This window comes from Ruegeria sp. THAF57 (genome assembly GCF_903914075.1).
Classification (GTDB): Bacteria; Pseudomonadota; Alphaproteobacteria; order Rhodobacterales; family Rhodobacteraceae; genus Ruegeria.
In genome coordinates this window covers 54601-110418 of record NZ_CAIWNQ010000005.1, presented here as the reverse complement: position 1 = coordinate 110418, position 55818 = coordinate 54601, and the positions used below count along the sequence as shown (strand labels likewise).

The following is a 55818-nucleotide window of genomic DNA, read 5'->3' as shown; positions in this document are numbered from 1 at the left end:
CAGGGCGCGGCATTCGCGCGTCTGGGGGATGCCAGCCAGAACGGCGGCTGGGCCCCACATGTGCATTTCCAGCTAGCGATGACCACGGACGGAATGCAGAACGATTGGCCCGGTGTTGGTGATCCCGATGAGATGGAGCTGTGGCACGCGGTTTGCCCGAACCCCGCAGCCCTGTTGAACCTGCCCGATGACAAGGCGTTCTATCGCCCGACAGACAAACAGGCGATCCTGAAGGGGCGGCACGAGCACTTTGGCGGCAATCTCAGCCTGACGTATGACGACCCGGTGATGCTGGTGCGCGGGTGGAAACACCACCTGTTCGATGAATGGGGGCGGCCTTATCTGGACGCCTATAACAACGTCCCTCATGTGGGCCACGCGCATCCGCGCATTCAGGCGGTGGCGGCGGATCAGTTGCGGCGGATGAACTCGAACACCCGCTATCTGCACCCGGCGCAGACCGCTTTTGCCGATAAGGTGCTGTCGAAACTGCCCGATCACTTTGAGGTCTGCTTTTTCGTCAATTCCGGCACCGAGGCGAATGAGCTGGCCCTTCGGCTGGCCCGTGCCCACACTGGGGCCAAGGGGATCGTGACGCCGGATCACGGCTATCACGGGAATACCAACGCGGCGGTTGCGATCTCGGCCTACAAGTTCAACAAGCCCGGCGGGGTGGGTCAGGCGGATTGGGTCGAACTGGTCGAGGTGGCCGACGATTATCGCGGATCATTCAAGCGCGACGATCCCGGCCGCGCTACAAAGTTCGCGGATTTAGTGGACCCTGCGATTGCCGCTTTGCAGGACAAAGGGCACGGCGTTGCCGGTTTCATCGCCGAGACCTTCCCTTCGGTCGGGGGTCAGATCATCCCGCCCAAAGGGTATCTGCCTGCAGTCTATGAAAAAATCCGCGCCGCCGGAGGGGTGTGTATCGCCGATGAGGTACAAACCGGGCTGGGCCGTCTGGGTGAGTATTACTTTGGCTTCGAACATCAGGGCGCGCTGCCCGATATCGTGGTCATGGGCAAACCGATCGGCAACGGACACCCTTTGGGCGTGCTGGTCACCACCAGGGAAATCGCGCAAAGCTTTGACAACGGGATCGAGTTCTTCTCGACCTTTGGCGGATCAACCCTGTCCTGCCGGATCGGAAAAGAGGTGCTGGACATCGTCGATGACGAGGGGTTGCAGGACAACGCCCGCGTGATGGGCGCGCGGCTGATGGACGGGCTGCGCGGGATTGAGGGTGATTTTGCCTGTGTCGGCGACGTGCGGGGCATGGGCCTGTTTCTAGGGGTCGAATTGATCAACCCCGACGGGTCCGAGGGCACCGAGATTTGCAAATACGTCAAGAACCGGATGCGCGATCACCGCATCCTGATCGGCAGCGAAGGGCCCAAGGACAACATCTTGAAAATCCGCCCGCCCCTGACGATCGAGGCGGATGATGTTGACATGATCCTGTGGGCGCTACGCGAAGTGCTGACCGAGGTGGGTGACTATGCCCCTGCCCCGGCCTGCGACCATGATCACCACCATGCCGGATGCGGCTGCTGTTGAGCCAGAAAAACCCCGGCGCGAGGAGCGTGCCGGGGTCTAACGCGCCCGCCCTTAGTGTAGCACGGTCGCTGGGGGTTGGTGGCCAGTCGTCGGCATGGGGACCGCTGACGTCATACGTCGCAGCGCCAGCCCCAGTTCTTCGGATAGCGAAGCCAAAGCCGGGGCAAAATCCGCCCGCACAATTAGCGATGCCATCATCATGGCATCCTCGCGCGCCCCTTCGGAGGCCGAGGCGATCATCTGGGCAAAACAGTTTTCATCCGCACCCAGGCACGAGCATCCCAACCCATGCCGGATCAGGGGCCGACGTCCATGATGGGCGCATAGGGAACACAACCTGTCCAATGTCATCATGGCCGCGTGTCCCATATCCGCGCCCAGCGCGATCTGAAAATCACTGGCCGCATCCACACGTGACTGGCCGCCATCGCTCCATAAACGCAGGTACATTACGGCACCGGCCTCGATCGGGCTTAAATCTGCCAAGCGACCGACGGGTGCCCCGCCGCGCGACGTTTGACTGCTCATTTTGTCAGGATCAACTTACCGGCGCGAGTGATGCGCAGCGTGTAGAGCTGATCGCCCAACTCGATATGTGCAAGATTGCCGCCCTTGGTCAGGTCTTCGGCCTTGTGCGAAGGCAACATGGACACAGCGTAGGACTGAGTGGGGTTTGGGGTCTGCATGTTCATCAGGGCAACTCCAGAATATCTTGGCGCTTGGCCGATTGTGTTCGCAATTCAAGTTTCTGGCTGGCCCGATTCCGGGTTTGCTGACTGACTTGCCGATAATCTGATAAATTTACTCAGGTATGTCAAGGGGCATATTCGGATGCTTAATCGAACTTCCTCAATTGCAAGGCATTCCCGCAGGGGATAGGTGTCACGCCACGATCAAACGAGGGGATTTTTCGATGACCGCAACAATCATGTTCGACCTTGACGGCACGCTTGTCGACAGCATCCCCGACATCGCTGCCGCGGCAAACAAGATGCTGCAGGACACCGACACAGCGCCCTTGCCACAAGACACGATCAAACAGTTTGTCGGTAACGGCCTTCCGAAACTGGTCGAACGGGTGATCCTGCACTGCGGTCTTCCCTTAGCGCACCACGCGGACCTGACAAAGAAAACGCTGTCATATTACAATGCGGCCTCCAGCGACCGGACCGTTCCTTATCCCGGCGTTGCCGAAGCCCTGGCAGAACTGCAAGAGATGGGCTGCGTCCTTGGCGTATGCACCAACAAGCCCGAGGCCCCTGCCCGACACATTCTAAGCGCACTTAAGCTAGATCATCATTTTGCCACCGTGTTCGGAGGAGATACGCTGCGGGTCCGCAAACCGGACCCTGCCCATTTGAACGCAAGTTTTGATGCTGTGACTTCCGCTGGTCCGCGCCTTTATGTCGGCGACAGTGAAGTTGACGCCGAAACAGCGCAGCGGGCAAAGGTGCCGTTCCTGTTGTTTACGGAAGGGTATCGAAAAACACCAATTTCGGAAATTCCTCATTCGCGCACCTACGACCACGCCAGTGAATTGGCCGCGCTTGTAGTAGACGTGCTGGACGAGATGGGCCAACCGACCTCGTGAAAGCGAGGGGCCAGCATAGGGGGTAAGTCGCCAGCCCCTCAGGGGAAAAGTGGTAATGTCCGCGGTTATTCCTTGGATAAGCCCGTGTTAACCACTTACGCTGGGGCAAGATATAGGGGGTTTCCCGTAGTCCCCTTTAACCCATTGTTAGTTCAAAACTTTTAAGCGAAAATTCCGCAAGAAGCAGCGTTTCGCCAAAAGAAAAATGGCGGAATGGAAAACCCATCCCGCCATAACTGAACCGAACAATTTTGCCGTTCGGCTTGTGTCAGATGGCCAGATACTCTTCGCGCAGTTGGGAATTCTCAAGCACCTCGCTAGCGGTGCCGTCAAAAACGATGCTGCCCGTATCCAGAATGATCGCTCGATCCGCCAGTTCCAGCGCGCGCACAGCGTTCTGTTCAACGATGATCGTTGTCATGCCTTGCTGCTTGACGTGGACCAGCGTCTTTTCGATCTCATCCACGATCACCGGGGCCAACCCTTCGTAAGGCTCGTCCAGCAACAGTACTTTGATGTCGCGGGCCAGCGCCCGCGCGATCGACAGCATCTGCTGCTCACCACCCGACAGGGTCACACCCTCTTGCTTACGGCGCTCACCCAGACGTGGGAACAACTCGTAAAGCCGCTCCAGCGACCATCCGATCGGGGGCGCGATCTGGGCCAGTTGCAGATTTTCCTCGACCGTCAGGCCGGGGATGATCCGCCGGTCCTCGGGGACCAGACCCAGGCCCGCAGCCGCCGCTTCATAGCTGGTCATGTTGTGCAGCGGTTGATGATCCAGCCAGATTTCGCCATGGCGCACGTCAGGCTCACCCACCCGTGCAATCGAGCGCAGGGTCGAGGTCTTGCCCGCCCCGTTCCGGCCGAGCAGAGCCAGAATCTCGCCCTCATGCACGTTAAAGCTGACACCTTGCACGATGTAGCTTTCGCCATAGTAGGAATGCATGTCCCACACCGACAGGAAAGCAGGCGCGGTGGTGGCCATGTTCGCGTTTTTTGAAAAGTCAGGTTTCTCGTTCATAGCTTTTCCTTACGCAGCCTCGCCCAAATAGGCTTCGCGAACCTTGGGGTTACCGCGAATGTTTTCCGGAGTATCCTCGACCAGTGGCGTCCCCTGCGCCAGAACGGTGATCCGCTCGGCCAGGCTGAAGACCACATGCATGTCATGTTCGATGATGGCGATGGTGATGTCGCGTTCATCCTTGATCTGTTTCAGCAGGTCGATCGTGTTGTTCGTATCCGCCCGTGCCATGCCCGCCGTGGGTTCATCCAGCAGCAGCAGACGCGGGTTCTGGCTAAGGCACATGCCAATCTCAAGCCGCCGTTTGTCGCCGCGTGACAAGGATGCGGCGTGCATCTCGCGCTTGTCGGCCATGTTCATCTCTTCCAGCATGGCTTCGGCCTGTTCGACGATGTCCTTTTCATTGGCAATCGTCTCATAGGCGTGCATTCGAAACGCACCATCCCGCATGGCGAAGATCGGGATCAGCATGTTCTCCATCACCGTCAATTCGCCAAAGATTTCGGGCGTCTGGAAAACGCGACTGATGCCCATCTGATTGATCTGGTACGGCTCAAGCCCCAGGACCGAGTTGTTGTCGAACAGGACCGACCCGGTATCCGGCATCAGCTTGCCGACCAGACAGTTCAGCAGCGTCGACTTGCCCGCACCGTTTGGCCCGATGATGGCGTGAACCGAATTTTCCTCGACGTTCAGGTTCACATCTGTCAGCGCCTTGAGGCCACCAAAGCGTTTACTGACGTCTTTTACTCGCAGAATTGCCATGATCGCCCTCCTTTATTCCGCTGGTTCAGTTTTGCCCGACGGTGCGTCGTCGGTGCCTGATTTTTTGCGCTTGAACCATTTCATCAGGCGCTGCCCACCTTCTACAAGGCCACCCGGCAGATAGATAACGACAAGCATGAACAGGATACCCAGTGTCAGGTGCCAGCCTTTTCCGATGAACGGGTGGATCAGGAACACAACGGCGTCTTCCAGACCGTCAGGCAGGAAAGCGAACCAACTGTGCAGGACGTTATCGTTGATCTTCGAGAAGATGTTCTCGAAATACTTGATAAAGCCCGCGCCAAGAACCGGACCGATCAGCGTACCGGTACCGCCAAGGATGGTCATCAAAACAACCTCGCCCGAGGCTGTCCACTGCATCCGCTCGGCACCGGCCAGCGGGTCCATCGCAGCCATCAGGCCACCGGCCAGACCAGCATACATACCCGAGATCACAAAGGCCGCCAATGTGTATGGCTTGGAGTTCAGACCGGTATAGTTCATCCGCTGTTGGTTTGACTTTACTGCCCGCAGCATCATGCCAAAGGGCGAACGGAAGATGCGGATTGCCAGATAGAACACCACCATCATGACAACTGCACACAGGTAGTAACCTGCGTTGAAGTCAAAGCTCCACGCGCCCACATCCAGCGTATAGGTCGCCCGCATGGGCAGGCCGAACAAATGCGGCAGGTCCGGTGCATTGGCGCCCTGCAGGATTTGTGGATCGTCCGCATAGACCTGCAGACCAGTTTCACCATTGGTCAGGTTGAACTTGGGGTTCGACAGCACCGAATAGGCCAGCGCAAAGCTCATCTGTGCAAAGGCCAGCGTCAGGATCGAGAAGTAGATACCCGAACGCCGCAGGCTGACAAAGCCAATCAGAAGCGAGAACAACCCAGCGACGACGACACTCAGCGCGATGGCCGGGATGACGTTATAGCTGAGCAATTTGAACATCCAAACGGCCGAATAGGATCCCACGCCCAGAAAGGCCGCGTGGCCAAAGGACAGATACCCAGTCAGGCCGAACAGGATGTTGAAGCCAATGGCAAAAATGCCAAAGATCACAAAACGCTGCATCAGGTCAGGGTACCCCGCGTTGAACTGCGCCATGGCGCTGTCCGACGGGAACGGGTTCAGGATGAAGGGGGCCAGCAGCGTCAGGATGCCGACGATGATCAGCAGGCTGGTGTCTTTTTTGTTCAGTCCCAACATTGATTATTCCTCCATCACGCCTTTGCGCCCCATCAGACCGCGCGGTCGCGTCAGCAGCACGATAATGGCGACAAGGTAGATGATGATCTGGTTGATGCCCGGTATCGTGGTCGTGGCCCAAGTGGTCGAGGCAAAGCTTTCAAGAATGCCCAACAGGAACCCGGCCAGCACCGCTCCGGGCAGCGATCCCATGCCGCCCACAACAACAACAACGAAGCTGAGCACAAGGAAATCCATACCCATGTGATAATTCGGCGGGTTAAGCGGCCCGTACATCACACCAGCCAACCCTGCCACCGCAGCGGCAATGCCGAACATGATGGTAAAGCGACGGTCAATATTGATGCCCAGCAAACCCACTGTTTCGCGATCCGCCATGCCCGCCCGAACGACCATACCAAAGGTGGTGAATTGCAGGAATGAGAACACAGCGCCAATGATGGCCACGGCAAATCCGAAATAGACCAGACGCCAGATCGGATAGATGATCGCGTTCGGGTCAAAGCCGATCATGGTGCCCAAATCAACCGAACCGCTCAGCGCGTCAGGTGGCGGAGTCTGGATCGGGTTGGCACCGAAGAAATACTTGACGATCTCTTGCAGAACGATGGCAAGGCCAAAGGTCACCAGGATCTGATCCGCATGAGGGCGCTTGTAGAAATGTTTGATCAGGCCACGCTCCATCACGTATCCGACCAACAGCATGATCGGGATCGCAAACAGGATCGCCAGAGGAACGGACCAGTCGATGATGGTCGCTCCGACCTCGGGGCCGAACCACGCCTCAACATAGGGGGTTTCCACTTTCAGCGGATTACCCAGAAAATCGGTCTGGGTTTCGTCAAGGGTTACGAAGCTCAGGTTCATGAGCTTTTGCAGGGTAACGGCGCAGAAAGCCCCGATCATGAACAGCGCCCCGTGCGCAAAGTTCACAACCCCTAGCGTTCCGAAAATCAGCGTCAGCCCCAGCGCGATAAGCGCATAGGCCGACCCTTTGTCCAGACCGTTCAGAATTTGCAATAGGATGGCGTCCATTGGCCCCACCTCGAGATTGGTCAGCGTAGATTGAGTGGCTTAGCAGGCCATCATGCCTGCCGAAAATGTCTGGCCGCCGTTAGGCAGCCAGACCATTACCTCAGGTTATGCGCCCGGGTTGCACTGACCCAGTTCGCCACCGGCGAACATCGGGTGCTCGGGATCGTATTCGACCTGCGCACGCGGCGTGATCTCAACGATTTCCAGCGTGTCATACGCGTTGGTCGGGTTTTCATTACCCCGCACAACCAGCACGTCCTTGAAGCACTGGTGGTCGGCACCGCGATACCACGTCGGGCCGTTACCCAAGCCGTCGAACTCAAAATCTTCCAGAGCTTCGACAACACCGCAGGGGTTGAAGGTTCCCGCACGCTCACAGGCATCCGCATAAAGCAGGGTCTGCGCATAGCAGGTCTGGGCCGAGTTTGATGGCGGTTTGCCATACTTCTCGCCAAAGGACTTCACGAAGGCCTTGGTGCCTTCATCCTGCAACTGCCAGTTCCAGTTCATCGAACCCAGAACGCCCTTGATGTTCTCGCCTGCACCGGCGGCCATCAGTTCGGAATACAGCGGTACGACGATCTTGAAGTCTTTGCCGTTGGCAACCTTGTCGAGCAGGCCGAACTGGATCGCGTTGGTCAGCGAGTTCACCATGTTGCCGCCGTAGTGGTTCAGAACCAGCACGTCCGCGCCCGAGTTCAGAACCGGAGCGATATAGGACGAGAAGTCTGTCGACGCGAGTGGTGTTTTCACCGTGTTGACCGTTTCCCATCCCAGGGCTTCGGTCGAAGCGACGATCGACTCTTCCTGGGTCCAGCCCCAGTTGTAGTCTGCCGTTAGGTGATAGGCGCGGCGCTCATTGCCCATCTCAGCCGCCAGCACCGGTGCAAGGGCTGCACCTGACATATAGGCGTTGAAGAAATGGCGGAAGCCGTTGGCCTTCTTGTCCTTGCCAGTGGTGTCATTGGCATGGGTCAGACCCGCCATAAAGATCACGCCCGCTTCCTGGCACAGGCCCTGAACCGCAACGGCCACGCCCGAGGACGAACCGCCATTGATCATCACCGCGCCGTCTTTTTCGATCATCGACTTGGCCGATGCGCGTGCGGCATCCGACTTAGTCTGCGTGTCGCCGGTGACGAACTCGACCTTCTTGCCAAGGATACCATTCCCCTGCAGGGCCTTGGACGAGAACGTGTTCAGGCAGCCCCCGTCGCCTTCGCCGTTCAGATGCTCGACCGCCAGTTGCTGTGCGAGCAACTCGTCGTTGCCTTCTTCGGCGTAAGGACCCGTCTGTGGGACGTTGAACCCCAAAGTGACAGAGGACCCTGTCGGTTCATTGGTATAGGCAGCAGCCGACGAAGCGGTAAAGATCGTAGGCAGGGCCAGACCGGTTCCCGCAACGGCACCGGACTTCAGCACGCCGCGGCGTGTGACAGATTTATTGGTCATTAATTCCTCCCATTTCCCATTTTCCGCCCTCTGGCTCCTCTTCCATCGGACGAAATCGCATTTCTGCGTGCAGCAAGTATGGAGGCGCTTCTGAAAAATTCACAACAACCCATTAATTTCGAAGGAATCTTATGTAAACAAATACACAGAAGAGAGAACAGTTTGTAATTGTTTTTGCAAGAACAATCCTTATATTTTGTTTTTATTAGTTAAAACAGTAAAAATACTTCCCCTCAACACCTGGGGCTACCCCGAAATTTCTGTAGATCATGAGTGGATGTGTAGTGGAATACCCCACGGAGTAGTCCCAAGTTGAAACTTGCAGGCCGGACACCCCGCTTATGCACAAGCCCGCGATCTCACCCGGATGCCGAGATCGACTGCCATCAAACCGACTCAGAACCCGGTCTGATACCTTTGAAAAGGCGCCGATTGCCCCTGCTTTCCGGTCCGCCCTCGGACACAGTGGTGGTTAAAAAGACACATTGTCTTCACAACGGCGACTAATTAGTCACAGCTTTTGCGCCATACCCCCGAATTTATCAGAAATTAATTTCCGGTTCGTTTTTGAGATGATATTTCTGAAAGACCGAATAGAATCGGTCGGGTAAAAAGACTTTAAAAATCATTAACCTGTAGTTTTTTACGAGTAACGGAATGGTGTGACATGGATGGGGGGAAAGCTCATCGCGGAGTGTGGCTGCCAAACACGCTTCACGCAAGAGCCATTATTAATTTCATTCACTGGAGCCAAGGTGGTCTGGTACTGGACGCTGCGCTGAAAGGCATTGTTGAAGCCTTCGGTGCAGAATGCGGCGTGATCAGCCGGCTTTGGCTCAACAAGGGCGCACATCGCGTTGCCGCCCGAGCGGACACACGTGACCCGACTGTCAGCCGTCCGCTGTTCTTGTCTTTTGCCAACGATGCACTAGGCCCTTTCCGCAACATGCCGAAACGGGCATCCGTTTTCAGCCTGCGTGAAGACGGGGAAGATCCCAGCGATTTGTCGCCCGTCCTTGTCGACTGGCTATCTCATCGCAAGATCAAGGACATTCTGTTTGTCTGCCTTGATCACCAAGGGGGCGAGATCGATTTTCTGGAACTGCATTTCGGGCAAACGCCCGAACCCGGTTTCAAGGAAGCTATTGAACAGATCGCACCGCAGCTTTCGGAAACCTACCAAAGCCGCCGACCAGGTTTGGTCACCGAAGCATTGTCGCGCCAAACGGTGTCGACAATTCGAAAAAGCACAACGGACACTCCAATCCTTAGCACTGGAAACCCGGCCGGGTTGACGCGCGCGGAATGGCGCGTCTGCGCGCTCGTTTCTCGCGGAATTTCTCCGCAGGGGATCGGTACAGAGCTTGGAATTGGGCCAGCAACTGTTAGAACGCATCTGAAGCATATCTATTCGAAAACAGGATTGGATAACTTTCACATGCTGGCAAGACGTTTGGTTTCAGTCGAGGAACGCGAAGCACTGCACGGAAAGCAGCATCAGGCAAGGGCTTGATGCCTGACACCGACTGGCAGAATTGGCTTGCTTTGTGGCTGTTCGCACCGCTTTTTGTCGCGATGGCCTGGACGGATTTTACCCAGCTCAGAATTCCAAATACCTACTGCATCGTGGGCCTGATCCTGTTATTGGCTGCCGCACCCTTTCTGGCATGGAACGAGTTGCTTCTGCGCCTGCTGATTGGAGGCGTTTGCTTTGTGATCTGTTTTGGCCTGTTTGCCATCAACTGGCTTGGCGGGGGGGACGCCAAAATGCTCCCCATCGTCTTCCTTGCTGTCCCCTCGACTCAGATATCGAACTACCTGTTCTTGTTTGCAGCGGCGATGGCAGTCGGTCTGGTTGGCATGGCCTTGTTCCGCCGTCTTGCGCGCGACACGTCACCACGTTTCAAGTCGACCGCCCAATCGCGAGAGTTTCCAATGGGTATCGCAATTGGGTCAGCAGGTTTGGCCCTGATCACCATTTCGATCGTGGGACTGATCGGCTAACGATCAGTTCCCGAACGTTTCAGCATAGCGGATGAAGATCGGCGTGAGGATAAGCCCAGCGATCGCGGGCAGCATCAGCAAAGCCATCACACCAGACATTTTAACCGGCAGCTTATTTGCCATTTCCTGCGCCCGCAATTCGCGCAGCTCTCGCATTTCTTCGGCATATGTGTTCAGCGCTCCCGCAAGTGGCACACCGAATCTGGTTGACTGTAGAACGACGCTCACGAACGAGCTCATCTCCTCAAGCCCGGTGCGACGCGCCATGCGCATAAGGGCTGCATCCCGGTCGCGGCCGGCCTGAATCTCGCTCAACGCGATCAGAATTTCTTCTGACATCTCGGGCGAAACAGGCTGCATTTCCACGGCAACTTTCAGAAGGGCCTGATCAAAGCCCATTCCCGCTTCAACGCCGATCTGAAGAAGATCCAACATGTTGGGAAAGGCATTTTCCATAAGCCGCTTACGCTCTTTGATGCGCGCGTTCATCCAATATTGAGGGCCAAAGAAACCAACCGCACACAAAATGGCAACATTGCGGATGATTTCCATCAGGTCCAAGCTGGACATGTATTTACCGATGGAATTGCCGATGCTGTTTGCCGGCTGCCAGTTCAACAACAGGATGAATAACAATGGTAGCGACGTGGCCAGCAGTACACGCGTGAAATAATATCCCGCAATCGCGTTCTTTCCGCGAAAACCCGATTTCGCCAGAACCTGCCCGACTTCGAAGCGTTCACTGGCATCAGTTGGAATCAGGGCCGCGCTCAAACCTACCGGAGCGTCGCCTTCGAGTTCATCGTGTGTTGTCCGGGCCAGGTTTTGACGCTGACGGCTCGGTATCATACGTTCGGCCGCTGTAGAGCGCTCGCTTAATGATGACGAAATTCCCAGAAAGGCGATAATAGCGCCGACCAGAACAAGTCCAAGCACCAGGACCTGAGTGCCCCAGCCACCTTCAAGAAATGAATTGAAAAACTCCATCGTAAATTCTCCTTATATCCGGAAATTCACGAGCTTGAACATCACGATGGCATTGAGAACCACTGCCACCGCAATGACGCCCATTGCCGGCCAAAATGCCGGAGCGTCCGCGACATCTCCGTAATAGGAGGGGGTAATTATTGTCATGAACACCGCAATCAGAACCGGAATGCCCGACAGGATAAAGGCGGTCATCCGCCCTTCGGCCGAAATTGCCTTGATCTTACGGCGCAAAGACATGCGCGCCCTGATCACGCGGGACAATGTCCTAAGAATACCCGCAAGGTCGCCGCCCGAGCCGTGCTGCATCATCAATGCAACGGCTAGGTACTGAATGTCTTCTTCGTCAATACGGTCGGCCATACTCTTCATGGCTGTCGTCAATTCTTCGCCAAACGCGACCTGATCAACAACAAGGCCGAACTCCGTTCCGATAGGGTCCGGCATTTCTTCGGCGACGCTTTGCAAGGTCGCATTCAGAGGGTGACCCACCTTCAACCCGCGCGACATCAAGTCCAACGCGTCTGGCAATTGTTTGATCAAGGCCGCTTTACGCTGACGAAGCGTGGCACCCAAGGCAACAAGCGGCCCAATTAGAAAGACCAGAGCCGAGATCGCAACCACCTGCAAGGGACTAGCCACCATCGACCCGCCGATTGCGCAGATCAGAAACGCTGTGACACAGGCCATCAAAAACACTTCTGGAACCATGTTCAAACCAGAAGCCTTAAGCGCAGCGGGCAAATCTCCGACAAACGGAAAATTCCGCAACAGCGGTCTGGCGTCCTGCGGTTTCAGCAGGTTGAGAACGTCTTCGCCGGTTGCACCTTGGTTCAACATCCGGACCCGGCGATTGATCGCCTCTTCCCGGTTTTCACCGCGCTTCAGAAACTGGCGTATTCCCTCAAAGGCAATAAGCGCGCCCAGGAAAATTGCCAGTGCCATAACCAACTGTACGTCAAACCCGGCCACTTCCAGCTCTGGGCCCAAAACGGCGTTGATATCTATGCCTGCAAAGAAAGCCCGAATTTGCTCAAACATCGCCGACCTCCTTAGTTGAATTGGACCGAAGACAAGTCCACGCCGGCGGCGGCCAAAACATCGCTGGATTTGGGGCGAATGCCGGTTGCAACGAACTTACCCAGTACCTTGCCGTTTTCGTCCTTGCCTTCACGCTTGAAGACAAAGATGTCCTGCATGGTCACGACGTCTGCTTCCATACCGGTGACTTCGGCAATGGACGTTACGCGACGGGTGCCGTCGGACATACGATTCAGCTGCAGCACGAAGTTGATGGCCGACGCGATGGTTGACCGGATCGCCGTGTGCGGCAGCTCCATCCCACCCATCTGAACCATCTGCTCGACCCGCGACAAAGCATCTCGGGCCGTATTGGCGTGAACTGTCGTCATCGAACCGTCGTGACCGGTGTTCATCGCTTGCAGCATGTCAAAGGCTTCTGAGCCACGAACCTCGCCCACCACGATACGGTCGGGGCGCATCCGAAGCGCGTTGCGAACCAGATCACGCTGCGCAACCGCTCCTGTCCCGTCCAGACCCGCCGGACGAGTTTCCATGCGCAAGACGTGTTCCTGCTGCAGTTGCAGTTCCGCGGCGTCCTCGATCGTTACAATACGTTCACGGGCACCAATATAAGATGATAGAGCGTTCAGCATGGTCGTTTTACCAGAACCGGTACCGCCCGAGATCAGGACGTTCATCTTGGCTTCGACCAGCCCGCGCAACAGGGCCGCAGCACTGTCATTCAGGGCTTCGTTCTGGACAAGACGCTGCATCGTCAGCGGAACGCGTGCAAATTTACGAATTGACAACGCCGGACCGTCCAGCGCACAGGGACGGATGATCGCGTTGACACGGCTGCCATCCTCCAGACGCGCGTCCACCCAAGGCTGGCGTTCGTCAATCCGGCGACCCACGCGGCTGACAATCTTGTCGATAATTCTCAGCAGGTGGCGTTCGTCACGGAACCGAGCCGACGTCTTTTCAAGAATACCGGCACGTTCCACAAAAATCTGTTCATGCCCGTTGACCAGGATATCGTTGATCGTCGGATCAGCCAGCAGCGGTTCCAGAGGACCAAGCCCCAGAACCTCATGCATCAGCTCCTCGACCAGTTGCTTGACCTCTTCGCTGCGCATCGCGCGGCCTTCGGCACGAAGTAGTTCGGTTGCATGCTTTCCGATTTCACCGCGAAGCGTTTCTTCTTCGACCTTGTCGATGACGGCCAGATTCAGCTTATCCAGCAACGAGTTATGCATCCGCGCCTTCAGATCAATGCGCTCCAGCTCCATTGCTTGCTGGTTTGCCTTTTTCTCAGCATCAAAAGCTGCAATATCGGACAGGTTGTCGGCAACCTGCTTCGTGTCCAAAGCCACAATCTTGGCTGCGCCGGAAGATGTGCGACCTGTTCTGTCAAATTCACGAAACATATTCCAAACCCTTATTACTTGTTAATTCACGTCTACAGATGGCAACCGATCACTTACCGACACGAGGCGGCATTGAGATCCGGGTTTCATCTGCCAGCTTCTTGATGGCGCGCGTCGCAGGTGCCCGGTGTGAGACCTCCTGCAGCGGTATTCCGCGATCAACGGATTCACGCACTGTGCGATCGTCCTTTGGCACCCAATAGGAGAAGTCTTTTTCCAGCAGTTTCGACGCTGCACGATGGTGCGCAGCGGGGAACAGCGGCTTCTTCTCAAGGCTGGCGACAAGTTGAATATCAATCGCCGGATTTTCGGCTTGATAGAAATCCATCAGTTTACGGGCGGACCGAACCGAAGGAACTGCGACGTCCGTGACCAGGTACAACCGGTCAGCCTGTGCAAGTACAGGTGTGATCCACTCGACCAAAGCACGAGGCAGATCTACGACGACATAATCATGAGTACGCTTCAGGCTATCAAGAATTGCCGAGATTTGGTCTTCCTTGATCGCAGAGAGCGGCCCATAGCGCGACGGAGCGGCCAGAACGTCGACACCGCAGGGCGCCTTCACCATGGCCTGTTCCAGAAACGCGTTGTCAGGGATGCTCTCTTCCATAGCCATCCGCCACATTGCGTCGCTTTCTTCAACATCCATCAGGGCCGCGATGGATCCGAACTGGAAATCAAGATCTACAACAGCGACCTCGTTCGCGGCCTTTTTCTTGAAGAAACCTTCCTTGCACTGCAGTTCATTAGCCATATTCGCGGCAACAAGCGAAGACCCTACCCCGCCCCGCGATTTCGCTACGGCAATGACCTTGCCCAGAGTTGCGTGGCCACCCCAAACAGCGGGCAACTGGGCCTGGCGGCGGGCACGGATTGCGTCTACCTGAGGAACGATTTCTTCGTTAATCGCCTTGCGGGGCAGAACATCGTCCACGCCCAGCTTCTTGAGCTGCCGTGCCTTTTCAAGCGGCAGGTCTTCAGGGGCCAGAGCGATAATGATTGCGTTCGGCATCCGGGCGTCACAGATGGATTGCGCGGTCTCGAGCATGGCGTCCGAGTTTTCGTCCACGTCAAAAAGCACAACGTCATGCAGCGCAGTCAGCGAAACCGCCGACCCGTTGGCACCCTGAACTGTGTCCTTTTGGCCGGTGAACTTGCAGTTGTCCTGATTGGCCAGGGATCCTTCAATCGCCGAATAGATTTCTTCGTCAGGCGAAATCAACAATACTGAAATCTGCTTAGCACTCATTATCTTTCTCCTTACTCTACCGCCCCGTCAGCCAGATCTTCGACAGGTAGCGAAGTGCTCATGGCGGGAAGGGAAATACTGTTTGGGGCACTGAACGCGACCCCGGGTGTTCCAGCTGTCCATACGGCCAGCTTCGCGGATGTGTGCATTGCATTCTGCCAGGACGCGGTCAGCCCATAAAGGCGACGGCAGTCAACGACACCAGAAATCAGCGATAGGAACATGGGAATAACGATGGGCTATTCGACAATTGCCGCGCCACGTTCCTAGCTGCAAATCCGATGAACAAGGTCTGACACAGGGCCGCAAAACCAAGAACGGTTCCGTCTTCTTCTTTCCTGAAAGTTCGTAACGATATCATCATTAACCCTCCGGATAAATTCGACGCGCCTTAATTCACGGTGCTGGACGTATCAGTGACAGGTGTTTCTTCTTCTGCGATATTCTGCACAACCGGCTCTTCCTGGACGTCGGTAATACCCCGGCGCACTTTGATAACGGGCTGCGGCGTTCCGTCATCAACCGGCGATTTCTCAAGCAGAATGTCACTCAGGCGTACGGTTTCCAGCGGCTTGTCATCAAGCTCATCCAGCGAACGCAAGGACAGGCTCAGTTGACCGGCCTTCTGCGCCAGCGCCAAGCGTTGGCTTTCATCCGGTGTCACTTCGACCGTTACGGTGCGGGCAATTCCCGGCTGGTCCAGTTCCTCATCGGTTTTCTGGTCAACGCCGACAACCCGGATATTCTGCAGGATAGTCAGTGCGCGCAGGGTATCGTCGCTGCCGCGTGTCAGAACTATGTCTACAAAATCGCCCGGCGTGACAAAACCACCAACGCCGGTTTGCGCGTTGACATTAATTGCCATCGCACGATTGCCTTCGCCAAGCGTCTGAACAATTGTAACTTTTTCGCCAAATTCCGAGATTTTTGACGCCAGAAGAAGCTCGCCCTGAGCCAGCGCACGCTTCGCGCGGCGCGGCTCTCCACCCAGTTTTGGAACAACCTCGTCAAAGTTCGTAAACACGCCCGGCGGAACAGAGTCGGCTGGCCAGTCAATAGTTGTAAGCTTGTATCTTTCGATCGGGCTTCCGAAGGCAATGTTATCTGCCACGGCAACAACGCGAACGATGCTGGTGTCGACAGCGGCCGCCTGATTTCTTTCAAGCTGGTCCTGGGCCCAGAATACTGCCCCCCCCGCCAGGGCGACCCCGAAGACTGTCATCAAAAATGATTTAACTCGCATTTTGCCCTCCAATTTCCGAAGTCGGCTTTGGCAGTCAGATTTGGGCGAATTGCTGTGTAACTTTACAAAACGGTAATCAAACTGACGCTACTGATTAAAGTGGATTTGCCCCCCCCACTAAATGCGCGGGAGGGGCTGTCTTGCACAAAACTCTTAACGAGTTTGAATTGTCGAGTTTGCTTCCGAGAAGTTGGAGTTCGTGTTGTCAGCCAGGGTAATCAGGAAACCACCGCCAGCGATAATCGCAACCAGCAGAGCAACACCATATTCAACCAGGGTCGCGCCGCGCTCGTCTTCACGCAGTTTCAGAAAGATTTTACGGATAGAATTCGACATTTGTTCGTTCCTTTAGTTGCTTTACACTTGAGTTCTATTAGCGCTGGGTAATCGAGGAGTTTGCTTCCGAGAAGTTCGAGTTCGTATTGTCGGCCAGATTGATCAGGAAACCACCGCCGGCAATAATCGCAACCAGCAATGCCACACCATATTCAACCAAGGTTGCGCCGCGCTCATCCTCGCGTAGCTTCAAGAAAATTTCGCGAATGGAATTCGACATAACTTTTTACTCCAGACTGTTTTAACAACGTGCGAAACCCGCACTTACGAGGCAGACATCCCCGTTAACAAATCGATACCAAGCGAAATGCCGCCGAACCTCCCCACAAACGCAAAAGTTTTCCCGCATAACGGGAATTTTTTGTCGTTTGAGGCAGATTTGTGTCCCAAATTCGGCGTGGGTCAGGCGAGTCGGGGCATGATTCTTAAAAATTCCTTAATCCTCGAAACGCGAAAACCGCCCCACTCACGTGAGGCGGCTTGCGACTGGTAAATTACTGAATTTAGACAGTTACACCCTGAAGGACTTGCTCGCGCGACAGATCCTGCCTGCTGCCCTTCATCAGGATTTCACCACGCCTCAGCACGACAAAGCGGTCAGCAAGGTCATAAGCAAAGTCAAAATACTGTTCGACCAACACAATTGCCATTTCACCTTTGGAGCGAAGGTGGCGAATGACTTCTCCGATCTGTTGGATGATATTTGGCTGAATGCCTTCAGTCGGCTCATCCAGCAGCAGCAGCTTTGGTTTGGTGATCAAAGCGCGTGCGATTGCCAGTTGCTGCTGTTGCCCGCCGGACAGGTCGCCCCCCCGGCGATTCTGCATCTGTCTGAGCACTGGGAACAGCTCGAAAATTTCATCGGGAACATGATGCTCGGTTTTTGGAAGGCAGGCAAATCCGGTCTCCAGGTTCTCACGCACGGTCAGCAATGGGAAAATCTCTCGGCCTTGCGGGACATATGCCACACCTTTCCATGCCATGCGATGCGCAGGCAGGATGTCCAGCTCCTCTCCGTTCAGCACCATTTGCCCTCCGGATCGCGGGTGCGTCCCCGAGATCGCCTTGATCAAGCTGGTCTTGCCAACACCGTTGGTACCCATCACGCAGGTCACCTCGCCTTGTGCAGCCTGCATCGAGATGCCGTTCAGAATTTGCGAATGCCCGTAATGCAGGGTCAGATCGTTAAGTGTCAGCATCGCCTAGCGCCCCAGATAGACGTCAATGACGTCCTGATTTGATGTCACGTGATCCAAAGTGCCCTCGGCCAGAACCGCGCCTTCGTGCAGCACCGTTACCTTGCAGTTCAGACGGCGGACAAATTCCATATCGTGTTCCACCACTACCACGGCGCGGGTTTTTGCGGCTTGCACCAAAAGGTCGGTAGTATGCTCGCGTTCCTGCGGTGTCATCCCGGCTGCGGGTTCATCGACCAACAGCAGGCGCGGTTCCTGCGCCAGCAGCATCCCGATTTCCAGCCATTGTTTCTGCCCGTGGCTGAGCTCACCCGACTTGCGGGTCAGTTCGTCCTTCAGGCCGATCTCGTCGGCCAGTTCTTCGACCTTTTCCAGATCGACCGCTGAGGGCCGATAGAATAGGACACCCAGCCAACCGCGTTTGTTCTTGAGGGCCATCAGCAGGTTTTCCTGCACGGTTTGATCTTCGAACACGGTAGGTTTCTGGAATTTCCGCCCAATCCCGGCCTGCGCGATTTTTGCCTCGCTCATCCGCAGCAGGGAAACAGATTTCTCGCCCCAGATCACGCGACCTTCGTCGGGTCGGGTCTTTCCAGTCACAATATCCATGAACGTGGTCTTGCCGGCCCCGTTCGGGCCGATGACAGCGCGCAGTTCCGCGTTGCCGATCTGAAACGACAGGTTGTTGATAGCGCGGAACCCGTCGAAGGTGACGGACACGCCGCTGACCTCTAGCAGAGTGCTCATTCCGTGGCCTCCTTTTCGCGCAAGGCGCTGTCGTCGGGTCCAAGCGCTGCGCCGTGGCGCTGTGGTGCGCGGTGGTTGGTCCAGAGGTCGAACAACCCTCCGATCCCTCGCGGGGCGAACAGCGTGACCAGCACGAAGGACACGCCCAGCAGCACCTGCCACCAGTCGACCCATTTGATCGTGTAGAACCCAAGTGGGATATCCGGGGCCTGTCCGCCGGTGAACCATGTGCTGAGCAGGCTGACAAACGCCGCGCCGATGACAGCACCATACAGACGACCGCGCCCGCCAATGGCGACCCAGACGGCCAAATAGATCGAGGCGATCGGAGCCATTTCCTCGGGGTTGATAATCCCCGCTTGCGGATAATACAGCGCTCCTGCGATGGCAGCGATGCAGGCGGTCAGGGTGAAGACGGCCAGCTTATAGACCTCGACCGAGTAGCCGAGGAATCGCACCCGCGCCTCGTTATCGCGGATGCCGCGGATGACCGAGCCGAACTTGCCCGACACCACCCATGCTGCCAGCATGTATCCCAAGCCAAGCGCAAGTGCCGAGGCCCACAGGAACCAGATCGACACCACATCCTGCGAGGCGGTGACGCCTGGTAAGTTCTGCAAACCCGACAAACCATTGTTGCCGCGCAAACCGCTGTCATTCTGAAACAGGTACAGCGCCAGAGCCAAAGTCATGGCTTGAGTCAGGATCGACAGATAGACACCCGTCACCCGGCTGCGAAACGCCAGCCAGCCGAAGATCAGCGCCAGAAGGCCCGGCACCATCACGACCAGTGCCAGTTGCAGAAACAGGCTATCTGAGAAGGCCCAGATCAGCGGGAATTCAGACGATCCGACGACGCCGAAGATTTGCGTACCAATGGCGTCCACGACTTCAGTGGAAGTCGGAGGGATATCGGCCTGCGACAGCGACTCGACCACGATCAGGCGGGTGCGTTCGTACATCAGCCACATGCCGATCATGTAGCCTCCTAACCCGAAAAAGGCGAAATGGCCCAGAGACAGGATGCCCGTAAAGCCCCAGACCAGATCCATCGCCACGGCGATCAGGCACAGGCACAGGGTTTTGCCCAGCGTCTTGACGAAACTGGTCGAGATCACGCCGATCCCGAACCCTTCAGACAAGATGGTGACGCCTAAGGTGAACAGCGACAGGATGGCCAGAAAGACCAGCACCGAGGGGTTCTTGGCAACAAAGCTGCGTTCCATGGCTCAATCCCCCGCCGCGCGGCCTTTGAGGGCGATGATGCCCCTCGGCCGGAACTGGATGAAAATGATGATGAAGATGATCATGTAGGTCTGTGCCGCGAGGGTGTTCGAGGGGTTCATCCACTCGATCCCCTTTTGCAGGAAGCCGATCATGCCCGCCCCTGCCAGCGCGCCCCAGATGTTGCCGACGCCTCCGACAACCACCGTCATGAAGCTCTGTACGATATAGTCGCTGCCCAGATCGGACGTGACCTTGGCGAACAGACCAATCGCAACCCCGGCGATTCCTGCGATACCGGAACCAAGCCCAAAGGTCAGCATGTTCACCCGCCCCGGATTGATTCCCATCGACCCCGCCATGCGCGGGTTCTGCGTCACCGCGCGCATCTCAAGCCCCAGCCGTGTGCGTTTCATTATATATAGAAACAGCCCCAGAAAGATCATCGCCAGCACGAAGATCGCGATGCGGATATAGCTGATCGAGACCACATCGTTCAGCACCCACGCCCCGTCCAGCCAGCCGGGCGCGGTCAGCGGGCGCGCCTGCGTGCCAAAGATGTTCTTGGCCAGCTGTTGCAGCGCAATCGAGATGCCGAAGGTTGCCAGCAGCGTTTCCAGCGGGCGCGAATAAAGCCAACGGATCACCAGTCGCTCCATCGCCACACCCATGGCGAAGGTGACGGCAAAAGCCATCGGGATCGCCACGATGATCGACAACGTGTGGTCTGGAATGAACTGCTGTACGACGTAGCCGGTATAGGCGCCCATCATGATGAACTCACCATGGGCCATGTTGATCACACCCATCACGCCGAAGGTGATGGCCAGACCGATGGCCGCAAGGAAATAGATCGAGGCCAGAGAAATCGCGTCCAGCGTCAGGTCGAGTGTCTGGTTCAGACCGACCTTCAACTCAATCTGTTCCAGCGCTTGCGCGGCGGCGGAGGTCACTTCGGGCGAAGGCTCTGCGTAGGTCTCGAAGAAGACATGCGCGCCGAGTGCGGCGTCGATATCGGTTTGCGTAATCAAGGCCGGGACGGCTCCGGCCTCGGCCAGCGCCGCATATGCCTGTGCGCGGGCGGCGTCGGTATTCAGTTGGGCTACGGGGAGGCCGCCGACGCGGCCACCGTCGATATTGGCGGAAAGGGCAGCGCGGATTGCATCAGGCGACACGCGCGGCGCGGCAAGGTCACTGGCGACCAGTAGGTCATAGGCTTCGTCCTCGCTCAGCGCCTCCGAGCCGGGTTCCAATACGGCGGCGATGTTCACATCCGACGGCAATGCCGCAGCGGTTTGCAACTTGGTCACGACCAGCGGGTTCAGCGCCGCGCGGATATCTACGCCCAGATCGCCAGACATGTCTTCAATCGCAGCAACACGTGCTGCAGTATCCTCGTCATAGCCAATGGTCAGCAACCGCTCCAGCCGCTGTTTCTGCGCCTTCAACGCCTCGTCAGGTTCATCCTCTATCGACGCGCGCAAGGGGGCCAGCAAGGCCCCTTCGGGATCACGTTGTATGGATTGCAATGCGGCCGCGCGTTTCGCGCGATCCGGGTCGGTCAGCTGGAACTGCACCAAGGCCGTCCCTATCATCGCGCGGATACCGCTATTGGGCTTCAACTGTTTCAGGTCGGATTTCTCGAACGTTCCAACGACCTCTCCGGTGTCGAAATCGGTCAGCTCATAAGACCGCCCCTCACCCTTTTTGCCTGCAAAGAACAGACCATCCGACTTGCGCATCCACACGTTCTTGGCGGCCCAAGTCTCGAGCATCACCTGCGCCTGAGGCAACCCGCTGCTGGCAATCGCATCAATCGCAGGCCCGATCGTCTTGCGTGAGCTTTTGGCGATGATCTCCTGATGCTCTTGCAGGATCGGTTGCAGACCGCCCTCTTGCGCGTTGGCGGTCAGGCAGGCGCACAGAATTGCGAGGCCCGCAAGGAATAGTCGTAACATGTGGTGAAACCCGAGGTGTCTTGAGGGCAAGGCGGGCGATCACACCCGCCTTGCGTAAGGTTTAGTAGTTCGACAGCGTCTGAACGCAGGTCTTGGTCTCGGTGTTGTACATACCGCAGCCCAGCTCTTTCCAATCCGAGATCAGAACCGCCGATTCCGGCAGGAAGTCGGTCCAGGCATCACCCGGCACAACCTCGGTTTCGCTGATGATGTCGAACTGACCGTCTTCCTGAATCTCACCGATCAGAACCGGCTTGGCCAGGTGGTGGTTCGGCAGCATGACCGCAGTGCCACCGGTCAGGTTCGGGAATTCCTGCCCGTACATCGCGGCGCGCACGTCGTCGACCTCGGTCGAGCCCGCCTCGGTCGCGGCGTTTACCCACATGTTGAAGCCAATGTAATGTGCCTCCATCGGGTCATTGGTCACGCGCTCGTCGCCCATGGTGGCTTTCCATGTCTCGACGAATTCGGCGTTGACCTCGGTATCCGCCGACTGGAAGTAGTTCCACGCCGCGAGATGGCCGACCAGGTTTGCTGTATCCAGACCGGACAATTCTTCTTCACCGACCGAGAAAGCCACGACCGGAATATCGTCCGCCGAAACGCCCGCAGCCGCCAGTTCTTTATAGAAGCCGATATTCGCGTCACCGTTGATGGTCGAGATCACGCCTACCTTCTTGCCATCCGCACCCAGCGCGACAACGTCCGCCACTATCTTGGACCAGTCGGAATGGCCGAACGGAGTGTAGTTTACGAAGATATCCTCATCCGCGATGCCTTTACCCTTCAGGTAGCTTTCCAGAATGTTGTTGGTGGTACGTGGGTACACATAGTCGGTACCAAGCAGCGCGAATTTCTCAACACCCAGTTCGTCCAGGAAATAGTCAGTCGCAGGGATCGCCTGCTGGTTCGGCGCGGCGCCGGTGTAGAAGACGTTCTTGGACGATTCTTCGCCCTCATACTGAACCGGGTAGAACAGCAGGCCATTCAGTTCCTCGATCACCGGCAGAACCGATTTACGGCTCACCGAGGTCCAGTTGCCGAAGATCACATCCACCTCATGCACGGTCAGCAGCTCGCGCGCTTTTTCCGCAAACAGCGGCCAGTCGGATGCTGGGTCAACGACCACGGCCTCAAGCTGTTTGCCCAGAAGACCACCCTTGGCGTTTTGCTGGTCGATCAGCATCAGCATTGTGTCTTTCAGCGTGGTTTCCGAAATCGCCATGGTGCCGGAAAGCGAGTGCAATACACCGACTTTGATCGTGTCTTCGGCAGACAGCGCAGCGGTCGCCATAGCGGCAAAGACAAGTGATCCGGCGAGCGTGGATTTGAGAGATGTCATATGATTCTCCTGGGCGGGGCCGGGAGAGAGGGCTTGCGCAGATGCGCACTCTTCTTCTACCTGATCCCCGCAACTGTTGTTGCGTTCCGTGTGGCGGTTGTGTCCGAGGTCCAATTCGCGCAGCCGTCACACACCCCCGGGTCATCTCCTCGGCGGGCACCCATACGGTTTCTGCATCGCAGAGAATTTAGCAAATGCAGGGCCCATCATTTTTCACAATCCGCCGCATCTGCCTGTTTTTTGACCAGTCGCCCGAGGTCACGCCCAAAAATTAATCACGTACTGCGGAAAACCGACGAAAACCGACGTCGAAGAATAGAGTTCCGGCGCGCAAACGTTGAAACAAGCAGCATAACTTCTGGTTCCGCAGGTGCACCATTACTCAACATGCCTCCATATTGCCCAAGCAAGACGCGATGCCGCCGCGCGCGAAGGGCGCGATTCGGCTAAGTGCAAAGCAATTGGGCGAAAAGTCGGTATTGGACGGTTTTCGCCAATCGGGGTCATTTAAGTGCCTGTTTCCCCGAACCGACGGGAACGCGCTGGACGCGGTGCTGCTGAACACTGCTGGCGGCATCACGGGCGGGGACACGTTCCGCTTTACCGGCCACGCGGGCGATGGCACGACCTTGACCCTGACCACCCAAGCCTGCGAGCGCGCGTACAAGGCCAAACCCGGCCCGTCAGGTCAGATCGTGAACCACCTGAGTGCCTCGCCGGGCGCGCGGCTGAACTGGCTGCCGCAGGAAACCATTCTGTTCGACGGCAGCGCGCTGGATCGCCGGTTGCAGATCGACCTTGCCCCGGATGCCACCGCCCTGATGGTCGAACCCCTGATCTTTGGCCGTATGGCGATGGGCGAGACCCTGACCAATATCCGCCTGCGAGACCGAATTGAGATCGCGCGCGATGGCGCACCTCTGTTTATGGACGCGATGCAGTTCGACGGTGATCTGCACGCCCACCTGGCCATGACACATATCGCGGGCGGTGCGGGGGCGATGGCGCTGGTCGCCTTTGCCTCACCCACTGCCGAGGGTCAGATTGACTCCATCCGCGCGATGCTGCCCTCCACCGCCGGAGCCTCGCTGATCCAAAGCGATCTGCTGGTGATCCGGGTGCTGGCCGAAAACAGCTTTACCCTCCGTCGAACACTGATGCCGGTGCTGCGGCGGCTGAACAATGACACGCTTCCCCGATGCTGGATGATCTGACATGAACCTGACCCCCCGTGAAAAAGACAAACTGCTGGTCGCCATGGCCGCCGAGGTCGCCCGCAAGCGATTGGCCCGAGGCGTCAAGCTGAACCACCCCGAGGCGATCGCCCTGATCACCGACGCGGTGGTCGAAGGTGCGCGCGATGGGCGCTCGGTTGCCGATATGATGCAGGCCGGAGCCGAAGTGATCACCCGCGCGCAATGCATGGAAGGTGTGCCCGAGATGATCCACGAAGTTCAGGTCGAAGCCACCTTCCCTGATGGCACCAAACTGGTGACCGTCCACAACCCTATTCGCTAACAAAGGAACACTAACATGACCCGTATGCTTTTCCCCGCCCTGATCCTTGCTGGCCCTGCGGCAGCCCATAACGGAACACATATCCACGCGCATGGCTCGGATTATGCCACTCTGGGCGTTGGTCTCGCCGTTGTCGCGCTGGCCGCCTTCGCGTTGATGATAAAGCTGAACAAATGATCCCAGGCGAGCTGTTCCCGGCCAAGGGCGAGATCACCCTGAACGCAAGTGCCTCAGCCATCACCCTGATGGTCGCTAATACTGGTGACCGCCCGGTTCAGGTCGGCTCGCACTATCATTTCGCCGAAACCAACCCTGCGCTGGATTTCGACCGCGCCGCCGCACACGGGCTGCGTCTGGACATCGCTCCCGGCACCGCCGTCCGGTTCGAGCCCGGTCAGGCGCGCGAGGTCTCGCTGATCCCCATCGGGGGCGCGCGCAAGATCTATGGGTTCAATCAAAAGGTCATGGGGTCGCTCTGATGCCAGCAACAATCAAACGCTCTGACTATGCCGCCATGTTCGGCCCCACCACCGGCGACAGGCTGCGACTGGCCGACACCGATCTGGTGATCGAGGTCGAACGCGACCTGACCGCCGAACGCGCAGGTGCCGCTGCTACCGGGGGAGCCGGCGACAACGCGCTGCTTTACGGCGAAGAGGTCAAGTTCGGCGGTGGCAAGGTGATCCGCGACGGGATGGGTCAGTCTCAGGCCACTCGGGCCGAAGGCGCCGTGGACACGGTCATCACCAATGCGCTGATTGTGGATCACTCGGGCATCTACAAAGCCGATGTCGGCCTGAAAGACGGGCGCATCGCCAAGATCGGCAAGGCCGGAAACCCCGACACGCAACCCGGCGTCGACATCATCATCGGCCCCGGCACCGAGGCCATTGCGGGCGAAGGGCGCATCCTGACCGCCGGTGGGTTCGACAGCCATATCCACTTTATCTGCCCGCAACAGATCGAGGATGCGCTGCATTCCGGCCTGACCACCATGCTGGGCGGTGGTACCGGCCCCGCGCATGGGACGCTGGCGACCACCTGCACCCCAGGCCCCTGGCATATCGGGCGAATGTTGCAGGCCGCCGACGCGTTTCCGATGAACCTGGCCTTTGCGGGCAAGGGCAACGCCTCGCTGCCCGCCGCGCTTGAGGAGCAGGTCAACGCAGGTGCCTGCGCTCTGAAACTGCACGAGGATTGGGGCACGACCCCTGCCGCCATCGATTGCTGCCTGACGGTCGCCGATGCGATGGACGTGCAGGTCATGATCCATACCGACACGCTGAACGAATCCGGCTTTGTCGAGAACACCGTAGGTGCCATGAAGGGCCGCACGATCCACGCCTTCCACACCGAAGGCGCTGGCGGTGGTCACGCCCCAGACATCATCAAAATTTGCGGCGAGAACCACGTTCTGCCGTCTTCGACCAACCCCACGCGGCCCTTCACCGTGAACACGGTCGAAGAGCATCTGGATATGCTGATGGTCTGTCACCACCTCGACAAATCCATCCCCGAGGACGTGGCCTTTGCCGAAAGCCGCATCCGGCGCGAGACAATCGCGGCCGAGGATATCCTGCACGACATGGGCGCGTTCAGCATCATCGCGTCCGACAGTCAGGCTATGGGCCGTGTGGGTGAGGTTCTGATCCGCACATGGCAGACCGCCGACAAAATGAAGAAGCAACGTGGTCGTCTGCCCGAGGAAACTGGCGAGAACGACAATATGCGCGTGCGCCGCTATATCGCCAAATACACGATCAACCCGGCGATTGCCCACGGGCTAAGTCATCAGATCGGCAGTATCGAAGAAGGCAAACGCGCCGATCTGGTGCTATGGAACCCGGCCTTTTTCGGGGTGAAGCCCGAGATGGTCTTGCTGGGCGGCACCATTGCCTGCGCGCAGATGGGCGACCCCAATGCCTCGATCCCGACGCCGCAGCCGGTCTATAGCCGTCCGATGTTCGGGGCCTATGGGCGCTCGGTCGAACATTCGGCGATCACATTTGTCTCGGGCGCGGCGCAGGCTGCGGGGATTGGTGATACACTAGGGTTGGCCAAGCAAACCGTCGCGGTGCAAAACACCCGCAATATCGGCAAAAGCGACCTGTTGTTGAACAACGCCACGCCCCAAGTCGAGGTCGACCCCGAAACCTATGAGGTGCGCGCCGATGGCGAGTTGCTGACCTGCCAACCCGCCGAGGTTCTGCCCATGGCGCAACGCTATTTCATGTTCTGAGACATGCTGCGTTGCAGCATACGCAACGCAGCCATGACCAAACATCTACTACAAAACGAGGCCGACATGACACATCATGAAGACCAAGGGAGGACCAACAAGTTTGAAGGTCCACATGGCACATTCAGCACCGCAATCCAGCCCGCGCGTTTCGCTACCCGGACTGATCGCATCCTTCGGGACGTCGATCTATTCGTTTCTTATCCGAATGGCAGACGCACAAACGCGCGTTCAGCAGATCAAATTTCTTCAATCCCTCAGCGACGAAGACCTGCGCAAGCTCAGGTTGACACGCGACCGGATCCCACACCGCGTCTTCGCGGATTCAATCTGGCTCTGACCCGGCTTTTGGCAGGGGGGGCAACCGCATGACCGCCCTTCTCTGCACGGCACGGCAGTATTCCGACCATACGCATGGTGACCCCGCCGACCACCTGTCACTGACTTATGAAGACCGTTTTCTGCGCCGCAAGGTGCTGACCTGTGAAAGCGGTGAACAGATTCTGATTGATCTGTCGCAGACAACCTCGTTGGATCACGGCGGTGCCCTGATCCTTGACGACGGGCGCGAGGTCGAAATACAGGCCGCGCCCGAGGCGTTGCTGGAAGTCACGGCCCCCGACCTGACCCGCATCGCATGGCATATCGGCAACCGCCACACACCCTGTCAGGTCGAAGCGGACCGCTTGCTGATCCAGGTCGACCACGTCATCCGCGACATGTTGCTGAAGATCGGCGCAACAGTGCGCGAGGTTCAGGAACCCTTTACACCCGAAGGTGGCGCCTATGGCCACGGCAGGACCCATGGCCACGCCCACTGACACAGATATCCTGACACTGACCCAGTGGCTTTCGCCTGCTTATCCGGTCGGAGGGTTCGCATATTCGCACGGGCTGGAATGGGCGATCGAGTGCGGCAGCGTTGCCAACGCCACCGACACAAAAGAATGGGTTGCCGATGTGATCGAATACGGCTCTGGCCGGAATGACTGCATATTTCTTTCAGCCGCGTATTCGGCACAGACCACCACCTCCTTGTCCGAGGTGGATCAGGCTGCGCGCGCATTCTGCGCCTCGTCCGAGCGGTTGATGGAAACCCGACTGCTGGGAGAAGCGTTTTGCGGCATAACCGCAAATGTCTGGGCGGTGGAGTTGGGCACCCTGACCTACCCGGTCGCCTTGGGATATGCGGCACAGCGACAAGGCTTGCCGCTCGGCCTGACAGCCCAGATGTACCTGCAAGCCTTCATGTCCAATCTGGTCGCGTGTGCGACGCGTTTGGTACCGCTGGGGCAAACCGAAGGACAGCGAATGATCCGCGACCTGACGCCTTTGTGTCAGCATGTGGCGACGGACGCTGTGACCTTGGGGCTGGACGATCTGGGGTCGACGGCGTTTCTGACAGATGTCGCGTCGATGAAACACGAAACTCAATATTCAAGGATGTTCCGAACATGAGCAATATGAACGGCCCCCTGCGCGTGGGCATCGGTGGTCCTGTTGGCGCAGGCAAGACAACTCTGACCGCTGCCCTGTCCGAGGCGCTGCGCGACAAGGTATCCGTTGGCGTGATCACCAATGACATCTACACCCGCGAAGATGCCGAGGCGCTTATGCGGATGCAAATCCTGCCACAAGACCGGATCATTGGCGTTGAAACCGGAGGCTGCCCGCATACGGCCATTCGCGAGGATGCCTCGATCAACCTGGCGGCCGTTGCCGAGATGCAGGCGCGCCACCCCGACGTCGAAGTTGTTCTAATCGAAAGCGGCGGGGACAACCTGTCCGCCACATTCAGCCCGGAACTGGCGGATGTAACGCTCTATGTGATCGACGTGGCTGCGGGTGAAGAGATTCCGCGTAAAGGCGGGCCGGCGATCACCAAATCGGACGTCCTGATCATCAACAAGACCGATCTGGCCCCGCATGTTGGCGCGTCACTAGAGGTGATGGACCGAGACGCAACAAAAATGCGCAACGGTCGCCCATTCGTGTTCACCTCGCTGCGGCACCGCAAAGGCGTGGACAAGGTTGTCGACCTTCTGGCGCAAATCGGGGGATTGAACATTCCCGCCGACGTGACCGAGGGGGCCGCCTAGCGCAGCCCCCCCTATCAACGGAAGTTGATCACGAAACTGCAGGCGAACTTCTCGACCTAAACAAAAGCGCCCTTATCATTTCATTTCCCTTGCTGTTTTAAACAACAAAAGAAAAACAAAAATCGACCCGATCGAGGTGGTAACAATACCCACTGGCAGTTCCTGAGGTGCAAGCAACAGGCGGCTGAGGATATCTGAACCGGTCAGTAAGGCCGCCCCGACGATGGCCGCAGCGGGCACAAGACGGTTGTGCAAAGGTCCAGCGATCCCGCGTGCGATGTGGGGCACCATGAGCCCAACAAAACCGATAACCCCCGCAACCGAAACAAAAACGGCGGTGGCAAGGGCCGCAACAAAAAACATGCGGAACCTCAATGCCTGTACCGGAACGCCCAGCGTCGCTGCCGTCAAGTCGCCGGTCAAAAGCGCATCCAGCCAACGGCTGCGCCACAAGGCATACGTCAAGATCAACAGCATCCCGGCGCAGACCAGCGGAAATGTCTCCCATCGGGCCAGACCCAGACCGCCCAGCATCCAAAAGATAACCGAGTGCGCGGCGCGACTGTCGCCCGCAAAAATCAGATAGTTCGTGATCGCCGAAAACAGAAACGAAACTGCCAATCCCGCAAGGATCAGCTTTTCCGGCGCACTGGTGCGCAATCCGTGAACCAGTGCCAGCACAATTCCCGACGCGACAAGCCCGCCGCAAAATGCGGCCAGCGGCAGTGTCCAGAATCCCAGGACGTCGCCGGTCACCGTAATGACGAAAACCGCACCCGCCGCCGCACCTGACGAAAGGCCGAACAGGAAGGGATCAGCCAAGTCGTTGCGTGTTGTGGTCTGAAGCACCACGCCAACAACGCCCAGTCCTGCACCGATAACGGCCGCAAACAATGCGCGCGGCAAGCGAAGGTCAAAGACAATTCGGTGCAGCGGCGACACCTCGCCATCCGCCATCCCAGTGCCAAGCATCACCGCATCTAACGCAACTGCGGCCGGAATTTGCGTCGTGCCGTAAATGGTCGAAACCAGCAAAAGGGCGGCCACGACGACCGCCCCCAGCAAGAGAGTCAGACCGAAACGGCCCATATTAGTTCAGGCCCGGGTGCATCGCGTCGGCCATTTTCGAAATCGCCTCGATATTTGCGGGTCCGGGGGTCAGTTCTTCGTAACGCAGGCCAATCCAGCGTTCGTTCTTGACCGCATCGGTCTGCGACATCACGGGGTGTTCCTGCAGAAACTTGAACGTGTCTTCCGCGCCGTTTCCGGTCTGATAATCCAGCAGCACCAGAAATTCGGGGTTCGAAGCTGCCACAGCCTCCCACGAGGTGCGGCCCCAGCTTGTGTCCATGTCATGAGTGACATTTGCACCACCGGCTGCAGCGATCATCGCGTCAGGGATGGCGAATTTACCCGCGGTAAAGGGCGCGTCGGCTGGCCCATCCAGCAGGAAAACACGGGGTTTTGGCAGGTCTGCAGTTTGCGCCTGGATCGCGGCCAGTTCCTCTTTCCAACCGGAAACCAAAGCCTCGGCCTTGTCTTCAACATGCATGACCTTGCCCAGGCGAAGCACGTCATCAAACAACAGGTCCATGCTGGCCTCGGGGCGATCCTTGTCCAGATGCACACAGCTTTCCGTCAGGATCATTGTTTTGATACCAAAGGGTTCCAGCGTGTCGGGCGTCACGTCACCACCCGGCTTCATCCCATAGTACCAACCCGCGAAGAACAGGTCAGGCTCTACTGCCACAAGGTTCTCAACAGTTGGGTATTTCGGCGCAAGCTCGGGGATGTCACCGCGCAATGTGTCAAACTCGGGGCTGGTCTTGTACCAGCCTGTGATGCCGGTCAGACCCACAATCTTATCCTGCAGACCCAACGCAAAGGCCATGTCGGTCATGTTCATATCATGCACAACCAGACGCTCGGGCTGGGTGTCGAACACCAGCGGCGCACCGCAATTGTCAACCGTAACTTCGTGCGCGACGGCACCACCTGCCAAAACAGTGGCCAGTGCCACAGACAAGATCTGTTTCATTCAGAAATACTCCTATTCGTAAGTTGTTATCGAGGTTTTTCGGATATCCAGCGCCGGGATCACGCGACCTTCGTGGGGAAAGCACAGGTAATCGACGCCAAACGTGTCGCGGACCCGGCCCGGGGTCAGCACGTCGGCTACCAGCCCAAAACCGGTCAGCCGGGTGTCTTTCATCAGCGCCACATGAGTGGCAAATTCTGGGATCATCACCAGATCGTGCAGGATCATCACCACGGTGATACCCAGTTCAGCGACCAGCGACAGCATACGCCCCTTCGTATCCGGGTCCAGATGGTTGGTGGGTTCGTCCAGAAACAAAAGCGTAGGATTCTGGGCCAGAGCACGGGCGATATGCGCGCGCTGTTGTTCCCCCCCGGACAGAACGGCCATCTTTTTGTCGGCCAAAGCGCTAAGCCCGGTAAGGTTCAGGATTCTGACAAGATCAGCGGCGTGTTCCTCGGCAGAGCGGTCCGCACGGATAGGAATCTGGCCTAGCGCCACATAATCCCGCAACAGCAGCCTGCCATCCGGGAACTCCTGCTGACTGACCACGGCGATCGTCCGCGCCCGGTCCCGTGCAGACATCTGTTTCAGGCTGCGTCCGTTGACCAGAACGTCACCCTGGTTCACTTCATACGCGCCACATAACAGATTCAAAAGCGTCGTCTTGCCTGCCCCGTTGGGCCCGGCAATTGCAAGGATTGCGCCTTCGCATAATGTGAATGAGACCCCCTGCAGCAGTATATCGCCACTAAGGACCTGATGGGTCAGATCACGCGCCACCAAAATAGCTGGGTTGGTCATGGACACACCCCTTTTTCAATGCGGGGCATGCGGGACAGTGTCTTTATGAACAGTGGTTCCGGACGCTCGGTCGCATTGGTCCAACCATCTGCGCTGTTTTGGTATTGGCGGGCAAACTCAGTCAGTGCCTGGATATCCTGCGCATCCTGAATGTCACCAAAAAGGTACTGCGCTTTGTCGACTGCCTGAAACCCAACCGTCACAGGCCGCGCGCATCCGGCCATGCAATCGACCATGCGGATGGAAAAACCATTGGGCAAACGGTCGAACACCGCGTCGGACAAGCCCTGCGCGTGTGCCTCACCCTGACATGTTTTGCAGATGAGAAGAAAATGGTCAGGCGCTGACGGCATGGTTTCCTCCGCCTGCTTCAAAGCGCGGGCAGACAGTGCCGGAAATGTAAACACGATGTGCTCGTGTCATCAAAGCCTCCTTCCAGGACGCCCCGCCCCGGGTTGGTTAACACTTGATGGCAGGTCTCCTGACTTGCGGGTCGATGCTTGGCCATCCTTCCCGGCACTGGGGCCAGTGGGTTTTTGGCGTCGCTCACCGCTTACAGTTGCGGGGGCAGTCACGGACTTGGCGCCAAACAGCAGCCTCACCGTATTCCCTTTTCATCCCTTGGGCGCACCATCGGGAACCATCATCCGAACGGGTGCCCGAGATCACAGATCAGGTCAACAACAATGTTGTCGCAGCCACTCAGTTTTTGGCAGACGAGACACCCAGCTAAATCAATCCAAAGTACAGTTGCCCTATACCCCGCTTCGCGACCGCCATCCCGTGAGGCTGAAACCGACAAACAAAACTGCAGCCACGCAGACGATTGAGGGACCCGCCGGTGTGTCAAACACATAAGCAGCGCGCAACCCTGCAACAGCCGAGAAAGCCCCGATTGCCGCGGCAATCAATGCCATCGTTTCCGGGGATCGCGCCAGGCTGCGCGCGGCCGCTGCCGGAATGATCAGCATCGCGGCGATGAGCAACACGCCCACAACCTTGATCGCGACAGCTACCGTAACCGCCAGAGACAAAGTCAGGATCAACTGCTCGCGCTTGGGGTCGAACCCAGTGGCGTAGGCCAATTCTTCGTTCAGCGTAGCAGTCAGCAGTTGCGACCATCGCCATACGATCAACGCGACGACCAGCGCGGCCCCGCCCCAGATCACGACAAGATCGGTGCGCGAAACTGACAGTATGTCACCAAAAAGATAGGCCATCAGGTCGATGCGAATGCCGGACAAGAACGACACTGCGACAAGGCCAAAGGCAAGCGACGAATGCGCCATAACCCCAAGAAGCGTATCCATGGCATAACCGCGACCGGATAGCATTGTGACGGCCAGCGCCATGATGAGCGCGACAACCAACGTTCCCAGAAAGATTGACATCTGGAATGCCAGCGACAGGGCAACCCCCAGGATCGCGGCATGGGCCGTAGCGTCCCCAAAATACGCCATGCGCCGCCAGACAACAAAACAGCCAAGGGGGGCGGCTGCAATTGCCACGCCAATACCGGCGAGCGTTGCCCGCGTCATAAAATCATCAAGCATTATTCTGCCGCTTCGTGAGAGTGGTCGTGATTGTGATCATGTTCGTGGCGATACAGGGCAAGCGCGCCACCGGTGCCTGTTCCAAACAGGGCGCGGTATTCCGGTGCCGATGCAACCACGGCAGGCGACCCCTCGCAGCAGACATGACCATTGAGGCAGATTACCCTGTCCGATGCACTCATCACAACGTGCAACTCGTGGCTGATCATCAAAATGGCGCAGCCGGTTTCCTGCCTAACCGCCTCGATCTGCTGGTAAAAACTGGCCGAGCCTCGCTGGTCGAGGCCTTGCGTGGCTTCATCCAGCAAAAGGATGTCAGGGCGATTGATCAAAGCCCGCGCCAGCAATACGCGCTGAAACTGGCCCCCGGACAGTTGGGACATCTGGCGCTTCAAAAGATCCGGCACACCCGCCGCCGCCAGCGCCGCAGCGCAGTCATCTTTCGAAACGCGGTGTGTCAGGCGCATGAACCTTGCAACCGAGATCGGCAATGTCGGGTCAACATGCAGTTTTTGCGGCACATAGCCGATTTTCAGTCCGGGCTTCCTGGAAACATGGCCAGCAGAGGGATTGGTCGCGCCGATGATAGCCCTAAGCAGACTGGTCTTGCCTGATCCGTTCGGGCCAACGATGGTAACGATCTCACCTGCCTCAATCGTCATATCCACATTGTGCAGAACGGTGTTCGCACCGTACCGTACGCTGAGTTTTTCAACGGTGATCAGGGTCATTTCTACGCCTTTTCGGTGCAGTCAGGGCAAAGCCCTTCGGCTTCTACAACCGTTCGTTCAATTTCGAAACCCGCCGCGCGTGCCGCAGCCCCCAAAACACCTTTGGCCGGTGTGGATTGCGCCTCGGCCACGGCGTCGCATTTTCGGCAAATCATGAAGGCCGGCGAATGAGAGGCCCCTGGGTGAGAACAGGCAACAAAGGCGTTCAGTCGCTCAATCTTATGCACGAACCCATTCTGAGCAAGAAAGTCGAGTGCACGATACGCCACCGGAGGCTGTGACCCATAGCCTTCCTCGCGCAATCGGTCGAGTATCGCATACGCGCCCAGCGCGCGATGCTCTTGCAACAGCATTTCCAGAACCCTGCGACGGACTGGCGTCAGACGCAGCCCTTCTTCCTTGCACCGGGTTTCCGCTGCGGACAGCCCGGTTGCAACGCACGTCTTGTGGTCATGCTTTTGGAACCCAACCGGGGCCGTATCCCCGGTTATTTCGGGTTGCGTATCACTTGTCATGTTATTCCATATCATGTATGCCGCTCGCAATGTTATAAAATCACACAGAGGGTCTGATGTCCAGAAAGCTTCTCCCACTATCTATCACCGCTGCATTCATGGGCGGAACGGCCTTGGCGGATGTACCCAATGTCGCGGTCGATATCGCGCCAGTTCACTCGCTTGTGGCACGGGTTATGGAAGGTGTCGGAACGCCCGACCTGATCATCTCACCGGGTGCCTCGCCGCACGAATACAATCTGCGCCCCTCAGAAGCTGCAGCGCTGCAAGACGCCAACTTGGTTTTTTGGATGGGTGAAGGCCTGACACCGTGGATGGAAGGGGCTGTCGAGACCCTTGCTGACGGCGCCACCGTCACGACCCTGTTGGAAACGGATGGAACAATTCTTCTGGATTTCCGTGAGAACGCCCTGTTTGAAGCCCACGATCATGACGATCACGATGACCACGGGCACGACGAACACGCCGAAGACAAGGATCACGAAGATCACAGCGATGAGCATGATCACGACGATCACGCCAAACATGACGACCATGACAACCATGCTGAAACCAAAGGTCATGACGATGAACATGCCCATGATGATCATGACAGCCACGACGATCATGATGATCATGACCACGAAGATCATGCAGACCACGAAGGGCATGACGACCACGATGGTCACGCGCATGGGGACCATGACCCGCACGCCTGGTTGTCGCCAGAGAACGCAAATACGTGGCTGAATGTGATCGCCGCCCAGCTATCTGCGGCAGATCCGGACAACGCCGGTACGTATTTCGCAAATGCTGCGGCGGCGCGAGAAGAAATGGCGGCCCTGTCTGCCGAGATCGCCGAAACGCTCGAACCGGTCCGAGGAGGCAGCTTTATCGTGTTCCACGATGCCTACCAGTATTTCGAGAATGCGTTTGATTTCCCCGCCTCTGGCGCAATTTCGATTGGTGATGCATCCGACCCAAGCCCTGCCCGCATTGCTGAAATCCAGGCACGCATCAAGGACGAAGGCGTGAAATGCGTTCTGGCCGAACCGCAGTTCAATCCTGGGATCGTCGAGGTTGTGATGGATGGTGCCGACGCCAATACCGCAGTAATCGACCCGCTCGGCTCTGATCTTGAACCCGGAGCGGCGCTTTACTCCCAAGTCATTCGCAACATGGCGCAAACACTGGCCGATTGCCTTTGATCCCCTGCCCGGCCGAAGTTCAAAATTCGGTCGGGCTGAACGTCAGCGGCATCGCAAGTGAGTGTTTGCCCAAGTTCCGAGTGATCGCGATCCTCTGACGTTTTCAAATTCGATCGAAAACCGAACGAAAGACCGACAGCCTTAGCCCCAATCCGCAAACATCCACGAGGCGCATGTGGTTTACATCTCCATATTGTTACGTTATTACATTTCCTAACCTAAGTTACGACCTCCCACCCCACGCCAACATCTTGCGAACCCGTCGCCCCAAACCCACCACGAAAGAAGAAGTGTTTTTAAGCCATGACTGATACCCGCCTTCCCGTCACTGTCCTGTCCGGATTTCTTGGAGCTGGCAAAACAACTCTGCTGAACCGGGTTCTCAATAATCGCGAAGGCCGTCGTGTCGCCGTCATCGTTAATGATATGTCCGAAGTGAATATCGACGCTGATTTGGTTCGGGCCGAAACGGAGCTCAGCCGTACCGATGAAACTCTGGTTGAAATGTCAAATGGCTGTATCTGCTGCACCCTGCGCGATGATCTGCTGGCCGAGGTCCGGCGACTGGCTGCGGAAAGTCGGTTTGATTATCTCCTGATTGAGTCCACTGGTATCTCAGAGCCCCTGCCTGTCGCGGCGACTTTCGATTTCCGCGATGAAGACGGTGAAAGCCTGTCTGACGTGGCCCGCCTTGACACGATGGTCACCGTGGTTGACGCGGTGAATCTGCTTAACGACTACTCCAGCCACGACTTCCTTCATGATCGTGGTGAGACCCTTGGCGACGAGGATGATCGCACTCTGGTGCATCTACTAACCGACCAGATCGAATTTGCCGACGTTGTCATCCTGAACAAGGTTGCTGATGCCGGCCCGGAACGCACCGATGCAGCGCGCAAGATAATCCGTAGCCTAAATGCCGATGCAAAAATCATCGAAACAAACCAATCCGCAGTTTCCAGTGATGCCATTCTGGACACTGGCCTTTTCGATTTCGAAAAGGCGCATCAGCACCCCATGTGGGTCAAGGAGCTTTATGGTTTTGCCGACCACGTGCCGGAAACCGAAGAGTATGGCGTTTCGTCCTACGTCTTTCGCGCCAGACAACCCTTTGAGCCCGAGAAAATCCTCGCGCTGCTGAATGGTGATTTGCCCGGTGTGATCCGGGCAAAAGGTCATTTCTGGATTGCAACCCGCCCCGAGTGGGTTGCTGAATTTTCGCTTGCAGGCGCTCTGTCCAGCGTGAAGCCAATCGGAACTTGGTGGGCGTCCGTGCCCGATACAAGATGGCCTGATCACCCGTCAGTGCTTGACTACATCAAACAACACTGGGTCGAGCCTTGGGGCGATCGGCGGCAAGAGATTGTGTTTATCGGTGCAGGCATCGACTGGCCATCCCTCAAATCCCGTCTTGAATCCTGCCTGCTATCTCAGGCCGCTGCACCCGGGCCGGATGCCCTTCCATCTGACTTGCCTGACCCGTTTCCGCTGTGGCGCCGAGTGGAGGATGCCGCATGACCTATCATCGCACCGACCTGAACGGCGCAGCCGTCGGAGTGGGCGTATCGGATAAGCCGGACGGATTGGCCAAAATCGAAATGCCGGGGTGCGCGGCGACAATCTGGCGCCGTCAACTTGCGCCAGAATTTCAGGCATGGATCAACGCCCTGGACCCATCGCATCTGCCAAAAGCGCGGCTAGTCCTACGCCCTCAGGCCGTTCCGGACGCCCTGAGTCACTTGTGCAGCATGGCGGGGATGGACGAAGGCGCAGAACGCACTTGGTTAGAGGATGACATCTCAGACCTCGCCACGCGGTTTGCCGAGATGATGCGCGCGCCCTATCTTCGACTTCGCCTGGACGCGATCAACACCAATGCCTGCAGGAAGTTCCACATAGATGCCCTATACGCGCGCCTGATCTGCACCTATCGCGGGACAGGCACGCAATACGGTATGTCAAAGGATGGCCTTGACCCAGACCGCGTGTTTACCGTGGCAACCGGTGCCCCCATGGTTATGCGTGGCACGCTTTGGCCACAGAACCCTCCGTCAGGGTTACTGCATCGCTCGCCACCAATTGCGGGAACAGGTGAGACCCGCCTTGTTCTGGTGCTCGATCCCATTTTTGACATCGAGGAAGACGTCTGATGCCGCGAAATCTTGGCCAGACGAGACTGAGAAAGCGCCGCCGCGCCGAAAATCCGATGCGCGAGTTTGACCGCCTGCCTCCGGTCTTGCGTGCGTGGGTATCTCAGGCCGCGTTGCCTTGGCGTCCACGATCGGTCCTTCGCGCCTATCAAAATGCGCTGGCCCAAACAGGTGATCAAGGCCGCGCTCTGGAGGAACTGGGCCGCCTTGAAGCCTTGCAACTTGCCAAGGATAGCACAGGCGCAGCGACGGCCTGATACGTTTGGAGTTGACCCAACACGATCTGAAGACTTCCAAACCTGTCACCCCAGCCCCCATCAACACACGGTATCCAGAGTTGAACAGCCTGTAGCCTGTCGCAAGGTTGCGCAGTTAAACCGAATACGTGTAAGCGTCGTGATCACGACACTACTATGATTTGGGCGCGCCTTGGGCAACGACAAGAATGATAATCCGGTGGATGACTTACTGCGCGCCCGTCTGCGCATTCCAGTTGGAGCAGACTTTAGGTTAAGGGTCTTGCGGCACCTGATGGAGGGCGTTGACTGGATCAACCGCACCACGACTGGTCAGGCTTTCTTTGCCCTGAAAGAAACCGAAGAGATATTGTTGGAACTTGGTGAACGCACCGGGCCAGAGCTGGTGCGCGCGGTTTTGCAGATGAACCACGGAACCACGCTACGCGCACACGGGCTTGAGAATATTCCGACCCAAGGCGCGGTCGTTATCGCCTCGACCCATCCGATCGGGACCTTCGATTTTCTTGCCCATGCGGGGGCATTGCAGGACCATCGCGCGGACCTGAAGGTTGTCGCCGGGCGCGAAGCTGAACGGTTTTTGGGCCGAGACCTGATCGTTCCGGTGGATCTGGATCAAAAGGACAGGGTTTTGACGGCCCGACAGACCCTTGCCGGAATGTTGCAACACCTCAAGGAAGACGGCGCCCTGCTTGTGTTCGGGTCTGGCCGGGTTCCGTATTTGAATGATGGCCGTCTGGTCGAACCTCCCTGGAGGACCGGGGTAACCCGTGTTTCAGCAGAGACCGGGGCTCCAATCGTTCCCGCATCGGCAAACATGCGCAACTCTCGGCACTACTACCGGACGCGCCGTCTGGCTGGGGTCCTGAGTGGGGGCAACGACGAGTTCGGGCGCAAAGTCGCGTCTTTGCGATACGTGTCAGAGCTGATTGCCAAGCTTGGCGGCTCATATGATGTCTATTACGGCCCGGTTCAGCCAGCGGGCACCGCGCCCGACATTCTGAAAAGACTGTCCGAAGGGTTGGTTCCCGACCTCTATGTCCAATAGTGGCCCGATGCTTACCCGCACCTTATAAATCCCGGTCCTTTGCCCGGTCGCGCTCCTGCAGCGCGCGGATGCGCATTCGTTGCGCCGCCTGGATATGAGCACGCATTTCAGATTCTGCCGCAGCACCGTCGCGCGCCTTCAACGCGGCCATGATGCGCCGGTGTTCCGCCACGGCTGACGCGGCCCGTTCACTGTCCAAAAGCTGTGAGGGTCCCAGAATCAATAACGCCTTCTGCAAGGACAATGTGGATTTCGTCAGAAACCTGTTCTTTGCCGCATCCAACAACGTCGCGTGGAAAATCTTGTTGATCCGAACAGCGTCCGGCCCTGTGCCTGCCTCGGCAAGCCGGTCATTGAGAACGTCCAGCTCATCCAACTCAATGTCAGAGGCAGCCCGCGCAGCCAGTCGCGCCGCAGTCCCTTCAAGCACTGCGCGCATCTCATACAGCTCCATCACTTCGGCATAGTCGAGGCTGCGGACCGTCGCGCCCAGACGCGGAACATGCGTAACCAGCCCATCCGCCTCTAGCTGTCGGATCGCTTCCCGCACAGGGGTGCGGCTGACGCCCAGTCGTTCCGACAGCTCTATTTCGCGCAGACGATCCCCCGGCAGCAAAGCCCCTGCGCGAATTTCGTCCAGCAGGGACTGATAGGCGGAGCTGCCCTGCGGTCCGGGCTTAATCTGATCGTCCTGAATGCTCATAACGCCTATACTTGCATGTTGCGTCCAATTGTATACATATGGATACAAAGCGAGTCAATGCCGATGGAACACGAGAGTTGGCCAATCAAGACATTTTTCATTCACTGCTGATGAAGCGGTCCGTGACCGCTGGCCTTGCGGTTCTTGGCACAGGGGTCTTTTGGGTTTTGGGCCTGCCACTGCCGTTTTTGTTCGGCCCGATGACAGCTTGCCTGATGGCTGCTCTGGCCCGTGCGCCGATGGAAGGCTTCGGACAGGTTTCTGTTGCAGCGCGGACAATTCTGGGTGTTGCAGTCGGCGCGTCAATCACCCCCAGCCTGTTTGCCGAACTGCCCAAAATGGCGGCCTCGATCATGCTGATCCCGTTGTTCATCCTCCTGATCGCCCTGATTGGTGTGCCGTTCTTTCGCAAGCTATGGGGGTTTGACACCACAACCGCATTCTATGCCGCCATGCCCGGTGGCCTTCAGGACATGATCATTTTCGGCACCGAAGCCGGGGCCAACCCGCGTACCTTGTCCCTGATCCACGGGACGCGCGTTCTGATCATCGTGACGTTGGCCCCTATTTTTCTGACAGTTTTCTACGATGCGGACCTGACAAACCCCATTGGACAACCCGCCAGCGAGTTACCCATCCACGAGGTTCTGCTAATGGTTCTGGCAGCGGTTGTAGGCTGGAAAGGGGGTGAAAGGATTGGGTTGTTCGGCGCGTCCATTCTGGGCCCCATGATTTTGACAGCCGCGTTGTCGCTGGGCGATTTCATACACTCGCGCCCCCCGCGCGAGGCTATCTTGGCGGCGCAGTTCTTTATCGGCTGCACCATCGGGGTGAAATTCGTTGGCGTCACTTGGCGAGAGCTTCAGCGCGTTGTCGCCGCCGGATTCGCCTATGTCGTAGTGCTTGCGGTCTTGGCGGCAGGGTTCACAGCCATCGTTACCACTTTGGGTTTGGGGCGTCCGGTCGAAGCATTCCTTGCTTTCGCACCCGGCGGGCAGGCGGAAATGACGGTGCTGGCGATTGTATCAGGCGCGGATCTGGGGTTTGTCATCACGCACCACCTGACGCGAATTGTGCTGGTCATCATTGGCGCACCGATTGCCGCAAACCTAATCCTGCGACTGTCCAAACCGAAGGACCGCCCCTGATTAGTAATCGTTTCGCCTTGGGTCAGCACTTGGTTCAGTGGGTCTGCCGGATGCCGAGATTTGCCGGCTTAAACAACAAGCCAATTAACGGGGTCGGGCATTGGCCGCCGCCACAGATTTAACGAATCTCGATTATGTGGCATTCTCTGGATTGGGCGCTAAAGGCCAACCCATTTTGGCCATGCGCCCGCGCTTTGGGAGGAGCCAGATATGAACCTAAGACCTGATCCCACTTTTCACGCAACCCCTAAACTTGCGATGGAGGCTCCGGCGGAAACGCTGGCCTTTACATTGATGCTTAGTCCTGACGGTTCGCAACCAGATGGGTTAGCAGTTATCGACGTTGATCCGAATTCCAAAACCTACAGCAAGATTGTTCACAAACTCATTATGCCCAACAAAGGAGATGAGTTTCATCATTTCGGGTGGAACGCTTGCTCGTCTGCGCTGTCCCCCCTGACCGGGCACGCCTTTCTTGAGCGCAGGTACCTGATCATTCCCGGCATTCGATCCTCACGCATCTACGTGATCGACGTGAAAGAGCCGCTCAAGGCAAAAATCCACAAGATCATCGAACCCGAAGAGGTGTTTGCCAAGACAGGATATTCGCGCCCGCATACAATCCATTGCGGCCCCGAAGGTATCTATGTCTCGACGCTTGGGGGTGGTGGCAAAGACGGCACAGATGGACCACCCGGCATTTTCATCATGGATTGTGAAAGCTTCGAAATCCTCGGCAGATACGAGATGGACCGGGGTGAGCAAACCAAGCACTACGACTTCTGGTGGAACCTTCCGCGCGATTACATGGTGAGCTCGGAATGGGGCCTACCCCCGCAATTCGAAAACGGGATCGTGGCCGAGGATTTACTGTCCAACAAATACGGTCACAAAATCCACTTCTGGAACCTGCGCGAACGCCGCAACGTCCAGACCATCGACCTTGGCGAAAATCACCAGATGGCGCTGGAAATCCGGCCTGCGCATGATCCGGCAAAGGACTATGGGTTCTGCGGGGTCGTTGTGGATACGACCAACCTGCAGGGTTCAATCTTCACGTGGTGGCAAAAAGACGATGGCACGTTCGAGGCGAAGAAAACGATCACCATCGACCCCCGGCCAGAAAAGGCCGAAAACCTTCCACCCCTGTTGCAGGGGTTCGAGGCCGTGCCGCCATTGGTCACCGACATCGACCTGAGCCTGGATGACAAGTATCTTTACGTCGCGTGCTGGGGTCAGGGCGAAATGCACCAATATGATGTATCCGACCCAATGAAACCCAAACTGACTGGCAAGGTCGAGCTGGGCGGGATTGCGCGCGGGACGAAACACCCCAACGGCAAGGCTTTTGCCTATGGTCCACAGATGGTTGAGATCAGTCGTGACGGCAAGCGGGTCTACTGGACCAATTCGTTGTATTCGACATGGGACGACCAGTTCTACCCCGATGACGAGGGCGGCCAGATGGTGATGGCCAATGTCGGCGAAAATGGCGGTTTGGAGCTGGACAAAGACTTCTATGTCACGTTTCCAAAGGGGTATCGCAGCCACCAGATCCGTCTGGAAGGCGGCGATTGTTCAACTGATAGCTTCTGCTACCCGTCTGTCTGACACGTGGACGGATTAGATACGGCAGCAGCCCTTTGGTGGGCTGTTGTCGCCTCGGGCATATATCACGGGATCAACCCCGGTATGGGTTGGCCTCTGGCGGTGTCTGCGGCACTGATGGACAAAAGCGGTGGTAGTCTGTTCAAGGCGCTACTCGCCTTGGCGACCGGGCATCTTCTGGCGATGGCGGCCATCTTGTTTCCCTTTACAGCATTGCTGTTTCTGGCCGAGTGGCAGCGGGAAATCCAGATTGCCGCGTCGTGCCTTGTGATTGGCCTGGGCCTTTACCTGCTTTTCAATCGCCGGCACCCGCGCTTCCTTGCGCGTGTGCCTCCGACAAGGCTTGTGCTGTGGTCGTTTCTGGCTGCGATGGCGCACGGAGCGGGCCTGATGCTGGTTCCGATCTATCTGGGTATTTGCCGCACCGTCGCCACAAACGCAGGTCACGCAGCCGCGTCTGACCTGATGACCGGAAATGCCGGAATTGCCGTTGCTGTTGCCCTTGCCCACACCTTAGCCATGACCGTTTCCGGTGGCCTGCTTGCCTTTGGCGTCTATCATTGGCTGGGCCTCAGGTTTCTGTCGAAAAGCTGGTTCAATCTGGATCTGGTTTGGGCACTTAGCCTGATCCTAGTGGGGTCATTATCGCTGATATTCACCCACTAAGTTGCCCAACCTTTTGCAATTCAGCGATCTGGACTTGCTATGGTTCTCCGCGGAGATGAGCGAATACCCTGCCCTCTCGATGACCAAAAACGGATTTATGGCGTCTCGACCTGCGCGGGCTGAAAACACCGGACGCAGTTTCTACTTTGTCAGTTCAGCAGACGAACGGCTGAATTCGTAGTAGGCCGTATTTTGGAAACAAGCCCAAATTAACGGCTTTGGACAAAGCGCATCCTGAGGTAAGTTGTGACCAGTTGTAAGATTTTCGATTTTCGCGTTTTTTGGCCCTGTGCGTAACGCCTTGAGACAGACAGGATTTTTTGTTTGAAGCACAAATTCAAGATATTGGCAGGATTGGCGGTGCTGTCTTTCGTCTGCGCCTTTTTGTTTCAATTGCATCGTAACTTTACTGACCCAGAGCTGGCGCTGGGTACAAGATGCAAAATCCTGTGGCACGACGCAGGGTATCGGGTTCCGTTTCGCAGAACCGAAGAACGTCACATCAGCCACGAAGGATTCCTGATCAGCATCGGGCTACAAGATCCTTCGGGAACTGAATTGGATCCCGGTTTTTGCGCATATGATCCGTTCTCGGATACCCTGACACTGGTTGAGATGCGCAATGGCTAAGTTCCACGGGCGAACATCGTAGGATTCATTCGTTTTGGTTGACTAAGGGGGGGGCACCGCAACGGCTGTGAGTGCGTGGTACGTTAGCTGCGGGCCGCACCCCCTTATCCTGCCAAACTCCCCTCAGCAGACGATATCGCCACGCCATCCGGCAGGATTGCCGAATATGTGGCTGATGCCCGGCGATATGGCTTGCGCCCCGCCGCCAAATTCATTCGCAGTTTTGCCAACACCGGTGCGTATGGGCGCGGCGTGATTAGACGGGAACTCATAAAATTTTGGCGCAACCTCGCAAGCCTCAGGCGACCGCGCAGACCACTTAACAATAAGTGAAGTCACAAGCGCAAAGAGGAGTTCGAGATGAACAAAAGACCGTTGCTATCGTTGCTTACCGTCTTGGCAGTAACCGGCATCGCGTCAGCCACAGGGGGCCCCTTTGTCGGATTTTCAACATTTTTTGGCATCGTCCTGATAAGCTCCATCATCGTCGGTGGACGCGCTGATAAACGCAGCCTTGCGGCCCAACGCGCCTGACGACCCGACCAGAACTATACATCGCACGTTTGTGGCGGCTTACTGGTCGTGGCAGCCTCATAAGCTAGGCAAAAACAATGCCAAGCCGGGGAACGCGATCAGTAGAACCACCAACAGGATCGAGCAGAAAATAAACGGGAAAGCTGATGTATAGATTTCGCGCATTGTGGTACCCGGCGGCGCGACACCTTTCATCACAAACAGCAACAACCCGAATGGCGGGGTGGTAAAGCTGATCTCGAGCGAAAGCAACATGATCAGGCCGAACCAGATCGGATCGAACCCAAGCGTCTGCGCCAGCGGAAAGAAGATTGGCACGGTCAGCAACATGATCGAAATCTGCTCCATGAACATGCCAAGCAGCAGCAAGACAGCGAACATCACGGTCAGCATAGCCAATGGGGCAAGTTCAAATGCAATGGCCCAGTTCACCAATCCTCGTGACGCTCCGGAAAATGCCAAAAGCTGACTGAACGTGGCCGAGCCAAAGACAATCAGATAGGCCATCAGCGTGACCTTGAGGGCACCGATGACCGACTTTTTGATCGCTTCCCACGAGAGGCAGCGGAATATGGCGGCAAGGATCAACACGCCTAATGCGCCAAATGCTGCGGCCTCGGACGGTGTGACAAAGCCTTTAATCATCAAGATGATAATCACGACCATGACGCCGACCATCGGCACGACCTCAGTCATAAGCAGTTTCACGCGGTATGCCAAAGACATGGGCTCCACGTCGTAGGCCGGTGCCGCGGCGGGGTCCAACCGTGTTTGAAGCCAGATCGTACCAATATAAAAGAAGGCGAGTATCAGACCCGGAATGACGCCCGCGATCAGCAAGGCCGCCACGTCTATCTGTGCGAGCGTGGCCAGAAGAACGGCAAGCGCCGAAGGCGGTATGATGATCGCCAAGCCACCCGTTCCCAATATTGGCCCAATGCTCATATACGACTTGTAACCGCGGCGGTTCATTTCAGGCACCATCAGCGACCCCAAAAGCGCGGTTGAGCCCATTGACGACCCCGACAACGTGGAAAACGCGGTGCCGCCCAGAACCGTTACATAGCTCAGCCGCCCCGGCAGTCGGCCCAGCAGCTTGTCTATCGCGCTGAACATGCGCCCACCTAACCCGGTGTGAAAGAAGATCTCTCCCATCAACAGAAACAGCGGGATTGGCATCAGCGCATATTTGGTCAACGCGCCCAGCCCGTTGTTGAGCAGTTGCGTAACCCCCCGTTCACCCCCCATGAAAATCCAGGCGCCCAGAATGTTGGCCGCAAGAAACGCCAGCGCAACAGGCATTCCAATGGCCATCAGGAACACTATTGACCCAAGCAGCAGGGCAAGCGCTTCGTACCATTCCATTATTCGTGTATCCCTGCTTCTCCGCTGTGCATCAGCTCGGGTCCGAAGACAAAGCGCGAAAATTCAACCGCCATCATTCCAAACGAAAGCGGAAAGGCGATCGTCAGCATCCATCGGGGGAAATAGTAAGCGCGGGTGTCATAGTCCCCGCGTTCGATATTCGTCAGGACCAAGTCGGCCCCTTGCCAGGCAAGGATGAGGCAGACCAGAACACAGGCGGCAGCCACCGAACGGCTGACAATCCGGCGCAAGCCAATCGGCAGCGCCGCTGTCACCAGTTCGATGTGGACATGGCCCTTTTCCCGCACCAGCCAGGGCGCACCCAGCATAGTCATATATAAAAGCCCGTATTCGGCAGACGTAAACAACCACGCAAAAGGTTGCAGCCCGGCATTTCGCATCAGAACTGACGTGATGACGGATAGCATCAGCCAAACCAGCAAAAGACCAGCGATTAAGGCCATGCCAAACAGCACTGCGTCATAGACCCTTTTCATCATCCCGCCTGCTTTGCCCCAGAAAAGTTATAGGCCCGTCCAACCAGAACGGGCCTGTCTTTGGACTTAGTTTGCAGCGTCGAGATCGTAGAACAGCTCGATCAGGCGGTCATAGTTATCGGTGCCGCCGGGCTGTTCGGCCATCAGACCTTTCATACGTTCCCACGTCTTTTCGCGGGCCGCTGCAAGGTATTTTGCCTTTGCTTCCCCTTCCAGACTGACAACTGTCATTCCCGCCGCATCAAGGGCCGCAAAGTCTTCGTCGCGTTTGCTGCGCAGGGCTTCAACACTGTCTTTTTCGTGTTGGATCGCGACGTCTTGCAGGATCGTGCGCGCCTCTTCAGACAACGAGTTCCAGCGGTCAAGGTTCACGATGACGCCAAGATCGGTCGAGAAGAAGCATGGCTCGATACGGAAGTTCAGGAACTCGTTCCATTTCAGGTCAATCAGGCCAATCTGGGTCCAGCCCGTCGCATCAACAACACCACGTTGCAGCGCCGAGTAAACCTCGCCGGTTGGCAGGTCGATCACCTGTGCACCAAGGTAGTTGGTGAAAAAGGCGTTGTAGACGTTGTTGCCGCGCAGCTTCAGCCCTTCGACTTCCAGATTGCCGTCGGCATCAAAGCTGGGTTCGTTACGAGTCCAAAGGTTGTAGCAGACGCCGCTGTCGAACCAGCCAAGGTACTTCAGGCCCATTTTGTCCTGATGAATTTGGTCGATCAGTTCTGTTCCGCCATTTTCGCGGGTTTCAATAGCGGTCAGGTTCGAGGCGACCATCGCGTCTTTCTCGGGCAGCGCGCCACCATAGAACGAGCCTGGCGTATATACCATGTCGACGACACCGTCGCGAACCGCATCGGGTTGTTGGAACATGCCAATGGCTTCCGGACCGCCGCGCACGTCTATCTGGATGACTCCTTTGCCCGCTTCGTTAACTTTGTCGACAAAGTCCAGAAAGCTTTGGGTGTAAATCAGCGTTTCGGGAAAGGCGTGAACGGCCGAGATGGTTTCTTCGGCTTTGGCCGTTCCGGCGACGATTACGGCCCCTGCCAACAGGGCAGCCAATGAGTTCATTTTCATAAGTCTTCCTCCACTTGTTGAAGGGGCATTTTTTGGTCTCACCCCATTTCAGGCCGCTTGGCCCGTATTGCGCCGTCTTCACGCGACGTGTCCTAATTCGGTTTGTTCGGCCACGCCCAAGGGGCGGCCTTGTTGCGGTTTTTCCTATGCGCGCCGATTGCCTGCATATGCTGCCGGGTCAGGTCGATGTCGTCCCAGCCGTTGATCAGTTTCACACGCCATCCTTCGTCCAGCTCAAAGGTCACCGTGATGTCCCCAAGGGTCAGTCGGCTTTCGGGCAAATCAATCGAAACCTGGGCCGGGGCATCCTTCAACGCGTGCTGTAGCTGCATCACCTTCTGGGCATCGACCTGCGCAGGCAGCAGGCCGTTGTTGATCGCATTGTTGGCGAAGATGTCACCGAAACTGGGCGCGATAACCGCGCGAATGCCCGCATCGACCAGCGCATAAACCGCAGCCTCACGCGACGATCCACTGCCAAAGTTATGGCCGGCGACCAGAATACTGATCCCTTCGTGACGGTTCAGCGGAAAATCTGCCGTCAGTTGTTCATCATCGTCCCGCCGCATGTCGTGCAGCAGATACTGGCCATATCCCTCGCTGCGTGGGGCCGACATGAAACGCGCCGGGATCAATTGATCCGTGTCGATATTGTCGATCGCCAGCGCCAAGGCGTGCCCCTTTTGTGTGCTCCAACCAGCCATTATGCCGCCCTGCCCTGAATAAGCGGCCTGACATCTGTGATTGTGCCCGTTACGGCCGCTGCAGCGACCATCGCCGGCGACATCAGGTGCGTTCGTGCTCCACGTCCCTGACGCCCGCGGAAATTGCGGTTGGTCGACGATGCGCAGCGCTTACCCTCGGCCACGACGTCGCCATTCATGCCAACGCACATCGAACAACCCGACGCGGTCCACTCCAACCCGGCATCTTGGAAAATCCTGTCCAACCCTTCGGCTTCGGCCTGCGCCTTGACCCGTTCCGATCCGGGCACAACCAGCCCCGGTACGCGCGCCCGGCGCCCAGACAAAACCAAAGCAGCCTCGCGAAGGTCTTCAATGCGTCCATTCGTACACGAGCCAATAAAAACCTGATCCACCGGGATACCGTCCAACGGTTGCCCTGGTGCCAATCCCATGTAATCCAATGCTTCACGCGCCAAGTTTGACTTGGCTGGATCGACGGGGTCCGGAGCGGGAATATTGGCCGTTATGGGCAGGGCCTGCTCTGGGCTGGTGCCCCAAGTGACAGTTGGCGAAATGTCAGCCGCGCTCAGGGTGATATCGCGGTCAAAAACAGCCCCTTTATCCGTGACAAGACCGCGCCACACCTGTCGCGCGCTTTGCAGGTCTGCGCCCGAGGGCGCGTATTCGCGTCCTTCAAGATAGGCAAACGTGACCTCATCCGGCGCAACCATGCCAAACCGCGCCCCGCCTTCGATTGAGAGGTTGCACAGCGTCATGCGCCCCTCCATCGACAGATCCCGGATCGTTTGCCCCGCGTATTCAATCGCATGACCCTGCGCGCCGCCGCTGCCCAGTTGCGCGATCCAGTTCAGGGCTATGTCCTTGGCCGTAACCCCAAACCCCAAACGACCTTCGACGTTGATGCGCATCGCCTTGGGTTTACGCTGCCAGACCGTCTGCGTCGCCAGCACATGCGCAACCTCGGTCGCCCCGATCCCGAACGCCAGCGCGCCAAATGCCCCGTGAGTTGATGTGTGGCTGTCCCCGCAATTGATAAGCAGTCCGGGCAAAGTCAGGCCCAACTCGGGCCCAATCACGTGAACGATGCCTTGCGACGGGTCGCTCAGATCAAAAATCCTGAGGGTATGAGCCGACGCATTGTTTCGCAGGGTTTCGATCATCCGGGCAATCTTTGGATCGGCAATCCGTTCCCGGCTTCGTATGGGCGCGTAATGATCTGCCACCGCGAAGGTGAGGGCCGTTTCAGCCACAGGCAGGCCGCGCTCGGCCAGCTTGGCAAAGGCATGATGCGACCCTTCATGTACAAAGTGTCGATCCACCCAAAGCAGCGACACGCCATCCTCGCGCCTCAGTACCTCATGCGAGGCCCAGAGTTTGTCGAGCATGGTGCGCGGTGCGTTCACTTCCCGACCTCCTCGCTGCGTCCGATCGCAGGTTCCCAGTGCCGGGCCGAACCGGTTCCCACGCGCGCCAAGGGCATCTCGAGCCGAAACATGTCAGAGCGATAGAGGCCGGAAAGATATTCGACCCCATTGCCTTCGACGTCCCGAACGATCCGCTTGAGCGACAGCAGAGCCGAGCCGACAGCGATGCCCAATGCGTCGGCCACATCAGGCCCCGCCAAAGTTGCGGAAACGGTCTGATGCGCTTCCTCGATCTGTACGCCGCTGCGTTCCAGCAGTTTGAAAAGCGGAGTCGTGGCGAGGTCACTTTCCGAATAATTCTGTGCAATCGAGGCGGGCACGTAGGTCGTCAGATGTGAAAACGGCACATCATCGGTCAGGCGCACGCGCGTAGCGATCTGCACCTGCTGGTCACTCGGCAGCCCCATGGCCGATGCCACCACCTCCGGCGCCTTGCCGTATGAAAAGGACAAAAGCCGCGCGGTGGTGCTGTGCCCCATTTCAACCAGTTGCGGCATCAGCGTGTTGAAGTCCATCGCAGCAGGTGCCCCGAGGGTGGATTGGCCCGAAACCCGGGTGCCGCTACCTGCCTGACGTTCGATCAGACCATTTCGAGAAAGTGCGTCCAGCGCCCGCCGAATTGTGACACGCGAGACCCCGAACTTTTCAGCCAACCGCTGTTCACCGGGCAAAGTTTCCCCTGACGCAAGCTGCCCTTCGGTGATCTGATCATGCAGATGCAGATAGACGCGTTGCGCCTTGGTCCCGTCCGGAAGATTGGCCGCGTTGATCTTGTTCACCCGATGATTCCCCTTTCACAGCGCCTCCGATCGTAGAACCGGAACTCTAAAAATCAAGCTTTAGTATTATTTCAACTCAAAAAATAGTCTTACAATTATTTTTAAACCTGTATTACAAATAATACAACAACCGGAGGAGCTTTTGCATGCCGATTGTCGAATTGCATGTGATCAAGAGCTATAGCGCACAAGAAAAACAACGGCTTGGCGTGGCACTGACCAATGCTGTGCGATTCGTAGTACCTGCTGCGCCAGAGCTTGTGACCGTCGTGATCCACGACATTTCAGACCAGAACTACTATCGCGGCAGCAAGAGCAGACAGCCTGCTCGGGCCAAACAAGACCCCGAGCAAATCGTGCGCGCTTTCCTGGCCGAAATGGGTGATCGCGCGCTTGAAAGCGCCCGCAAAAGGCTCAGCTCGGACTTCGTGATGCAATTTCCCGGAACTGCGCCCATGCGTGATCTGGAAGATCTCAGAAACTGGGCAGCCACCCGGTATCACCGCATCGCAAAAACCTACGACGGGTTCGACGCCATGCAAAGCGATGGCGACGCTGCGATCGTTTATTGCAGGGGTACGTTATCCGGTGAATGGACTGATGGTTCACCATTCGAAGGCATCCGCTTCATTGACCGGTTCGAGATACAGAACGATCTGATCACACGTCAGGATGTCTGGAACGATATCGCAGAAACAAGGGCGCAGGCATGATCGAAATTGACCCCATCACCCTTTCTGTTCTTGCAGGCCGCATGGAGCAGATCGCCGACGAAATGGACGCCACCCTGTTTCGGGCGGCTTTCAACCCGATCATTGCCGAAGCGCATGACGCCAGTCATGGGCTTTATTCGGCAACGACAGGCGACACTCTGATTCAGGGCAAATCCGGTTTGCCAATCTTTGTGGGCGTGATGTCCTTTGCGGTGAAGGCCGTGATCGAAAAGGCAGCCGCGGACGGCGATCTGGAAGACGGTGATATCTATATCTTCAACGATGCGCATATCGGCGGCACACATCTGTCCGACATGCGTCTGGTGCGTCCTTATTTCCGCAATGGCACGTTGTTCTGCTATCTCGCGTCGGTTGGGCATTGGCATGATGTGGGCGGCGCTGTACCCGGAAACTATAACCCGGCTGCGACCGAAGTTTTTCAGGAAGCCTTCGTTCTGCCGCCTGTTAAGTTGGCGCGCAAGGGCGAAATAAATCAGGACATAATCGACATTCTTCTGCGCAATACCCGCCTGCCGCAATCAGCGATGGGTGATTTGAACGGGCAATTGGGCGCTTTGGATCTTGGGGTCCGGAGAATGGACGAGCTGCTGGATGAATACGAGGCTGACACGGTCTCAGCCGCACTTGCGGCGCTCAGCGATCGGGCCGAAGCTCTGATGCGGTCCGAGTTGCAGGAACTGCCGGACGGCCGGTGGGAGACCGAGGATTTCCTCGATAATGACGGGATCACAGATGAGCCGCTTCGCATCAAACTGGCGCTTGAGATCAAGGACGATCAAATGGTGCTGGATTTCACGGGCTCATCCCCACAATGCGCCGGGCCTGTGAACATTGCCCTGCCGACGACCGTTGCGACCGCCTATGTGGCAATCAAACACGTCTTTCCGGCGCTGCCTGCCAACGCCGGGGTAATGCGCCCCATCGACGTCATCGTGCCCGAAGACAGCCTGTTGTCAGCCAAGTTCCCTGCCCCCACAGGTGGATACACGGAAACTATTCTGCGGATGATCGACGTGGTATTCTCGGCCTTTGCCAACGCCGCACCGGGTCGGGTTGTCGCCAATGCCTATGGGACAATCAATGCACTTTCCATTGCTGGGAAACGCTCAAACGGACAACCATGGGTGATGTTCAGCTTTTACGGTGGGGGCCACGGCGGCTCGGTCGAAAGCGATGGGTTGAATCACGGCAACGCTCCGATCTCGACAGCAACTATCCCGCCGATGGAAATTCTTGAAGCCGCCTATCCGGTCATGTTCCGTCAATGGGCTTTGCGCCCGGACAGTGCAGGTGCGGGCACCCATCGGGGCGGACTTGGGGCCATCTATGAGATTGAAGTACTTGAAGAAAATGGCGCTCAGGCCTTTTTGTTTGGCGAACGCGGCAAGTTCGCCCCGAAGGGGATCGCCCAAGGCGGCGACGGGGCGATGAATGTCTTCACCTATGAACAGGACGATGGGTGGAAGGCACCGCCCCTGGTTTCAAAAATGAGAGGGATCGAGTTGAAGCAAGGACAAGCGGTTCGCCTTGAGACACCCGGTGGCGGTGGTTATGGCGCTGCAGGCCACCGTTCACCTGAAGCGATCGCTCGGGACGTTGCACGCGGGCATACAAGTGCCGAACAGGCGGATCAGGACTATGGCCCCGCATGGCGCGAGGTGACACCATGAGCGGGCGTATGATCGGTGTGGACGTTGGCGGCACGTTCACGGATGTCTTTGTTCTGAACGAAGCGGACGGCAGCGCAACCGTCGCCAAAGTTCCCACCACACGCCCGGATCAGTCGGGCGGGTTTCTCGACGGGATCGGGCGCGAGGTGGAAGACCTATCCGAGATCTCTGTTGTCGTACATGGCACCACAGCGGGCACGAATGCTCTGCTGGAACGTAAAGGGGCCAGAACGGGCGTTATCTGCACCGAGGGCTTGCGGGACGTGTTGGAGATGCGCCGCAGGGATCGGCCGCGCACTTGGGGGCTGCGCGGTGATTTCGATCCCGTTGTGGATCGTCGCGACCGTCTGGAGGTGCCCGAACGCACGCTGGCGGACGGCACCATTCGCACGCCGGTTGATTTGGACGCCGTGCGCAAAGCGGCAAAGCAATTGCTTGAACAAGGGTGCGAAGCTGTCGCGATCCTGTTCGCCAATGCCTATGCCAACCCAGATAACGAAGCCGCTGCTGTCGCGGCCATACGCGAAATCTGGCCAAATCCACATGTGTCGGCCTCGTCAGAAATCCTGCCGGAAATCCGTGAATTCGAACGATTTTCAACCACGGCACTGAACGCCTATCTGCAACCCGAGGTCTCGGGCTATTTGACCCGCTTGGAAAACGCCCTGCGATCCGGCGGGTTCGATGGTGAATTCATGATTGTGCAATCCAATGGTGGCGTCATGGGGGTCAACACCGCGTCCCGCCTGCCAGTGCGCACGGCGCTGTCTGGTCCCGCAGCCGGTGTGATTGCGTCAGGCTACATCGCGCAATCGGCGGGCTTTGACAACGTCATCACCGGGGATATGGGCGGCACCAGCTTTGATGTTTCGTTGATCTCACAAGGGCAGACCATGCTGTCGGCCCAGACCTCCATTGATTTCGGGATGGTTGTGCGCAACCCAATGATCGAAATAACGACCATCGGCGCGGGAGGAGGGTCAATAGCATGGGTCGACAAGGGCGGATTACTGAACATCGGCCCTGAAAGCGCAGGATCTAATCCCGGCCCGGTCGCCTACGGCTTTGGTAATGATCGCCCGACGGTAACGGATGCCAACGTCGTGCTGGGTCGTATCGACCCGGACAACCCGATTGGTGGCAAACTGGAAAGGCTGGACGTAGAGGCCGCTGGCAAAGCCATTGATATCCACGTCGGCGAACCTTTGGGTTTGACGAGGCTTGAGGCGGCCGAGGCCATTTTGCGTGTTGCCAATTCACGTATGGCCGGGGCGATCCGGCTTGTAAGCATCGAGCGCGGCTTTGACCCCAAGCGTTTTGCCTTCATGCCGTTCGGCGGTGGCGGCGCGTTGCACGCCGGGGCGATGCTGGCCGAAGTGGGGATCGCCCGCGCCATCGTTCCGCGTTATCCCGGCGTCACTTCGGCACTGGGCTGCGTGATCGCGGATATGCGGCAAGACTTCGTGCAGACCATCAACACATTGGTCACGCAGTTGAATCAGGCTGCTTTGGGCGCGTTCATGCAAGAACACGTGGATCAGGGAATGGCGCTTCTTGATGCCTCGCGGACCACGTTCGAAAGGCGTGAGGTTTCATTCGAGCTGGACATGGCCTACGTGGGTCAAACGCATACCGTACCGGTATCGCTGACTGTGAAGATGACAGACGGCAAGGTGACCGCGCCCGGCAAAGCCGATATCGAACAAGCCTTTGATACGGCTTATCACGCCACTTATGGAAGACTGCTGAAAAACGGTGTGCGACGCATCCTGAACCTGCGCAGCGCGGTTACGGGCAAGCGGCCGAAATTCGATCTTTCGTCCCTTGCTCCGGCAACGGAAGGCAAGGTTGCGCCCTCGTCGACGCGCAAAGTTCATTTTGGCAACGCCTGGCATGACACGGCCATTTTTGATCGCCTGTCTTTACCGGTTGGCACTGTAATCAAAGGGCCAGCCATTCTGACCCAACCGGACACGACCGTTCTGATCGAACCAGATTTTCAAGGGCGCGTAGACTCCTTTGGCAACACGATCATCGAACCACAGGGGGAGGACTGAATGAGCGAACCAGAAACTTGGGACCCGCGCAAAACGGCGCTGCTGACCATCGACCTTCAGAACGACTTTATCCATCCTGAAGGTGCCTATGGCCGGGCAGGTCAGTCAGCCCAAGAAATCGCGGCACTTCCCGAACGCATCGCCCCCTTGGCGCGAAAGCTGCAAGCCGCTGGCGGGCGCTATTTTTCAGCGCAATTTACACTTGTGCCGGACCGCAACGGTGAGCCGTTGATCGCACCGCATCTAAAGAAACTGCGCCCGTTTCTGACCAAAGGCGACTTTGCGCCGGGCGGATTTGGGCACAGTCTGGTCGATACCCTGCAACCTTGCGATTTCGTCATCGAAAAAGTGGCCTACTCGGCCTTCTACCAGACACGGCTGGAATATCTGATGCGCGCTTTGGGTATCGAAAACCTGATCGTCGGGGGTATCGTGACCAATGGCGGCGTGGCCTCAACTCTGCGCGATGCCCATCTGCGGGACATCGACACCGTTATGCTGACAGATGGGTGCGCCGCATTTCGGCAAGAGGTTCACGATGCAACGCTCCTGTCGCTGGGCACTGTTACACACCAGCGAAATTGCGATCACATGATGAACTGGCTGGAGGGAGCCAAATGAGCCTTAAGTCCCGCCTGAAAAACAAAGAAATTCTTGTCGCCCCCGGCGTGTATGACGGCTTGACCGCATCTCTGG

General features: G+C 57.4%; 60 protein-coding genes and 1 riboswitch (2 of these 61 cut by a window edge). Of the genes, 27 read left to right on the top strand and 33 right to left on the bottom strand.

Translation table 11 applies throughout. The features are described 5' to 3' along the window. A protein-coding gene (locus RUESEDTHA_RS13970; RefSeq protein ID WP_180887398.1) for an aminotransferase class III-fold pyridoxal phosphate-dependent enzyme crosses the window boundary here: on the top strand, positions 1-1557 show its 3' portion. Its footprint begins 1509 nt before the window's first position; the window shows 1557 of its 3066 coding nt (coding positions 1510-3066); the start codon falls outside the window, past its left edge; the stop codon is at positions 1555-1557. A 51-nt stretch (positions 1558-1608) separates the two neighbouring features. Here the strand turns inward: RUESEDTHA_RS13970 and RUESEDTHA_RS13965 are convergent, their stop codons facing one another. Then, complete coding sequence (locus RUESEDTHA_RS13965; RefSeq protein WP_180887397.1) at positions 1609-2085, bottom strand: hypothetical protein; 477 nt, start codon at positions 2083-2085, stop codon at positions 1609-1611. Then, entirely contained in the window at positions 2082-2249 is a 168-nt protein-coding gene (gene hemP, locus RUESEDTHA_RS13960; protein ID WP_180887396.1) for a hemin uptake protein HemP, read from the bottom strand. The genes RUESEDTHA_RS13965 and hemP overlap by 4 nt, the downstream gene beginning before the upstream one ends. 221 nt (positions 2250-2470) lie before the next feature. Between hemP and gph the strand changes: the two genes are divergently transcribed. Beyond that, on the top strand, positions 2471-3148 hold the full coding sequence (gph, locus tag RUESEDTHA_RS13955; RefSeq protein WP_180887395.1) for a phosphoglycolate phosphatase: 678 nt from the start codon (positions 2471-2473) through the stop codon (positions 3146-3148). A 268-nt stretch (positions 3149-3416) separates the two neighbouring features. Here the strand turns inward: gph and RUESEDTHA_RS13950 are convergent, their stop codons facing one another. From RUESEDTHA_RS13950 to RUESEDTHA_RS13930, 5 genes are all read right to left on the bottom strand, one after another. After that, on the bottom strand, positions 3417-4172 hold the full coding sequence (locus RUESEDTHA_RS13950) for an ABC transporter ATP-binding protein (protein WP_171123749.1): 756 nt from the start codon (positions 4170-4172) through the stop codon (positions 3417-3419). Between the two features lie 9 nt (positions 4173-4181). Beyond that, positions 4182-4937, bottom strand: a complete 756-nt coding sequence (locus tag RUESEDTHA_RS13945) for an ABC transporter ATP-binding protein (protein WP_171123751.1) — start codon at positions 4935-4937, stop codon at positions 4182-4184. 12 nt (positions 4938-4949) lie between these two features. After that, entirely contained in the window at positions 4950-6155 is a 1206-nt protein-coding gene (locus RUESEDTHA_RS13940) for a branched-chain amino acid ABC transporter permease (protein WP_180887394.1), read from the bottom strand. 3 nt (positions 6156-6158) lie between these two features. Continuing rightward, positions 6159-7190 (bottom strand): branched-chain amino acid ABC transporter permease, encoded by a 1032-nt coding sequence (locus RUESEDTHA_RS13935; RefSeq protein ID WP_180887393.1) that lies wholly within the window; start codon positions 7188-7190, stop codon positions 6159-6161. Positions 7191-7295: 105 nt separating this feature from the next. Beyond that, positions 7296-8642, bottom strand: a complete 1347-nt coding sequence (locus RUESEDTHA_RS13930; protein ID WP_180887392.1) for a substrate-binding protein — start codon at positions 8640-8642, stop codon at positions 7296-7298. Positions 8643-9309: 667 nt separating this feature from the next. Between RUESEDTHA_RS13930 and RUESEDTHA_RS13925 the strand changes: the two genes are divergently transcribed. Together RUESEDTHA_RS13925 and RUESEDTHA_RS13920 are read left to right on the top strand one after the other, a co-directional pair. Then, the gene (locus tag RUESEDTHA_RS13925; protein ID WP_180887391.1) at positions 9310-10155 is read left to right on the top strand and encodes a helix-turn-helix transcriptional regulator; all 846 of its coding nucleotides are present in this window, start codon (positions 9310-9312) and stop codon (positions 10153-10155) included. Further along, positions 10155-10646, top strand: a complete 492-nt coding sequence (locus RUESEDTHA_RS13920) for a prepilin peptidase (protein ID WP_180887390.1) — start codon at positions 10155-10157, stop codon at positions 10644-10646. Before RUESEDTHA_RS13925 ends, RUESEDTHA_RS13920 begins: the two co-directional genes overlap by 1 nt. Before the next feature lie 3 nt (positions 10647-10649). Here the strand turns inward: RUESEDTHA_RS13920 and RUESEDTHA_RS13915 are convergent, their stop codons facing one another. The 12 genes from RUESEDTHA_RS13915 to urtA form a co-directional block, all read right to left on the bottom strand. Further along, positions 10650-11633 carry a type II secretion system F family protein gene (locus RUESEDTHA_RS13915; RefSeq protein WP_180887389.1) on the bottom strand — a complete coding sequence of 328 codons (984 nt, stop codon included), beginning with the start codon at positions 11631-11633 and terminating at the stop codon, positions 10650-10652. A 12-nt stretch (positions 11634-11645) separates the two neighbouring features. Further along, positions 11646-12674 (bottom strand): type II secretion system F family protein, encoded by a 1029-nt coding sequence (locus tag RUESEDTHA_RS13910; RefSeq protein WP_180887388.1) that lies wholly within the window; start codon positions 12672-12674, stop codon positions 11646-11648. Positions 12675-12685: 11 nt separating this feature from the next. Beyond that, positions 12686-14083 carry a CpaF family protein gene (locus RUESEDTHA_RS13905; RefSeq protein ID WP_180887387.1) on the bottom strand — a complete coding sequence of 466 codons (1398 nt, stop codon included), beginning with the start codon at positions 14081-14083 and terminating at the stop codon, positions 12686-12688. Between the two features lie 49 nt (positions 14084-14132). Next, positions 14133-15335, bottom strand: a complete 1203-nt coding sequence (locus RUESEDTHA_RS13900; protein WP_180887386.1) for an AAA family ATPase — start codon at positions 15333-15335, stop codon at positions 14133-14135. A gap of 391 nt (positions 15336-15726) precedes the next feature. Then, positions 15727-16578, bottom strand: coding sequence for a Flp pilus assembly protein CpaB (cpaB, locus tag RUESEDTHA_RS13895; RefSeq protein WP_180887385.1), 852 nt, complete (start codon positions 16576-16578; stop codon positions 15727-15729). Positions 16579-16731: 153 nt separating this feature from the next. Further along, complete coding sequence (locus tag RUESEDTHA_RS13890; RefSeq protein ID WP_180887384.1) at positions 16732-16914, bottom strand: Flp family type IVb pilin; 183 nt, start codon at positions 16912-16914, stop codon at positions 16732-16734. 37 nt (positions 16915-16951) lie between these two features. Beyond that, positions 16952-17134: a Flp family type IVb pilin gene (locus tag RUESEDTHA_RS13885; protein WP_180887383.1), complete on the bottom strand. Its 183-nt coding sequence runs from the start codon at positions 17132-17134 to the stop codon at positions 16952-16954. A 283-nt stretch (positions 17135-17417) separates the two neighbouring features. Further along, positions 17418-18113, bottom strand: coding sequence for an urea ABC transporter ATP-binding subunit UrtE (urtE, locus tag RUESEDTHA_RS13880; protein ID WP_180887382.1), 696 nt, complete (start codon positions 18111-18113; stop codon positions 17418-17420). A gap of 3 nt (positions 18114-18116) precedes the next feature. Continuing rightward, positions 18117-18857: an urea ABC transporter ATP-binding protein UrtD gene (gene urtD / locus RUESEDTHA_RS13875; RefSeq protein WP_180887381.1), complete on the bottom strand. Its 741-nt coding sequence runs from the start codon at positions 18855-18857 to the stop codon at positions 18117-18119. Next, positions 18854-20083, bottom strand: coding sequence for an urea ABC transporter permease subunit UrtC (gene urtC, locus RUESEDTHA_RS13870; RefSeq protein WP_180887380.1), 1230 nt, complete (start codon positions 20081-20083; stop codon positions 18854-18856). The genes urtD and urtC overlap by 4 nt, the downstream gene beginning before the upstream one ends. A 3-nt stretch (positions 20084-20086) precedes the next feature. Next, on the bottom strand, positions 20087-22039 hold the full coding sequence (urtB, locus tag RUESEDTHA_RS13865) for an urea ABC transporter permease subunit UrtB (protein WP_180887379.1): 1953 nt from the start codon (positions 22037-22039) through the stop codon (positions 20087-20089). 61 nt (positions 22040-22100) lie between these two features. Then, entirely contained in the window at positions 22101-23381 is a 1281-nt protein-coding gene (gene urtA, locus RUESEDTHA_RS13860; protein WP_180887378.1) for an urea ABC transporter substrate-binding protein, read from the bottom strand. A gap of 416 nt (positions 23382-23797) precedes the next feature. On the opposite strand from urtA, the gene RUESEDTHA_RS13855 reads away from it, so the two are divergent. From RUESEDTHA_RS13855 to ureG, 9 genes are all read left to right on the top strand, one after another. Beyond that, positions 23798-24595 carry an urease accessory protein UreD gene (locus RUESEDTHA_RS13855; RefSeq protein WP_180887377.1) on the top strand — a complete coding sequence of 266 codons (798 nt, stop codon included), beginning with the start codon at positions 23798-23800 and terminating at the stop codon, positions 24593-24595. 1 nt (position 24596) lies between these two features. After that, complete coding sequence (locus RUESEDTHA_RS13850; RefSeq protein WP_152460019.1) at positions 24597-24899, top strand: urease subunit gamma; 303 nt, start codon at positions 24597-24599, stop codon at positions 24897-24899. A gap of 15 nt (positions 24900-24914) precedes the next feature. Next, positions 24915-25076, top strand: coding sequence for a peptidase M23 (locus RUESEDTHA_RS13845; RefSeq protein ID WP_255431739.1), 162 nt, complete (start codon positions 24915-24917; stop codon positions 25074-25076). Continuing rightward, positions 25073-25378 carry an urease subunit beta gene (locus tag RUESEDTHA_RS13840; RefSeq protein ID WP_171123794.1) on the top strand — a complete coding sequence of 102 codons (306 nt, stop codon included), beginning with the start codon at positions 25073-25075 and terminating at the stop codon, positions 25376-25378. Before RUESEDTHA_RS13845 ends, RUESEDTHA_RS13840 begins: the two co-directional genes overlap by 4 nt. Next, entirely contained in the window at positions 25378-27138 is a 1761-nt protein-coding gene (ureC, locus tag RUESEDTHA_RS13835; protein ID WP_180887376.1) for an urease subunit alpha, read from the top strand. Before RUESEDTHA_RS13840 ends, ureC begins: the two co-directional genes overlap by 1 nt. A 115-nt stretch (positions 27139-27253) precedes the next feature. Next, entirely contained in the window at positions 27254-27478 is a 225-nt protein-coding gene (locus RUESEDTHA_RS13830) for a hypothetical protein (RefSeq protein ID WP_180887375.1), read from the top strand. 28 nt (positions 27479-27506) lie between these two features. Beyond that, entirely contained in the window at positions 27507-27959 is a 453-nt protein-coding gene (locus tag RUESEDTHA_RS13825) for an urease accessory protein UreE (protein WP_180887374.1), read from the top strand. Next, entirely contained in the window at positions 27925-28596 is a 672-nt protein-coding gene (locus RUESEDTHA_RS13820) for an urease accessory protein UreF (protein ID WP_255431736.1), read from the top strand. Before RUESEDTHA_RS13825 ends, RUESEDTHA_RS13820 begins: the two co-directional genes overlap by 35 nt. Next, entirely contained in the window at positions 28593-29237 is a 645-nt protein-coding gene (ureG, locus tag RUESEDTHA_RS13815) for an urease accessory protein UreG (protein ID WP_180887373.1), read from the top strand. The genes RUESEDTHA_RS13820 and ureG overlap by 4 nt, the downstream gene beginning before the upstream one ends. A gap of 75 nt (positions 29238-29312) precedes the next feature. Here ureG and RUESEDTHA_RS13810 read toward each other — a convergent pair whose 3' ends face one another. The 7 genes from RUESEDTHA_RS13810 to RUESEDTHA_RS13780 form a co-directional block, all read right to left on the bottom strand. Continuing rightward, positions 29313-30326: an iron ABC transporter permease gene (locus RUESEDTHA_RS13810; RefSeq protein WP_180887372.1), complete on the bottom strand. Its 1014-nt coding sequence runs from the start codon at positions 30324-30326 to the stop codon at positions 29313-29315. A gap of 1 nt (position 30327) precedes the next feature. Beyond that, positions 30328-31275, bottom strand: a complete 948-nt coding sequence (locus tag RUESEDTHA_RS13805) for an ABC transporter substrate-binding protein (RefSeq protein WP_180887371.1) — start codon at positions 31273-31275, stop codon at positions 30328-30330. Positions 31276-31287: 12 nt separating this feature from the next. Further along, on the bottom strand, positions 31288-32079 hold the full coding sequence (locus RUESEDTHA_RS13800) for an ABC transporter ATP-binding protein (RefSeq protein WP_180887370.1): 792 nt from the start codon (positions 32077-32079) through the stop codon (positions 31288-31290). Continuing rightward, complete coding sequence (locus RUESEDTHA_RS13795) at positions 32076-32432, bottom strand: DUF1636 family protein (RefSeq protein ID WP_180887369.1); 357 nt, start codon at positions 32430-32432, stop codon at positions 32076-32078. The genes RUESEDTHA_RS13800 and RUESEDTHA_RS13795 overlap by 4 nt, the downstream gene beginning before the upstream one ends. Positions 32433-32532: 100 nt before the next feature. Beyond that, a riboswitch (cobalamin riboswitch) is annotated at positions 32533-32739 on the bottom strand. A 95-nt stretch (positions 32740-32834) separates the two neighbouring features. Then, positions 32835-33632 carry a metal ABC transporter permease gene (locus RUESEDTHA_RS13790; RefSeq protein WP_180887368.1) on the bottom strand — a complete coding sequence of 266 codons (798 nt, stop codon included), beginning with the start codon at positions 33630-33632 and terminating at the stop codon, positions 32835-32837. After that, positions 33632-34363: a metal ABC transporter ATP-binding protein gene (locus RUESEDTHA_RS13785; RefSeq protein WP_180887367.1), complete on the bottom strand. Its 732-nt coding sequence runs from the start codon at positions 34361-34363 to the stop codon at positions 33632-33634. The genes RUESEDTHA_RS13790 and RUESEDTHA_RS13785 overlap by 1 nt, the downstream gene beginning before the upstream one ends. 2 nt (positions 34364-34365) lie before the next feature. After that, on the bottom strand, positions 34366-34878 hold the full coding sequence (locus tag RUESEDTHA_RS13780) for a transcriptional repressor (protein ID WP_180887366.1): 513 nt from the start codon (positions 34876-34878) through the stop codon (positions 34366-34368). 56 nt (positions 34879-34934) lie between these two features. Between RUESEDTHA_RS13780 and RUESEDTHA_RS13775 the strand changes: the two genes are divergently transcribed. From RUESEDTHA_RS13775 to RUESEDTHA_RS13755, 5 genes are all read left to right on the top strand, one after another. After that, the gene (locus RUESEDTHA_RS13775; RefSeq protein WP_180887365.1) at positions 34935-36065 is read left to right on the top strand and encodes a zinc ABC transporter substrate-binding protein; all 1131 of its coding nucleotides are present in this window, start codon (positions 34935-34937) and stop codon (positions 36063-36065) included. A 303-nt stretch (positions 36066-36368) separates the two neighbouring features. Continuing rightward, positions 36369-37583, top strand: coding sequence for a GTP-binding protein (locus tag RUESEDTHA_RS13770; RefSeq protein WP_180887364.1), 1215 nt, complete (start codon positions 36369-36371; stop codon positions 37581-37583). Then, positions 37580-38215 (top strand): DUF1826 domain-containing protein, encoded by a 636-nt coding sequence (locus tag RUESEDTHA_RS13765; RefSeq protein ID WP_180887363.1) that lies wholly within the window; start codon positions 37580-37582, stop codon positions 38213-38215. Before RUESEDTHA_RS13770 ends, RUESEDTHA_RS13765 begins: the two co-directional genes overlap by 4 nt. Then, positions 38215-38472, top strand: coding sequence for a DUF6525 family protein (locus RUESEDTHA_RS13760; protein WP_180887362.1), 258 nt, complete (start codon positions 38215-38217; stop codon positions 38470-38472). Before RUESEDTHA_RS13765 ends, RUESEDTHA_RS13760 begins: the two co-directional genes overlap by 1 nt. A gap of 199 nt (positions 38473-38671) precedes the next feature. Further along, complete coding sequence (locus RUESEDTHA_RS13755; protein WP_180887361.1) at positions 38672-39520, top strand: 1-acyl-sn-glycerol-3-phosphate acyltransferase; 849 nt, start codon at positions 38672-38674, stop codon at positions 39518-39520. A 22-nt stretch (positions 39521-39542) separates the two neighbouring features. On the opposite strand, the gene RUESEDTHA_RS13750 is transcribed toward RUESEDTHA_RS13755, so the two are convergent. Continuing rightward, positions 39543-40223 carry a GntR family transcriptional regulator gene (locus tag RUESEDTHA_RS13750; protein WP_180887360.1) on the bottom strand — a complete coding sequence of 227 codons (681 nt, stop codon included), beginning with the start codon at positions 40221-40223 and terminating at the stop codon, positions 39543-39545. Between the two features lie 110 nt (positions 40224-40333). Between RUESEDTHA_RS13750 and RUESEDTHA_RS13745 the strand changes: the two genes are divergently transcribed. From RUESEDTHA_RS13745 to RUESEDTHA_RS13730, 4 genes are all read left to right on the top strand, one after another. Next, positions 40334-41371 carry an AbrB family transcriptional regulator gene (locus tag RUESEDTHA_RS13745; RefSeq protein ID WP_180887502.1) on the top strand — a complete coding sequence of 346 codons (1038 nt, stop codon included), beginning with the start codon at positions 40334-40336 and terminating at the stop codon, positions 41369-41371. Between the two features lie 210 nt (positions 41372-41581). Next, on the top strand, positions 41582-42982 hold the full coding sequence (locus RUESEDTHA_RS13740) for a selenium-binding protein SBP56-related protein (protein ID WP_180887359.1): 1401 nt from the start codon (positions 41582-41584) through the stop codon (positions 42980-42982). Between the two features lie 3 nt (positions 42983-42985). Then, positions 42986-43645, top strand: a complete 660-nt coding sequence (locus tag RUESEDTHA_RS13735) for a hypothetical protein (RefSeq protein WP_180887358.1) — start codon at positions 42986-42988, stop codon at positions 43643-43645. A 324-nt stretch (positions 43646-43969) separates the two neighbouring features. Next, positions 43970-44275, top strand: a complete 306-nt coding sequence (locus RUESEDTHA_RS13730) for a hypothetical protein (RefSeq protein ID WP_180887357.1) — start codon at positions 43970-43972, stop codon at positions 44273-44275. 591 nt (positions 44276-44866) lie between these two features. Here the strand turns inward: RUESEDTHA_RS13730 and RUESEDTHA_RS13725 are convergent. The 6 genes from RUESEDTHA_RS13725 to RUESEDTHA_RS13700 all read right to left on the bottom strand — a co-directional run bounded on the left by RUESEDTHA_RS13725 (position 44867) and on the right by RUESEDTHA_RS13700 (position 50661). Continuing rightward, positions 44867-46174 (bottom strand): TRAP transporter large permease, encoded by a 1308-nt coding sequence (locus RUESEDTHA_RS13725; protein WP_180887356.1) that lies wholly within the window; start codon positions 46172-46174, stop codon positions 44867-44869. After that, positions 46174-46674, bottom strand: a complete 501-nt coding sequence (locus RUESEDTHA_RS13720; RefSeq protein WP_180887355.1) for a TRAP transporter small permease — start codon at positions 46672-46674, stop codon at positions 46174-46176. Before RUESEDTHA_RS13720 ends, RUESEDTHA_RS13725 begins: the two co-directional genes overlap by 1 nt. A 63-nt stretch (positions 46675-46737) precedes the next feature. After that, on the bottom strand, positions 46738-47745 hold the full coding sequence (dctP, locus tag RUESEDTHA_RS13715; RefSeq protein ID WP_180887501.1) for a TRAP transporter substrate-binding protein DctP: 1008 nt from the start codon (positions 47743-47745) through the stop codon (positions 46738-46740). 98 nt (positions 47746-47843) lie between these two features. After that, positions 47844-48455: a 3-isopropylmalate dehydratase small subunit gene (gene leuD / locus RUESEDTHA_RS13710; RefSeq protein WP_180887354.1), complete on the bottom strand. Its 612-nt coding sequence runs from the start codon at positions 48453-48455 to the stop codon at positions 47844-47846. Beyond that, positions 48455-49861: a 3-isopropylmalate dehydratase large subunit gene (gene leuC, locus RUESEDTHA_RS13705; protein WP_180887353.1), complete on the bottom strand. Its 1407-nt coding sequence runs from the start codon at positions 49859-49861 to the stop codon at positions 48455-48457. Before leuC ends, leuD begins: the two co-directional genes overlap by 1 nt. Beyond that, on the bottom strand, positions 49858-50661 hold the full coding sequence (locus tag RUESEDTHA_RS13700) for a GntR family transcriptional regulator (protein ID WP_171123847.1): 804 nt from the start codon (positions 50659-50661) through the stop codon (positions 49858-49860). The genes leuC and RUESEDTHA_RS13700 overlap by 4 nt, the downstream gene beginning before the upstream one ends. A 146-nt stretch (positions 50662-50807) precedes the next feature. Between RUESEDTHA_RS13700 and RUESEDTHA_RS13695 the strand changes: the two genes are divergently transcribed. The 5 genes in view from RUESEDTHA_RS13695 to RUESEDTHA_RS13675 are tightly spaced (each overlapping or abutting the next) and all read left to right on the top strand, a layout consistent with a single transcriptional unit that may run on beyond the window. Further along, complete coding sequence (locus tag RUESEDTHA_RS13695; protein WP_180887352.1) at positions 50808-51374, top strand: nuclear transport factor 2 family protein; 567 nt, start codon at positions 50808-50810, stop codon at positions 51372-51374. After that, a complete protein-coding gene (locus RUESEDTHA_RS13690; RefSeq protein WP_180887351.1) occupies positions 51371-53065 on the top strand; it encodes a hydantoinase B/oxoprolinase family protein in 1695 nt (564 codons plus the stop codon). Before RUESEDTHA_RS13695 ends, RUESEDTHA_RS13690 begins: the two co-directional genes overlap by 4 nt. Then, positions 53062-55122: a hydantoinase/oxoprolinase family protein gene (locus tag RUESEDTHA_RS13685; RefSeq protein ID WP_180887350.1), complete on the top strand. Its 2061-nt coding sequence runs from the start codon at positions 53062-53064 to the stop codon at positions 55120-55122. The genes RUESEDTHA_RS13690 and RUESEDTHA_RS13685 overlap by 4 nt, the downstream gene beginning before the upstream one ends. Next, complete coding sequence (locus RUESEDTHA_RS13680; protein ID WP_180887349.1) at positions 55123-55743, top strand: cysteine hydrolase family protein; 621 nt, start codon at positions 55123-55125, stop codon at positions 55741-55743. Then, positions 55740-55818, top strand: partial view of an oxaloacetate decarboxylase gene (locus RUESEDTHA_RS13675; RefSeq protein ID WP_180887348.1) — the 5' portion only. The gene runs 788 nt beyond the window's last position; only the first 79 of its 867 coding nucleotides appear in the window; its start codon is at positions 55740-55742; its stop codon lies beyond the right edge, outside the window. Before RUESEDTHA_RS13680 ends, RUESEDTHA_RS13675 begins: the two co-directional genes overlap by 4 nt.

Bases quoted from the DNA above. Each gene is read 5' to 3' on its own strand.
- RUESEDTHA_RS13965 (WP_180887397.1), bottom strand. From the start codon at position 2,085: ATGAGCAGTCAAACGTCGCGCGGCGGGGCACCCGTCGGTCGCTTGGCA.
- hemP (WP_180887396.1), bottom strand. From the start codon at position 2,249: ATGAACATGCAGACCCCAAACCCCACTCAGTCCTACGCTGTGTCCATG.
- gph (WP_180887395.1), top strand. From the start codon at position 2,471: ATGACCGCAACAATCATGTTCGACCTTGACGGCACGCTTGTCGACAGC.
- RUESEDTHA_RS13950 (WP_171123749.1), bottom strand. From the start codon at position 4,172: ATGAACGAGAAACCTGACTTTTCAAAAAACGCGAACATGGCCACCACC.
- RUESEDTHA_RS13945 (WP_171123751.1), bottom strand. From the start codon at position 4,937: ATGGCAATTCTGCGAGTAAAAGACGTCAGTAAACGCTTTGGTGGCCTC.
- RUESEDTHA_RS13940 (WP_180887394.1), bottom strand. From the start codon at position 6,155: ATGTTGGGACTGAACAAAAAAGACACCAGCCTGCTGATCATCGTCGGC.
- RUESEDTHA_RS13935 (WP_180887393.1), bottom strand. From the start codon at position 7,190: ATGGACGCCATCCTATTGCAAATTCTGAACGGTCTGGACAAAGGGTCG.
- RUESEDTHA_RS13930 (WP_180887392.1), bottom strand. From the start codon at position 8,642: ATGACCAATAAATCTGTCACACGCCGCGGCGTGCTGAAGTCCGGTGCC.
- RUESEDTHA_RS13925 (WP_180887391.1), top strand. From the start codon at position 9,310: ATGGATGGGGGGAAAGCTCATCGCGGAGTGTGGCTGCCAAACACGCTT.
- RUESEDTHA_RS13920 (WP_180887390.1), top strand. From the start codon at position 10,155: ATGCCTGACACCGACTGGCAGAATTGGCTTGCTTTGTGGCTGTTCGCA.
- RUESEDTHA_RS13915 (WP_180887389.1), bottom strand. From the start codon at position 11,633: ATGGAGTTTTTCAATTCATTTCTTGAAGGTGGCTGGGGCACTCAGGTC.
- RUESEDTHA_RS13910 (WP_180887388.1), bottom strand. From the start codon at position 12,674: ATGTTTGAGCAAATTCGGGCTTTCTTTGCAGGCATAGATATCAACGCC.
- RUESEDTHA_RS13905 (WP_180887387.1), bottom strand. From the start codon at position 14,083: ATGTTTCGTGAATTTGACAGAACAGGTCGCACATCTTCCGGCGCAGCC.
- RUESEDTHA_RS13900 (WP_180887386.1), bottom strand. From the start codon at position 15,335: ATGAGTGCTAAGCAGATTTCAGTATTGTTGATTTCGCCTGACGAAGAA.
- cpaB (WP_180887385.1), bottom strand. From the start codon at position 16,578: ATGCGAGTTAAATCATTTTTGATGACAGTCTTCGGGGTCGCCCTGGCG.
- RUESEDTHA_RS13890 (WP_180887384.1), bottom strand. From the start codon at position 16,914: ATGTCGAATTCTATCCGTAAAATCTTTCTGAAACTGCGTGAAGACGAG.
- RUESEDTHA_RS13885 (WP_180887383.1), bottom strand. From the start codon at position 17,134: ATGTCGAATTCCATTCGCGAAATTTTCTTGAAGCTACGCGAGGATGAG.
- urtE (WP_180887382.1), bottom strand. From the start codon at position 18,113: ATGCTGACACTTAACGATCTGACCCTGCATTACGGGCATTCGCAAATT.
- urtD (WP_180887381.1), bottom strand. From the start codon at position 18,857: ATGAGCACTCTGCTAGAGGTCAGCGGCGTGTCCGTCACCTTCGACGGG.
- urtC (WP_180887380.1), bottom strand. From the start codon at position 20,083: ATGGAACGCAGCTTTGTTGCCAAGAACCCCTCGGTGCTGGTCTTTCTG.
- urtB (WP_180887379.1), bottom strand. From the start codon at position 22,039: ATGTTACGACTATTCCTTGCGGGCCTCGCAATTCTGTGCGCCTGCCTG.
- urtA (WP_180887378.1), bottom strand. From the start codon at position 23,381: ATGACATCTCTCAAATCCACGCTCGCCGGATCACTTGTCTTTGCCGCT.
- RUESEDTHA_RS13855 (WP_180887377.1), top strand. From the start codon at position 23,798: ATGCCGCCGCGCGCGAAGGGCGCGATTCGGCTAAGTGCAAAGCAATTG.
- RUESEDTHA_RS13850 (WP_152460019.1), top strand. From the start codon at position 24,597: ATGAACCTGACCCCCCGTGAAAAAGACAAACTGCTGGTCGCCATGGCC.
- RUESEDTHA_RS13845 (WP_255431739.1), top strand. From the start codon at position 24,915: ATGACCCGTATGCTTTTCCCCGCCCTGATCCTTGCTGGCCCTGCGGCA.
- RUESEDTHA_RS13840 (WP_171123794.1), top strand. From the start codon at position 25,073: ATGATCCCAGGCGAGCTGTTCCCGGCCAAGGGCGAGATCACCCTGAAC.
- ureC (WP_180887376.1), top strand. From the start codon at position 25,378: ATGCCAGCAACAATCAAACGCTCTGACTATGCCGCCATGTTCGGCCCC.
- RUESEDTHA_RS13830 (WP_180887375.1), top strand. From the start codon at position 27,254: ATGGCACATTCAGCACCGCAATCCAGCCCGCGCGTTTCGCTACCCGGA.
- RUESEDTHA_RS13825 (WP_180887374.1), top strand. From the start codon at position 27,507: ATGACCGCCCTTCTCTGCACGGCACGGCAGTATTCCGACCATACGCAT.
- RUESEDTHA_RS13820 (WP_255431736.1), top strand. From the start codon at position 27,925: ATGGCCACGGCAGGACCCATGGCCACGCCCACTGACACAGATATCCTG.
- ureG (WP_180887373.1), top strand. From the start codon at position 28,593: ATGAGCAATATGAACGGCCCCCTGCGCGTGGGCATCGGTGGTCCTGTT.
- RUESEDTHA_RS13810 (WP_180887372.1), bottom strand. From the start codon at position 30,326: ATGGGCCGTTTCGGTCTGACTCTCTTGCTGGGGGCGGTCGTCGTGGCC.
- RUESEDTHA_RS13805 (WP_180887371.1), bottom strand. From the start codon at position 31,275: ATGAAACAGATCTTGTCTGTGGCACTGGCCACTGTTTTGGCAGGTGGT.
- RUESEDTHA_RS13800 (WP_180887370.1), bottom strand. From the start codon at position 32,079: ATGACCAACCCAGCTATTTTGGTGGCGCGTGATCTGACCCATCAGGTC.
- RUESEDTHA_RS13795 (WP_180887369.1), bottom strand. From the start codon at position 32,432: ATGCCGTCAGCGCCTGACCATTTTCTTCTCATCTGCAAAACATGTCAG.
- RUESEDTHA_RS13790 (WP_180887368.1), bottom strand. From the start codon at position 33,632: ATGCTTGATGATTTTATGACGCGGGCAACGCTCGCCGGTATTGGCGTG.
- RUESEDTHA_RS13785 (WP_180887367.1), bottom strand. From the start codon at position 34,363: ATGACCCTGATCACCGTTGAAAAACTCAGCGTACGGTACGGTGCGAAC.
- RUESEDTHA_RS13780 (WP_180887366.1), bottom strand. From the start codon at position 34,878: ATGACAAGTGATACGCAACCCGAAATAACCGGGGATACGGCCCCGGTT.
- RUESEDTHA_RS13775 (WP_180887365.1), top strand. From the start codon at position 34,935: ATGTCCAGAAAGCTTCTCCCACTATCTATCACCGCTGCATTCATGGGC.
- RUESEDTHA_RS13770 (WP_180887364.1), top strand. From the start codon at position 36,369: ATGACTGATACCCGCCTTCCCGTCACTGTCCTGTCCGGATTTCTTGGA.
- RUESEDTHA_RS13765 (WP_180887363.1), top strand. From the start codon at position 37,580: ATGACCTATCATCGCACCGACCTGAACGGCGCAGCCGTCGGAGTGGGC.
- RUESEDTHA_RS13760 (WP_180887362.1), top strand. From the start codon at position 38,215: ATGCCGCGAAATCTTGGCCAGACGAGACTGAGAAAGCGCCGCCGCGCC.
- RUESEDTHA_RS13750 (WP_180887360.1), bottom strand. From the start codon at position 40,223: ATGAGCATTCAGGACGATCAGATTAAGCCCGGACCGCAGGGCAGCTCC.
- RUESEDTHA_RS13745 (WP_180887502.1), top strand. From the start codon at position 40,334: ATGAAGCGGTCCGTGACCGCTGGCCTTGCGGTTCTTGGCACAGGGGTC.
- RUESEDTHA_RS13740 (WP_180887359.1), top strand. From the start codon at position 41,582: ATGAACCTAAGACCTGATCCCACTTTTCACGCAACCCCTAAACTTGCG.
- RUESEDTHA_RS13725 (WP_180887356.1), bottom strand. From the start codon at position 46,174: ATGGAATGGTACGAAGCGCTTGCCCTGCTGCTTGGGTCAATAGTGTTC.
- RUESEDTHA_RS13720 (WP_180887355.1), bottom strand. From the start codon at position 46,674: ATGATGAAAAGGGTCTATGACGCAGTGCTGTTTGGCATGGCCTTAATC.
- dctP (WP_180887501.1), bottom strand. From the start codon at position 47,745: ATGAACTCATTGGCTGCCCTGTTGGCAGGGGCCGTAATCGTCGCCGGA.
- leuD (WP_180887354.1), bottom strand. From the start codon at position 48,455: ATGGCTGGTTGGAGCACACAAAAGGGGCACGCCTTGGCGCTGGCGATC.
- RUESEDTHA_RS13695 (WP_180887352.1), top strand. From the start codon at position 50,808: ATGCCGATTGTCGAATTGCATGTGATCAAGAGCTATAGCGCACAAGAA.
- RUESEDTHA_RS13690 (WP_180887351.1), top strand. From the start codon at position 51,371: ATGATCGAAATTGACCCCATCACCCTTTCTGTTCTTGCAGGCCGCATG.
- RUESEDTHA_RS13685 (WP_180887350.1), top strand. From the start codon at position 53,062: ATGAGCGGGCGTATGATCGGTGTGGACGTTGGCGGCACGTTCACGGAT.
- RUESEDTHA_RS13680 (WP_180887349.1), top strand. From the start codon at position 55,123: ATGAGCGAACCAGAAACTTGGGACCCGCGCAAAACGGCGCTGCTGACC.